Source organism: Paraburkholderia sp. IW21 (genome assembly GCF_041321145.1).
GTDB lineage: Bacteria > Pseudomonadota > Gammaproteobacteria > Burkholderiales > Burkholderiaceae > Paraburkholderia.
The window spans coordinates 57672-114311 of sequence record NZ_JBGGWA010000010.1; the positions used below are offsets into that span (position 1 = coordinate 57672).

The 56640-nt window shown below is 61.4% G+C and carries 53 protein-coding genes (2 of these 53 running past the window's edge); 35 read left to right on the plus strand and 18 right to left on the minus strand.

Translation table 11 applies throughout. The annotated features are described in order from the left end of the window. From ACAX43_RS22815 to gspG, 8 genes are all read right to left on the minus strand, one after another. On the minus strand, positions 1–146 hold the start of the coding sequence (locus tag ACAX43_RS22815; RefSeq protein WP_370710682.1) for a type II secretion system protein N. Its footprint begins 634 nt before the window's first position; 146 of the gene's 780 nt are visible here — the first part of the coding sequence; its start codon is at positions 144–146; the stop codon falls past the left edge of the window. Positions 147–168: 22 nt separating this feature from the next. After that, entirely contained in the window at positions 169–672 is a 504-nt protein-coding gene (locus ACAX43_RS22820; protein WP_370710683.1) for a type II secretion system protein M, read from the minus strand. After that, a complete protein-coding gene (gene gspL, locus ACAX43_RS22825) occupies positions 669–2090 on the minus strand; it encodes a type II secretion system protein GspL (RefSeq protein ID WP_370710684.1) in 1422 nt (473 codons plus the stop codon). Before gspL ends, ACAX43_RS22820 begins: the two co-directional genes overlap by 4 nt. A gap of 28 nt (positions 2091–2118) precedes the next feature. Then, complete coding sequence (gene gspK, locus ACAX43_RS22830; RefSeq protein WP_370710892.1) at positions 2119–3423, minus strand: type II secretion system minor pseudopilin GspK; 1305 nt, start codon at positions 3421–3423, stop codon at positions 2119–2121. 424 nt (positions 3424–3847) lie between these two features. Further along, complete coding sequence (locus ACAX43_RS22835; RefSeq protein WP_370710685.1) at positions 3848–4525, minus strand: type II secretion system protein J; 678 nt, start codon at positions 4523–4525, stop codon at positions 3848–3850. Further along, positions 4503–4907, minus strand: coding sequence for a type II secretion system minor pseudopilin GspI (gene gspI, locus ACAX43_RS22840; protein WP_370710686.1), 405 nt, complete (start codon positions 4905–4907; stop codon positions 4503–4505). The genes ACAX43_RS22835 and gspI overlap by 23 nt, the downstream gene beginning before the upstream one ends. A 1-nt stretch (position 4908) precedes the next feature. Further along, positions 4909–5397 carry a GspH/FimT family pseudopilin gene (locus ACAX43_RS22845; protein WP_370710687.1) on the minus strand — a complete coding sequence of 163 codons (489 nt, stop codon included), beginning with the start codon at positions 5395–5397 and terminating at the stop codon, positions 4909–4911. Positions 5398–5565: 168 nt separating this feature from the next. Then, positions 5566–6030, minus strand: a complete 465-nt coding sequence (gene gspG / locus ACAX43_RS22850; RefSeq protein WP_370710688.1) for a type II secretion system major pseudopilin GspG — start codon at positions 6028–6030, stop codon at positions 5566–5568. A 259-nt stretch (positions 6031–6289) separates the two neighbouring features. Between gspG and ACAX43_RS22855 the strand changes: the two genes are divergently transcribed. Beyond that, on the plus strand, positions 6290–6703 hold the full coding sequence (locus ACAX43_RS22855; protein WP_370710689.1) for a type II secretion system protein N: 414 nt from the start codon (positions 6290–6292) through the stop codon (positions 6701–6703). A 91-nt stretch (positions 6704–6794) separates the two neighbouring features. Here ACAX43_RS22855 and gspF read toward each other — a convergent pair whose 3' ends face one another. From gspF to gspD, 3 genes are read right to left on the minus strand one after another with little or no spacing between them, the layout of a single operon-like run. Beyond that, positions 6795–8012 (minus strand): type II secretion system inner membrane protein GspF, encoded by a 1218-nt coding sequence (gene gspF / locus ACAX43_RS22860; RefSeq protein ID WP_370710690.1) that lies wholly within the window; start codon positions 8010–8012, stop codon positions 6795–6797. Between the two features lie 4 nt (positions 8013–8016). Continuing rightward, complete coding sequence (gene gspE / locus ACAX43_RS22865) at positions 8017–9567, minus strand: type II secretion system ATPase GspE (protein ID WP_370710691.1); 1551 nt, start codon at positions 9565–9567, stop codon at positions 8017–8019. Beyond that, a complete protein-coding gene (gene gspD, locus ACAX43_RS22870) occupies positions 9564–11879 on the minus strand; it encodes a type II secretion system secretin GspD (protein ID WP_370710692.1) in 2316 nt (771 codons plus the stop codon). Before gspD ends, gspE begins: the two co-directional genes overlap by 4 nt. A 516-nt stretch (positions 11880–12395) precedes the next feature. On the opposite strand from gspD, the gene ACAX43_RS22875 reads away from it, so the two are divergent. Beyond that, the gene (locus ACAX43_RS22875) at positions 12396–12842 is read left to right on the plus strand and encodes a lytic transglycosylase domain-containing protein (protein ID WP_370710693.1); all 447 of its coding nucleotides are present in this window, start codon (positions 12396–12398) and stop codon (positions 12840–12842) included. Positions 12843–13071: 229 nt separating this feature from the next. Then, positions 13072–14379 (plus strand): GTP-binding protein, encoded by a 1308-nt coding sequence (locus tag ACAX43_RS22880; protein ID WP_370710694.1) that lies wholly within the window; start codon positions 13072–13074, stop codon positions 14377–14379. A gap of 117 nt (positions 14380–14496) precedes the next feature. On the opposite strand, the gene ACAX43_RS22885 is transcribed toward ACAX43_RS22880, so the two are convergent. After that, entirely contained in the window at positions 14497–14775 is a 279-nt protein-coding gene (locus ACAX43_RS22885; RefSeq protein ID WP_179707629.1) for an HU family DNA-binding protein, read from the minus strand. A 414-nt stretch (positions 14776–15189) separates the two neighbouring features. On the opposite strand from ACAX43_RS22885, the gene mnmC reads away from it, so the two are divergent. The 7 genes from mnmC (at position 15190) to ACAX43_RS22920 (ending at position 24382) form a co-directional block, all read left to right on the plus strand. After that, positions 15190–17157 carry a bifunctional tRNA (5-methylaminomethyl-2-thiouridine)(34)-methyltransferase MnmD/FAD-dependent 5-carboxymethylaminomethyl-2-thiouridine(34) oxidoreductase MnmC gene (gene mnmC / locus ACAX43_RS22890; protein WP_370710695.1) on the plus strand — a complete coding sequence of 656 codons (1968 nt, stop codon included), beginning with the start codon at positions 15190–15192 and terminating at the stop codon, positions 17155–17157. An 841-nt stretch (positions 17158–17998) separates the two neighbouring features. After that, positions 17999–19204, plus strand: a complete 1206-nt coding sequence (locus tag ACAX43_RS22895; RefSeq protein WP_370710696.1) for a cation:proton antiporter — start codon at positions 17999–18001, stop codon at positions 19202–19204. A 105-nt stretch (positions 19205–19309) separates the two neighbouring features. Beyond that, positions 19310–20425, plus strand: coding sequence for a YbdK family carboxylate-amine ligase (locus tag ACAX43_RS22900; protein WP_370710697.1), 1116 nt, complete (start codon positions 19310–19312; stop codon positions 20423–20425). A gap of 536 nt (positions 20426–20961) precedes the next feature. Further along, positions 20962–21600: a MarR family winged helix-turn-helix transcriptional regulator gene (locus ACAX43_RS22905; protein WP_370710698.1), complete on the plus strand. Its 639-nt coding sequence runs from the start codon at positions 20962–20964 to the stop codon at positions 21598–21600. A gap of 128 nt (positions 21601–21728) precedes the next feature. Further along, the gene (locus ACAX43_RS22910; protein ID WP_370710699.1) at positions 21729–22442 is read left to right on the plus strand and encodes a glutamine amidotransferase; all 714 of its coding nucleotides are present in this window, start codon (positions 21729–21731) and stop codon (positions 22440–22442) included. Between the two features lie 73 nt (positions 22443–22515). Next, positions 22516–23628 (plus strand): NADH:flavin oxidoreductase/NADH oxidase, encoded by a 1113-nt coding sequence (locus ACAX43_RS22915; RefSeq protein WP_370710700.1) that lies wholly within the window; start codon positions 22516–22518, stop codon positions 23626–23628. A gap of 220 nt (positions 23629–23848) precedes the next feature. Next, entirely contained in the window at positions 23849–24382 is a 534-nt protein-coding gene (locus ACAX43_RS22920; protein WP_370710701.1) for an SET domain-containing protein, read from the plus strand. A 61-nt stretch (positions 24383–24443) separates the two neighbouring features. Here ACAX43_RS22920 and ACAX43_RS22925 read toward each other — a convergent pair whose 3' ends face one another. Together ACAX43_RS22925 and ACAX43_RS22930 are read right to left on the minus strand one after the other, a co-directional pair. Beyond that, entirely contained in the window at positions 24444–25946 is a 1503-nt protein-coding gene (locus ACAX43_RS22925; protein WP_370710702.1) for a sensor histidine kinase N-terminal domain-containing protein, read from the minus strand. A 133-nt stretch (positions 25947–26079) separates the two neighbouring features. Then, entirely contained in the window at positions 26080–26766 is a 687-nt protein-coding gene (locus tag ACAX43_RS22930) for a response regulator transcription factor (protein ID WP_006050820.1), read from the minus strand. A 173-nt stretch (positions 26767–26939) separates the two neighbouring features. On the opposite strand from ACAX43_RS22930, the gene ACAX43_RS22935 reads away from it, so the two are divergent. Further along, complete coding sequence (locus ACAX43_RS22935) at positions 26940–27164, plus strand: DUF3717 domain-containing protein (RefSeq protein ID WP_370710893.1); 225 nt, start codon at positions 26940–26942, stop codon at positions 27162–27164. 93 nt (positions 27165–27257) lie between these two features. Here ACAX43_RS22935 and ACAX43_RS22940 read toward each other — a convergent pair whose 3' ends face one another. Then, positions 27258–27602: a 4a-hydroxytetrahydrobiopterin dehydratase gene (locus ACAX43_RS22940; RefSeq protein WP_370710894.1), complete on the minus strand. Its 345-nt coding sequence runs from the start codon at positions 27600–27602 to the stop codon at positions 27258–27260. A 49-nt stretch (positions 27603–27651) separates the two neighbouring features. Next, entirely contained in the window at positions 27652–28542 is an 891-nt protein-coding gene (gene phhA, locus ACAX43_RS22945) for a phenylalanine 4-monooxygenase (RefSeq protein WP_370710703.1), read from the minus strand. A 146-nt stretch (positions 28543–28688) separates the two neighbouring features. Between phhA and ACAX43_RS22950 the strand changes: the two genes are divergently transcribed. Further along, a complete protein-coding gene (locus tag ACAX43_RS22950; protein ID WP_370710704.1) occupies positions 28689–29180 on the plus strand; it encodes an Lrp/AsnC family transcriptional regulator in 492 nt (163 codons plus the stop codon). Between the two features lie 75 nt (positions 29181–29255). On the opposite strand, the gene ACAX43_RS22955 is transcribed toward ACAX43_RS22950, so the two are convergent. Together ACAX43_RS22955 and ACAX43_RS22960 are read right to left on the minus strand one after the other, a co-directional pair. After that, positions 29256–29792: a class IV adenylate cyclase gene (locus tag ACAX43_RS22955; RefSeq protein WP_370710705.1), complete on the minus strand. Its 537-nt coding sequence runs from the start codon at positions 29790–29792 to the stop codon at positions 29256–29258. A 191-nt stretch (positions 29793–29983) separates the two neighbouring features. Further along, complete coding sequence (locus ACAX43_RS22960; RefSeq protein ID WP_370710706.1) at positions 29984–30883, minus strand: LysR family transcriptional regulator; 900 nt, start codon at positions 30881–30883, stop codon at positions 29984–29986. A 133-nt stretch (positions 30884–31016) separates the two neighbouring features. Here ACAX43_RS22960 and ACAX43_RS22965 point away from each other — a divergent pair, with 133 nt between their 5' ends. The 23 genes from ACAX43_RS22965 to atpG all read left to right on the plus strand — a co-directional run. Further along, positions 31017–32555 (plus strand): CoA-acylating methylmalonate-semialdehyde dehydrogenase, encoded by a 1539-nt coding sequence (locus ACAX43_RS22965; protein WP_370710707.1) that lies wholly within the window; start codon positions 31017–31019, stop codon positions 32553–32555. 795 nt (positions 32556–33350) lie between these two features. Then, a complete protein-coding gene (locus ACAX43_RS22970) occupies positions 33351–35042 on the plus strand; it encodes a GMC family oxidoreductase (RefSeq protein ID WP_370710708.1) in 1692 nt (563 codons plus the stop codon). A gap of 298 nt (positions 35043–35340) precedes the next feature. Then, positions 35341–36120: an ABC transporter ATP-binding protein gene (locus ACAX43_RS22975; RefSeq protein ID WP_370710709.1), complete on the plus strand. Its 780-nt coding sequence runs from the start codon at positions 35341–35343 to the stop codon at positions 36118–36120. After that, positions 36117–36872 carry an ABC transporter ATP-binding protein gene (locus ACAX43_RS22980; RefSeq protein ID WP_370710710.1) on the plus strand — a complete coding sequence of 252 codons (756 nt, stop codon included), beginning with the start codon at positions 36117–36119 and terminating at the stop codon, positions 36870–36872. The genes ACAX43_RS22975 and ACAX43_RS22980 overlap by 4 nt, the downstream gene beginning before the upstream one ends. Before the next feature lie 89 nt (positions 36873–36961). Then, positions 36962–38176 (plus strand): ABC transporter substrate-binding protein, encoded by a 1215-nt coding sequence (locus tag ACAX43_RS22985; RefSeq protein WP_370710711.1) that lies wholly within the window; start codon positions 36962–36964, stop codon positions 38174–38176. Between the two features lie 185 nt (positions 38177–38361). Further along, a complete protein-coding gene (locus ACAX43_RS22990; RefSeq protein ID WP_370710712.1) occupies positions 38362–39246 on the plus strand; it encodes a branched-chain amino acid ABC transporter permease in 885 nt (294 codons plus the stop codon). Beyond that, positions 39246–40217, plus strand: coding sequence for a branched-chain amino acid ABC transporter permease (locus ACAX43_RS22995; protein ID WP_370710895.1), 972 nt, complete (start codon positions 39246–39248; stop codon positions 40215–40217). Before ACAX43_RS22990 ends, ACAX43_RS22995 begins: the two co-directional genes overlap by 1 nt. Positions 40218–40736: 519 nt before the next feature. Beyond that, complete coding sequence (locus ACAX43_RS23000) at positions 40737–40928, plus strand: hypothetical protein (RefSeq protein WP_370710713.1); 192 nt, start codon at positions 40737–40739, stop codon at positions 40926–40928. Positions 40929–41336: 408 nt separating this feature from the next. Then, positions 41337–42497 (plus strand): ABC transporter substrate-binding protein, encoded by a 1161-nt coding sequence (locus ACAX43_RS23005; protein ID WP_370710714.1) that lies wholly within the window; start codon positions 41337–41339, stop codon positions 42495–42497. A 206-nt stretch (positions 42498–42703) separates the two neighbouring features. Further along, positions 42704–43759, plus strand: a complete 1056-nt coding sequence (locus ACAX43_RS23010; RefSeq protein WP_370710715.1) for a branched-chain amino acid ABC transporter permease — start codon at positions 42704–42706, stop codon at positions 43757–43759. A gap of 4 nt (positions 43760–43763) precedes the next feature. Further along, positions 43764–45548, plus strand: coding sequence for an ATP-binding cassette domain-containing protein (locus tag ACAX43_RS23015; RefSeq protein ID WP_370710716.1), 1785 nt, complete (start codon positions 43764–43766; stop codon positions 45546–45548). Positions 45549–45559: 11 nt separating this feature from the next. Further along, the gene (locus tag ACAX43_RS23020; RefSeq protein WP_370710896.1) at positions 45560–46312 is read left to right on the plus strand and encodes an ABC transporter ATP-binding protein; all 753 of its coding nucleotides are present in this window, start codon (positions 45560–45562) and stop codon (positions 46310–46312) included. Between the two features lie 173 nt (positions 46313–46485). Continuing rightward, complete coding sequence (gene mnmG, locus ACAX43_RS23025; protein WP_370710717.1) at positions 46486–48444, plus strand: tRNA uridine-5-carboxymethylaminomethyl(34) synthesis enzyme MnmG; 1959 nt, start codon at positions 46486–46488, stop codon at positions 48442–48444. Beyond that, positions 48441–49124 carry a 16S rRNA (guanine(527)-N(7))-methyltransferase RsmG gene (gene rsmG, locus ACAX43_RS23030; RefSeq protein WP_370710718.1) on the plus strand — a complete coding sequence of 228 codons (684 nt, stop codon included), beginning with the start codon at positions 48441–48443 and terminating at the stop codon, positions 49122–49124. Before mnmG ends, rsmG begins: the two co-directional genes overlap by 4 nt. Positions 49125–49203: 79 nt before the next feature. Continuing rightward, entirely contained in the window at positions 49204–49995 is a 792-nt protein-coding gene (locus ACAX43_RS23035) for a ParA family protein (RefSeq protein ID WP_370710719.1), read from the plus strand. 18 nt (positions 49996–50013) lie between these two features. Next, positions 50014–50901 (plus strand): ParB/RepB/Spo0J family partition protein, encoded by an 888-nt coding sequence (locus ACAX43_RS23040; RefSeq protein ID WP_370710720.1) that lies wholly within the window; start codon positions 50014–50016, stop codon positions 50899–50901. A gap of 775 nt (positions 50902–51676) precedes the next feature. Beyond that, the gene (locus ACAX43_RS23045) at positions 51677–52222 is read left to right on the plus strand and encodes an ATP synthase subunit I (protein WP_370710721.1); all 546 of its coding nucleotides are present in this window, start codon (positions 51677–51679) and stop codon (positions 52220–52222) included. A 161-nt stretch (positions 52223–52383) separates the two neighbouring features. Next, positions 52384–53235, plus strand: a complete 852-nt coding sequence (gene atpB, locus ACAX43_RS23050; protein WP_370710722.1) for a F0F1 ATP synthase subunit A — start codon at positions 52384–52386, stop codon at positions 53233–53235. Positions 53236–53317: 82 nt separating this feature from the next. Then, entirely contained in the window at positions 53318–53587 is a 270-nt protein-coding gene (atpE, locus tag ACAX43_RS23055; protein ID WP_007180033.1) for a F0F1 ATP synthase subunit C, read from the plus strand. A gap of 138 nt (positions 53588–53725) precedes the next feature. Beyond that, the gene (locus ACAX43_RS23060; protein ID WP_370710723.1) at positions 53726–54196 is read left to right on the plus strand and encodes a F0F1 ATP synthase subunit B; all 471 of its coding nucleotides are present in this window, start codon (positions 53726–53728) and stop codon (positions 54194–54196) included. 2 nt (positions 54197–54198) lie between these two features. Further along, a complete protein-coding gene (locus ACAX43_RS23065; protein WP_370710724.1) occupies positions 54199–54738 on the plus strand; it encodes a F0F1 ATP synthase subunit delta in 540 nt (179 codons plus the stop codon). A 59-nt stretch (positions 54739–54797) separates the two neighbouring features. Continuing rightward, complete coding sequence (gene atpA / locus ACAX43_RS23070; RefSeq protein WP_370710725.1) at positions 54798–56339, plus strand: F0F1 ATP synthase subunit alpha; 1542 nt, start codon at positions 54798–54800, stop codon at positions 56337–56339. Between the two features lie 139 nt (positions 56340–56478). Further along, positions 56479–56640: the 5' end (the start) of a F0F1 ATP synthase subunit gamma gene (atpG, locus tag ACAX43_RS23075; protein ID WP_115781412.1), read on the plus strand. It continues 723 nt past the right edge of the window; only the first 162 of its 885 coding nucleotides appear in the window; it begins with the start codon at positions 56479–56481; the stop codon falls past the right edge of the window.

A 56640-nucleotide genomic window follows, 5' to 3' on the forward strand; every position in this document is an offset into this window, starting at 1 on the left:
AGATTGACGTGTCCACCGGTCTGTTTGGCGAATTGCGGCGTGATCCAGGCGGCCGGCAACAGGGTGAGCATTACGGCCGCGCTCGCCAGCACCGCGACCGCCAGCCAGGGTAGCGCGACGCGCAGGCGCCGCATCCAGTAATTCATGCGAGATCCTGTGACGGCATGGTCATTTCGCGGTAGACGGCTGCAACGACGCCGTCAGATCCACTTGGCCGTCTTCCTTGAGCGCGGTCGCGTGCGCCTCGGCGACCTGCACCTTGAATTGCTTGCGCGCATCGTCGACCCAGCTGGTCCATGCGGGGAACGATGCGTTCTTCATCTGGATCTGCACCGCGTTGCCGACCACCTGCACCTGAGTCGCGGCAAGGCCGTGATCGGCGAGCGAGGCGGTGAGCGCGTCCTTGAGCGCGGCGCCGGTCGGCGCGACACCCTGAGCCGCCGCCGATAACTGCCGCGCTTCGTTCGACTCCGCGGTCATCTGCGCCAGTTGCCGCTGCAAAGTGGGCAGCGATTCACGCAGATGGGCGCGGCCCTCCTGCGCCGGCGCCCACAGCACCGACCACGCGATCACCACGGCCAGCGCCCCGCCGCCCCACGCCAGCAGCGTTTTTTCGCGCTCGGTGCGCTGGTCCCAGAATCCAGCCCAGCTTTGGGCGAGTTCAGCTTTCATTGTCCGTTCCTGATGGTCCACTTGCCGGTGTTGCTGTCGATCGCGCCGGTTAGCCCATTGCGCGCGAGGCGCTTGGCGAAATCGGCATCGAGCTTTACCTCGGGCTTGAAGGTCACGTCGAGCCGCCGGTCGTGATAATCGAGCGCGGCGATACCGTTGACGGGCACCGGCGCCAACGAGCGCGCCAAGCCGTCCGCCAACGACAGAAAATCGTCCGGCGACAGCTCACCCGCCGCCACGCGCAACTGCTGCAGCTGGCGCGACATCTGGTCGGGCGCATCGAGCACGACCGTCGTCTTGGGGAAAGTGTTGAGGAACAGCTCGGTCATCTGCGTGTTGATCGCGTCGCGTTGGCGCGCGAGCATCAGCCACTGCACATTCGCGCCGACAATCGCGATCACCAGCGCGCCGATCGCCAGCATGACCGGCAAGCGCAAGCGGCGCAGCGTCGCGCGGTCGAGCCGCCACGGCTGCGACGCGAACTCGAACTGACACAGGTCGAAGCGGCACTCCAGCGCGCGCCGCGCGAGTTGCTCGAACGGCAACGGGCTGGCCCCGTGCACGTGGGCAGCGAGCTTCGCCGGGCCGGTGGCAGCGAGACTCGGCTCATTGCCGGGCACCTCGGTCAGCATGTACAGCGAGACCCGCGCAGCGCCGGCGAGGGCGCTGAGGGTAGCGTTCACCGCATTGGCGGGCACCGCCAGCCCTTCGCCTTGCACGCCGCGCGCGATGGCCAGTTCGACCCGCGGCGCACCGCTTGCCATCGCGCTTTCGATCACGCCTTCGAGCAGCAACGCGGGCGCCGTCTGGACGACCGCGCCGAGCACGGCGGCCACCATCGGCACCACCGATGCGACGCCAGGCGCCACCACCGGCGCCACGCCCGGCAGCGACGTCGCCACGCTAGCCGAGCCCGCCGCGACCGGCTCGCCCGCATTGACCATTTCCGCGACTTCGGCGGGCGTATCGAGCGCGACCGCTTGAGGCAGGCAGCGCGTGACCGGCACGGCGCGCACGCTGCGGTGGCCGGCTGCGGCAAAGCCCTCGCAGATGAAGCGGAACCAGCCGCGGTCGATGATGGCGAGCAACTGCCGCCCGCCCGCGACCGGTTGCGGGTCGACGGCGATGTGACAGGTTTGCGGGTCCTGGATCAGTTGATCCTCGACGATATTCGGCAACGCCTGACGCAGCCTCGGACCGCGCAATGGCGGCAGCTTGGCGGGCATCATCAGCAGGTCGCGCGCGGCGACCATCAGCACCGTCGACGAAGCGCGCGGCAGCAGCGCGAGCGCCGAGCGGCCCGTGCGTTGGGTGCGGCCCGATTTGTCGAGCAGCACGAACGGCAAATCCGGCAGTTGCCATTCCTGCGATGGCACCGCCGGATCACGCGGCGGAAGTAGGACGATCAGCGTGCTCAAAGGCCACTCTCTCTGGGAAAGGCGTTATTCATAGTTGGTCTTGTACCCGCACGATACGCGTAGTGTGCGTCATTGCATCGCGATAGACGAGGGTCGTGCGGTCCACTTCCGCGCGTTCGTGCTGCACGCGGCCGTGGATCAGAAAGTAGTTCGTGTTGACGTCGAGTTCATTGGGATCGATCGAGATCGACTGCACGCCGGCGCCGCGCAAAGCGAGTTGCACATCGCTGACGTTATGAAAAAACACTGTCTGCCTGCGCGCGACGAAGGCTTGCGCGGAGGACAGATTCATTCCTGGTACGATCGCCGCGATCACTTCGGCGGAGGCCGTATTCATGTTGACCGCCGAGACCGTCGGCAGAACGATGACGAACGGCCGCAAGCGCGCGACCATTTCCGGCGTGTAGCCGGGGATATCGAGCAACGAATCGACGCTGGTCATTTGCAGCGGTGCGAGGTCCGAGCTGTCGCCGCTGTCGTCGAGACCGGGTTTGTCGGTGAAGCTGCCGCCGGTGGCGCCGCCCTGAACGGCCGGTGTCGCCGTTGCGCCGGCAGTGGACGTGACGGTCTGGAAGCGGGTCGCCGATTGAGCGAGGCTGGCGCGTATCTGCACGGCGGTGTTTTTCGCCAGTTGGCTGTTCACGCCGAGGGACACGAGCAAACGCTGATAGGCGCCGATCTGTTCCATGTTCAGTTGCATGACGCCGGGCGCAGGGCTCGAAACCAGATTGCGGAGGTTGAATTTCGCCTGGGCGTCTTCGATTGAACCTGAGAGGTAGGTTTCCGCGCCTTGTTCCGCGCGCACTTCGCCGATCTGGCCGAGGAAATCCGACAGACGTGTTTTGGCGATGGGGACGCCCCATAGGCCGCCCAGGTAGGTGATGCCTGCTGAGGTGTCGCCCTCCGAGCGGAGGATCAGGCGCGTCCAGTCAAGCGCGCCTCGTGCTATCCAGTGGGCTTGCGATAGCAGGCGCTGGTTTTCTATCCTTCGGATTTGGACTTGCTGGCGCCAGAGCATGCCCGATACTAATATCGCTGATAGCGCGACTACTAGTAGGGCGCTGATGATTGCCGCGCCTTGCTGGTTTGCCTGCGGCGCTTTGTTTTTTCGTTGTTTGCCTGGGGCTTTGGCATTTCCTTGTTTTGTTTGTGGTCTATTAGCGTTCCCCCTGTGCGGGGGGGCACCTACTTTTCTTTGCCTGCTGCAAAGAAAAGTAGGCAAAAGAAAGCAGCTCAAACCGCTAATGCTAAGCGGCCCCCCTGGCTTGGAGGGGCCAGTGGCCCCGTGGAATCCGTGTTTTCGCACATTCGGCGTGAGTGACAAGGGCGTCATTCTTCCGGCGGCGCTGCGCGCGCCGAAGAGTAATTCGCCAAACCGCGGGGCGGGGGCGTTCGCCGCGAGAGCCCTCGGCTTCGCCTCGGCGATGCGCCGAAGATAAACCACCGGTTTTTTGATGTACCCCTCCGGCGAGCACGCAGTGCGAGGCGGGAGGTATGACGCCCTTGTCACTGACATTTGAACGGACGCGGGCCCGGATTCCACGGGGCCACTGGCCCCTCCAAGCCAGGGGAGCCGCTTAGCATTAGCGGTTTGAGCTGCTTTCTTTTGCCTACTTTTCTTTGCAGCCGGCAAAGAAAAGTAGGTGCCCCCCCGCACAGGGGGAACGCCAATAGACCACAAACAAAACAAGGAAAGCCACCGCCCCAGGCAAACAAAAGCCAAACCCCCCCGCGGAAACAAAAGAAAAACCTTCATTTCATTCCCCGACGAGAAAAACCCGCGTAATGGGCCGCGCCAACACCTTAGCCCCAACACTCACTTCCAGCCCAGTCACAGACCGCGGCAGCGGAGCATTCCCCAACTGGGGCACTTTCAAATTATTATCAGCCTCCGTAATAGCCCCCTGCACATCTTTCATCTGCGTGGTCCAGCCGACCTTAGGCACATAAAGACGAGCATTGATAGCCCCAACCCCGCCCATCAAAGGCACCGCCGTCCATCCATCCCCCTCACCACCGCGCAGCGCGCGCCGCAAATCCCCAACATTTCCCAGCGGCAGCGACGCATACCGCACCACACGCCCCTCGGACACCCGATACCTCACCACCTGCAAACGCGGCGCCGTCCCTGGCAACACTATCTGCCGCACGATCTGCAACACGCTGCCGCTCACCGACACAGCCGCCTGTCCCGCTTCATCATCCGACACGGCCTGCCGCGCATCGATCCGCATCTGATCGAACAACTGCGCAAACACGCGCTCGTCTTCCATCGCGTTCGTAATCGTCTGCCGGCCACGAATGATCTGGTCGAGCCCGCGCCACGACAACACGGCAATCACCGCCATGATCGCAATCGCAACCAGCAACTCGATCAGCGTGAAACCACGCGCGCCCGACCGGCGGCGGCGCTTAGAGCGAACGGTTGTTTTCATTCGCGACCACCGTGACCATCTGAGCAAGATTGCCGGAATGCCCGGGCATCGTCACCATCACTTCCACTCGACGAAACACCGGATTCGGCGTCGCCGTCACATGCTCGGTACACATCAACTGCAAATTGCCCTGTGAGCAGTCAAAGCTCGTCGAGCCGACGTTCGGCCAGCCATGTGTCAGATGCAATTGCGCCAGCGCGTTGTCCGCGCTCCAACCGGCCAGCAAGCGCCGATGCAAATCGGCTTCGCCGCTCGCGAGACTCCCCACCGCGCGCAACGACGCCGCCAACGCGATTGCGATGATCGCGAGCGCCACCAGCACTTCGATCATCGTAAAACCGCGCTGCGGCGCGTACGCTCCCATGTCCCTGCAACGACGCATCTCAGTGCACCTCATAGCGGCCATTGCCGGTGCCGACAATCGTCGCGCGCCCCGCCCCCGAATACAGCGTGATCTGTACCGGCACGTCGATCGCTTCGGTGCCGAACACGATACGGCTCGGGTGCGAATCCGACCCGGGGTAATTGATCGTCACCCCGGTCACACCGCCTTCCCAACGGCGCGGGCCGAGCAGATCGTCATGCAGGGGGCGCCAGCCGTCTTCGGTACGCAGATCGAAACGATAGCCGCCGTCAAGCGGTTGCCACGCAATCGGCCGCGCGCGCACCTGAGCTTCGTCGCCGGCCGATTCGAACAGCAACGCGAGACGCTGTGCTTCTTCGTTCAGATCGGTGCGTGGGTTGCGGGTCATCGTGAGCGCTGTCAGCGATACCAGAATGCCCGCGATCACCAGCACCACCATCATTTCCAGCAGCGTGAAGCCAGCCGCACGCTTCGGTCCGCCTCTGCGCATGCCATGCACATCGTGCATGCGCGCGCCGGCACACGCCGAGTGCGGCATCAGGACCATACTCGGCGTGTCCACACGGGACTTGCAAGCGGACATACGCATAGTGCCGGCCACCAACAGTGAGTCATTAAGACGCGCGGCGGATCGCTACAGAAGGGGGGCGATCCGGCACGTTTGAAAATCAGGAAATTACTGCCACGAACCTATGTCGGCGTCATTGCCTTCGCCACCGGTTTTGCCATCAGCGCCATAGCTGAACACGTCCACTTCGCCATGCACGCCCGGGTTCAGATACTTATAGCCATTGCCCCAGGGGTCGTTCGGCAGACGCTCGAGATAGCCGCCATCCTTCCAGTTGTTCGGCACCGGATCCGTACTCGGCTTTTCGATCAGCGCGCGCAGGCCTTGTTCCTGAGTCGGGTAACGGCCGTTGTCGAGGCGGTAGAGTTTCAGCGCCTGCATCATCGTGCCGATGTCCTGCTTGGCGGCCACGCGCCGTGCTTCGTCTGGACGACTCATGATTTTCGGCACGATCAATGCGGCCAGAATGCCCAGAATCGCGATCACGACCATGATTTCAATCAGCGTGAAGCCGCGTTGACGACGGCTGCGCGGACCCGCGATTTCAGTACGGCGAATGGTCGACAGTTGCATAGCTTGCTACCTCTTTTCAGGTGAAATTTTCGATCGGGCGGGATGCATGTATCAACAATCGGAGTGCCATTGAACACGCCCAGCCGGTCATTTTAATGTCATGCAGTTGAAGGGTTGCGAGAAAACGCCAGGCCGCCCCAAGTTTCCGCTCCGCAGGACGTCTCCTGAGAGATCGCCTCCCCTCGGGGGCCTGGCGCGAAGCGTCGGTTAGGGCACTTTCCCCCCACGCAATTTTCACAATAGTCCGTACAATATGCGCATGAACGCCATCCAAATCCGCCTTCTGTCGCTCGCGCTGTTTGCCGTGTTCTGCGCGACGCTGACCTACTGGGTCATCACGCTCTCCACGCTGTCGGGCGCGCCGTTGCCCGCTGCCGCCGCGCATGCGCAGGTCTCGACCGACCAGGCCGCTACGCTGTTCGGCGGCCAGCTCACCCGCGGCGCCAACCAGGACGTGCATCTGTTCGGCATCCTCGCTTTGCGTGAAGGCGCCGCGGCCATCGTCAGCGTCGGCGGCGAACCGCCGCGTGCGGTGTCGCTCGGCAGCGCGCTCATGCAAGGCGCCAAACTCTCCGAAGTCCGCGCCCGCTCGATCATCATCGACCGCAATGGCGCGCATTCCGAAGTGTTCCTGCCGGCTAATCCGGCAGGTCCTACGATCTACGTCCGCTGACCCGGGCGTACTGCCTGGTTTCAGCTGATTGCGCGGCGGTCGCTTTACTGCGGTAGACGCAGTCGCCGTGCAATCGAAAAGCCGCTCCGCTTTACTGCACCAGGTTGTTCAACTCGATGATAGGCAGCATCACCGCCAGCACGATCACCAGCACCACACCCCCCATCGCCAGAATCAGCAACGGTTCGAGCAGGCTCGTCAGGAACATCGTGCGACGCTCCAACTCGCGCGCTTCGCCATCGGCCGCGCGGTCGAGCATGGTCGTCACGTCGCCGGTTGCTTCGCCCGAGCGAATCAGGTGAACCAGGACCGGCGGAAACGTCTTCGTATTGCCGAGCGCGCGCGACAAGGACGTGCCTTCGCGTACGCGCACGATCGCATCGTCGATGTTCTCACGCATCGCGTTGTTGCTGAGCGTTTCAGCGGCGGCTTGCAGCGCGCGCAGAATCGGCACGCCCGCCGCAGTCAGAATGCCGAGCGTGCTGGCAAAGCGCACCGTGTTGTAGCCGCGCACGAGTTTGCCGAGCAGCGGGGCGGTCAACAGCCACCGGTCGAAGGCGAGGCGGGGACCGGGTTGCCTCAGGATCGAGCGCACCAGATACACCAGCACGACCACGCCGATCAGCATGGCCCACCACCAGTGCCGCACGAAGCCGGACAGCGCCATCATGGTGATGGTGAGAATCGGCAGTTGCTGTTTGGTGCTGGCGAACACGTTCACCACTTGCGGCACCACGTAGCTCAACAGAAACGTGACGATGCCGAAGGCGATCAGGGTCACGATCGCGGGGTACGTGAACGCGAGCACGATCTTCTGCTTCAGCGCGTTGCGTTGCTCGATGTAGTCGGCAAGACGCGACAGGACGAGGCCGAGCTTGCCGGTATGTTCACCGGCGGCCACCAGCGCGCGATAGATCTCGGGGAAGTCGCGCGGATGCTGCGTCAACGCATTCGCGAGCGAATGGCCGCCGAGCACTTCGGCGCGAATCGACGCCATCAGCTCGCGGATGTAGTCGCGCTCCGATTGCTCGGTCAGCACCGCGAGCGCTTCGTCGAGCGGCAGCCCGGCGATCAGCAGGCTGGCCAGTTGACGCGTGAGAATCGCCTGTTCGCGCTGCGACAAACGCCGCCCCAGCGACAAGCGTTGATTGCGCTCGCCACGCGTGCGCGTCGCGGCCGGTTCGACGACGAGCGGCGTCAGCCCCTGCGACCGCAGGTTGGTTCGCGCGCCGCGCGCGCTGTCCGCGTCGAGCACGCCTTTTTGCGCCTTGCCCGCTGCGTCGATCGCTTCGAAACGAAATGCCGGCATGCGCTTATGCTCCGCCCGTCACGCGGATCACTTCTTCAAGCGACGTCAGCCCGGAGGCAAGCCAGCGGTCCGAGTCCTCGCGCAGCGTGCGCATACCTTGCGCGCGGCCGGCGATGTGGATCTCCGCATCCGCTGCGTTACGGTGAACCAGCGTGCGGATTTCGTCGTCGATAAGCAGCAGTTCGTACACGCCGCGCCGTCCTGCGTAACCGGATTGGCCGCACTTGTCGCAACCCACCGGATGCCAACGCACGCTGCCGTCTTCTTCAACGCGTTCTTCACGGCACACCGGGCACAGGCGCCGCACCAGCCGCTGCGCGAGCACGCCAAGCAGCGACGAAGCCAGCAGATACGGCTCCACGCCCATGTCGGTCAAACGCGTCACCGCGGACGCGGCGTCGTTCGTGTGCAGCGTCGCCAGAACCAGGTGGCCCGTCAGCGACGCCTGCACCGCGATCTGCGCGGTTTCCAGATCGCGAATTTCACCGATCATGATGATGTCCGGATCCTGCCGCAGGATCGAGCGCAGCGCCCGCGCGAAAGTCATGCCGATCCGCTCGTTGACCTGCGTCTGGCCGATGCCGGACAGGTCGTATTCGATCGGGTCTTCGACCGTCATGATGTTGGTGGTCGCGGTTTCGAGGCGCGACATCGACGCATAAAGCGTGGTCGTCTTGCCCGAGCCGGTCGGACCGGTCACCAGCACGATGCCGTGCGGCTTGCCGATCAGCTTGTCGAACTTGACGAGCGTATCCGGCGCCATGCCCAAGGCTTCGAGGTTCAGGCGCGACGCGTCTTTTTCGAGGAGACGCAGCACCGCGCGTTCGCCGTGGCCAGTTGGCAGCGTGGAGACGCGCACGTCGACTGGGCGTCCGCCGACACGCAGCGTGATACGGCCGTCTTGCGGCAAACGCTTTTCGGCGATATCGAGCTGCGCCATGATCTTGATCCGCGAGATCAGTGCACCGTGCAACGCTTTCTTGGGACGCACCACGTCGCGCAGCGTGCCGTCGACCCGGAAGCGCACCACCGACGAGGTTTCGAACGGCTCGATATGAATATCCGAAGCCTGTTCGCGCGCGGCTTGCGTGAGCAATGCGTTGATCATGCGGATGATCGGCGCATCGTCTTCCGACTCGAGCAGATCCTCGACCTCGGGAATGTCCTGCATCAGGCGCGACAGATCGACTTCGCCTTCCACTTCGCCGACCACTTGCGCGGCGCTGCCGTCCTGGCGCGCGTAGGCCTGGTTGATCGCCTGAGCGAGTTCGTCGGCCGCCACACGCACGACCGACAACGCGCCGAAATTGCGTGCAACTTCGGCGAGCGCCGCATCGCTCGTGCGTTCGCTGATCCAGACTTCGAGGCTGTCGGCGTGCTGATGCGCGACCAGGATCTGGCCGCTGCGGGCAAAGCCGTAGGGCACGAGGCGCGCTGCGACCGCCGACGGCGCGATACGTTCGGCATGCTCCGCCACGACCGCAGGCGGAATCGCCGAGGCTTGTGCCGCTGCCGACGATGCCGAAACTGAAGGCGGCGTGGACGGCGTGCTCACGGCCGCGCTCCAGGCGACACGGTTGAAGGCGCCATGGGCACCGGGTTGGCCTGGACGGCGCCGTTGTTCATCGCCGGGGCCGGAACAGGCCGCGGCGGCGCCATCTGCTGACGACGCATATTGTCGAGATCGAACAGGTTCATCGCGGGCGCCCCGCCCTGGCTGGGGCCGATGGGCATCGGCGGAACCACCGGATCGTCGTTGTCCTTGATCAGGTTGTTATCCGACTTGTACGCGCCCTGCACGCCCTGAATGTAGTCGTAGCGGTTCGACGTCACGGCCTGCGCGGTAGAGCGATCGTTGATGATCACCGGGCGCAGGAACACCATCAGGTTGGTCTTCTGGCGGGTCTTCTGTTCCGAGCGGAACAACTGGCCGATCCACGGGATATCGCCCAGCAGCGGCACCTTGCTGTTGCTGACCTGGTAGTTGTCCTGCATCAGGCCGCCCAGCACGATGATCTCGCCGTTATCGGCGAGCACGGTGGACTGGATCGAGCGCTTGGTGAACTGCGGGCCGGCCGGATTGGTCGCCGCGTTGGTCGTACCGTTCACGATCGCCGAGTCTTCCGTGTAAAGCTGCAGCTTCAGGATGCCGCCATCGGTGATCTGCGGCTTGATGTGGAGCGTCAGACCGACATCGACGCGGTCGAACGTGTTGAACGCGTTGCCTGTGGTGCCGCTCGTGAGGTTTGAATACGAACCCGTCTGGATCGGCACGTTCGTGCCGACGATGATCTTGGCTTCCTCGTTGTCGAGTGTGATGAGATTAGGCGTTGACAGCACGTTCGCGTCGGCGGTCTGCGACAGCGCCTGCAGCAGCGCACCGAGTCCCTGGACGCCGAAAATGTTGTGAATCCAGCCGATGTTGAGGCCCTGCTGGAGATTCTGGGTTGCGAGCGCCCCGGCGAGACCGCCGGTGGCCCCAACCGCTCCGGCCGCAGCGGCCCCGGCCGTCAGATTGATGATGCTGTTGCCCGAGCCGGTCGCTACGTTGGTGCCGGCAAAGAGCGAATTGTTCGCGACCTGCCACTGAATGCCGAGATTGGCGTTCGTGTTCGAATTCAGCTCGACGATCAGCGCCTCGATATACACCTGCGCGCGCCGGGCGTCGAGCTGGTCGATCACTGCCCGCAGGTTGCGGTACACCGGCTCGGCCGCCGTGATGATCAGCGAGTTGGTCGCAGCGTCCGCCTGGATCATGCCGCCCGGCTGGTTGTCCTCGCCCTTGTCCTTTTCGCCGCCGAGCTGGCCGGAAGACTCGGAACCGCTGTTCGAGCCGTATCTTCCCCCGCTGCTGCCGCCCATCGGCGAGGCCGTCGAACTGCTTCCGAATCCGCCAGACGGCAGCGGCGGCGTGCCCGACGCGCCTGTCGAACCGCCCGACGAGCCGCCGCCATTCTGGTTGAACGAATTCGCTTCGTTCGAGCCGCCCGACGAGCCGGTGTCGCCAGCTTTGCCGAGCATCCCGCGCAAGGTCTTCGCGAGCTTCGTCGCGTCCGCGTTGCGCAGCGCCACGACGTGCATGTTGCCCGGCATGGTGGTGGGTGAATCGAGTTCCTTCGCCAGTTGCTTCGCTGCCGCGAGCCGGCCGCCGTTCGATGCACGGATCAGGAGCGAGTTGGTGCGCGGGTCCGCCGTGATCGACACTTTCAGCGTCGCGTCAGTGCTGCCGATCGCGCCGGGGTCGAGCATCTTGGTCAGTTGCGTGGCGATATCGATTGCGTTCGCGTTCTTTAGCTGCACGACCGATACCGACTGGCCCGCCGCCGTATCGACACCCGCGATGATCTGCGCGATACGTCGCACGTTGTCGGCGTAATCGGTCACGACAATCGTGTTGTTGGCCGGGTAGGCCGCCACGGTATTGTTCGGCGAGATCAGCGGACGCAACACCGGCAACAGGTTATTGGCCGATTCGTTCTTCAGCACGAACACCTGCGTGACCACCTGATCGCCGCGTGCAACGGGCGTATTGCCGACGTAGGTCGGCACGCCTTGTAGCTTGGCGTCGGCTTCGGGCACGACCTTCAGTACGCCGTGATCCTGCACGAGTGCGAAACCCTGCATCCGCAACGCGGACTGCAAGGTCTTCAGCGCCTGCTCTTCAGGCACCGCATTCTCCGACACGAGGTTCAGCTGACCCTTCACGCGCGGGTCGACGATGATCGTTTTGCCCGTTGCCGCACCGATCGCCTTGGCGACCTGGTCGATATCGGCGTTCACGAAGTTGAGTGTCACCTGGGCGTGTGCTGTCTGCGCGGTGATCAATCCAGCCACCAGCAGCGCCGTTGCGACGCGACGCAATGCCATACGATTTCTTCTCATGGAATGTGGTATCGATGCCGACAGCCGCAGCCGCCGACGGTCATGCAGTGCAAACATTTGAGCAGGCCGCCGCCCTGTCGGTCTGCCAGCCGGCGTCACGGGCGATCGGCGCCCCGGGTGCCGGACATCCAATGTCCGAAAAAAATGAACAGTAACAGTTTTTCATGTCGGATTTGTCACAAAACAACCGCCCCCGTGCGATTACTCTAGAGATCGCCTCAAACTGTCAAGCGATTGAAAGCAAACAGGCTTCTGTGCGCCGCACCGCAGACGCGCTTCGTTTTCCACCTGACTATGGCGTTTAGCCAACTTGACGCGTGTTTGCCTGCCGGTATGATACGAGCCGTTCGCGCTACTGGTTGCGACTTGCCGACGCGGGTTTTCCCCCATGACCGGCAAAAGCCCGTCCAGTGTGCCTCTCCGGCTTCCAGCGGCTGGAGTATGGCGGATGCGTCTCCTTACGAACCCTTACCCTTGCGATTTGTTTAGTCGTCTTGACCGATGAAACGAGCCTTCGTCACTGTCGCCGCAGGATTTGCCGTGCTAATCGCAGCAGGGTCCGCGCGCGCCGATTGCTTTGACGCGGCGGCGGGGTATCAGAAGGTCAACCCTTTGATTCTGCGTGCAATTGCATGGCAGGAGTCACACAATCGGCCCGACGCGCTGCATAAAAACACCAACGGTTCGACCGACTACGGCGTGATGCAGATCAATTCGATCCATCTGCCCACGCTCGCCCAGTACGGGATCTCGCAAGGCACGCTCATGGAGCCTTGCAAGAACGTCTATATAGCGGCGTGGCATCTGCGCCGCCAGATGAACAAGTACGGCAATACCTGGCAGGCGATCGGCGCATACCACTCCGAGACACCGGCGCTGCGCGACAAGTATGCGCAGCAGATTGCCGCGATCCTGCGCAAATGGAATCTGATGCCGGCTACGCACTGACCGGTACGCCGGCGGGGACAAGTGCTCACTTCTGCCGGCGCGGACGGCCCGCTGGCGTTTGTGAGCATGGCTTCATACGCTGTCTGATCGGGCCCCTCGCGCGGCCACTCCCCGTTTGATGCACAATGCGGCTTCGTGCTGCCGTCGGCGTTCGGCCATCTTCCGGCCCCGGAGTCATGCGACCCCAAGCCCGGCACGCCTTCCAATCCTCTAGCTTTTCCGTACTGCGATGAACCAGCCGCTATTGCCCGTCACCGTGCTCTCCGGTTTTCTGGGCGCCGGCAAGACCACGCTCCTGAACCACATCCTCGCGAATCGCGCGGGTTTGCGCGTGGCCGTGATCGTCAACGATCTGGCCGCCGTCAATATCGATGCAACGCTCGTGCGCGATGCCGCCGCGCTGTCGCATGTCGAAGAACAACTCGTCGAACTGTCCAACGGCTGCATTTGCTGCACGTTGCGCGATGATTTGCTGGTCGAGATCCGGCGCCTTGCCGACGAAAAGCGCTTCGACGCGATCCTGATTGAGTCGACCGGCGTGGCCGAGCCAATGCCGATTGCCGAAACCTTCACCTTCGTCGACGATGACGGCGCGTCGCTGTCCGATGTCGCACAGCTCGATACGATGGTGACGGTCGTCGATGCGTTCAACTTCCTGCGCGACTATGGTTCGGCCGACGCGCTCGCCGAGCGGGGTATCGCCGCAACCGCCGAGGACGATCGCACACTGGTCGAATTGCTGATCGAGCAAATCGAATTCTGCGATGTGCTGGTGGTGAACAAGGCCGATCTGGTGAGCGCCGATGAACTCACACGCTTGCAGCGCATCCTCGCCCGCATCAATCCGCGCGCCGTGCAGGTGGTGAGCCGTTTCGGCGAGGTGCCGCTTGACGAAGTGCTGAATACCAAGCGCTTCGATTTCGACGAGGCGTCGAGCGCGCCTGGCTGGCTGGCGTCGCTGAATCACGAAGATGAGCACGAACATGAGCACGGCCATGCCCATCACGGCGAAGCGGACGAATTCGGCATCGGCAATTTCATTTACCGCGCACGCCGGCCATTTCACCCGGAGCGTCTGTGGGCGCTGCTGCATCAGGAGTGGAAGGGCGTTTTGCGCAGCAAGGGCTTCTTCTGGCTCGCAACCCGTAACGACATTGCCGGTTCGCTGTCGCAGGCGGGTGGCGCTTGCCGGCATGGCCCGGCGGGAATGTGGTGGGCCGCGCAGGACCGCAGCGAATGGCCGGACGGCGACGACGAGCTGGCCGCCGAGATTGCCGCCGACTGGCACGGCGATCCGGAGGATCTGAGCATCGGCGACCGTCGCCAGGAACTGGTGATGATCGGCGTCGGCATCGACCCGGCGATCTGGCAGGCGAAGTTTGACGCGTGCCTGCTGACCGAAAAAGAATACGCGGCAGGGCCGCAGGCGTGGCAACAATTCACCGATCCATTCCCGGCGTGGGACTTCGACGAAGACGACCATGGCCACGATCACGACGGCCAGGGCCACGGCGAAATCGTGCATCGTCACGACTGAGCGGTTTCTGTCAGCCGGAAGGTTTAGCCGCGTTCCCCCGCCGTCGCGGCTAGACAAAAATCGCAGACGAAAAAAAACCCGCCGTTGGCGGGTATCAACTGCCGGGCAGTAATCTGCTTAGCGCTTGTTGACTGCGTCTTTGAACGCCTTACCAGCCGTGAACTTGACAGTCTTGGCAGCCGGGATCTTGATAGATTCGCCGGTCTTGGGGTTACGACCCGTACGTGCTGCGCGCTTGCCCGAACCAAAGCTGCCGAAGCCGATCAACTGGACCGCGTCACCCTTCGACACAGACTTCTTGATCACTTCAAGCAACGTGTCCAGCGTCTCACCGGTTTGAGCCTTGCTGGCGCCCGTCTGTCCTGCGACGGCGTCGATCAGTTCCTGTTTGTTCATTAAGGTTCCTTTCTGAGTTTAGGTTGACACGAACAGCGCGAACGCGCCGATTATACGTGCGCGGGCCGCGCCGTCGAGCAGCGGCGGCTCCGGATCCCCTCCGGACAAATAGCGCCGGACAGTTGACTGCCCGTCGGCCGTGCTGCCGCTCCCTTCGCGGCGCTTGCTATGATAGCGCAGCGCAAACCCAATCAGGATAAGGGTTTCGAAGAATTAAGCGGTTCCGGGGTCGATACAGAGGGGAAACCCTTCTTTTTTGGCTTCGCGGACCTCAACCAAGGGCTGAAACCTAGCATGGACGGGGCTTAGCGTTGGTTTTTGCCAACGTTCGGCGCGTCTTTTCGCCGCCCGGCGAGTTGCGCGCGCTGGCGGTAACGTCTGACCCGCTCTTTCGAGCGTCATTTTCCGCCGCGCATGACCGATCCGCTGATCCCTGCCGTCCTCGCGTTTCGCGACAACGGCACGCCTTTTTCCCCGCTCTACGACGACATCTATCACAGCGCCGTCGGCAGTCTCGAGCAAGCTCAATACGTCTTCCTGCGCGGCAATGGGCTGCCGGACCGCTGGCAGGGCCGTCGCATGTTCACCGTGCTCGAAACCGGCTTCGGCATGGGCATCAACTTCCTGATGACCTGGGCCGCCTGGCGTGCCGATCCGGCGCGCTGCGAGCGGCTGCACTTCGTCTCGACCGAGAAACATCCTTTTACTCAAGTCGATTTGCAAAGCGCCTATGCCGCGACGATTACCGATCCGACGATTGCCGCGCTTGCCCAAACGCTGGCCAACGCATGGCCGATGCTCGTACCCGGCACACATCGGCTGGAGTTCGACGATGGACGGATCGTCCTGACGCTGGTGTTCGGCGACGCGGCGGAAACCTTGCCGAACTTGAGGTTGCGCGCCGATGCGTTCTATCTGGACGGTTTCGCGCCGGCCAAAAACCCCGCGATCTGGACCCCGGCGATCTTCAAGGCGCTCGCGCGGACGGCGGGCGAGGGCGCCACATTCTCGACATACAGCAGCGCCGGCGACATCAAACGCGCTTTGACTCAATCGGGCTTCGAGTATCGCAAGGTCGACGGCTTCGGTTGGAAACGGGCGATGCTGGTCGGCCACTTCGCGCCGCGCTGGCGCGTGCGCCGCTATGAACCGCCGGCGCCACTCGCGGTCGACGAACAGCATGCCATCGTGATCGGAGCGGGTCTTGCCGGTTGTGCGGTGATCGAGCGGCTAGCCGCTCGGGGCTGGCGCATCACGTCGCTGGAGCGGCATGCGTCTGTGGCTCAGGACGCGTCGGGCAATCCGGCGGGCGTGTTCCATCCGATGATCTCGCGCGACGACAGCGTCGCTTCGCGCGTGACGCGTGCGGGCTTTCTCTACACGCTAAGACGTTGGGCCGAGCTCGAACGCCTCGGGCACCGGCCGTTGCGCGGTGGCCCGGGCCTATTACAGATCGCCGCAAACGAAGAAGAAGCACGCTCGATGAGCGAAGCGATTGCGGCGTTCGGCTATCCGTCCGAATACGTGAGCCCGGTGTCGTTGAGCGAAGCGCAAAGGCTTGCCGGCATGCCGCTCGCACAAAGCGGTTGGCTCTTTCCACAGGGTGGCTGGATCGATCCGGCGTCGCTTTGCGCAGCGCAGTGCGCAGCGGCGGGCGACTTGCTCGAACGCCGCTTCGGTATGGAAGCGGCGCGCATCGAGCGGTCTGACAAACAATGGACCGTGTTCGATGCAGCAGGGCAGGCCATCGCGCGGGCGCCGGTGGTGATCGTCGCAAGTGCACACGATGCCGCACGCATTGCCGGCTTACAGCACGCGCCGACCCGCAGCATCCGTGGCCAGCTCACCTTGCTGCCGCCAGGCACCGTGCCGCCGCTCAAGATGCCGGTGATCGGCGAAGGGTATGCGGTCTCACTGGCCGACGGCGCCACGCTGACGGGCGCCACCTACGAACTCGACGACCCCGATACGTCACTGCGGCCGGACGGCCATCTGGAAAACCTCGAGCGCGTCGCGCAGATGCTGCCGGCGTTTGACGGCGCCGTCGATCCGGCACAAGCGGCGGCGCTCGCCGGACGCGTCGCGTTTCGCTGCGTCACGAGCGACCGGATGCCGATGATCGGCAACCTCGCCGACGAAGCCACGGCGACGCGCGACGCTCAACGTCTGCGTGGTGCATGGCCGCTCGATTTGCCGCGCCTCGACGGCTTGTACGGCGCGTTCGCTTACGGCTCCCGCGGACTGGTGTGGGCGGCGCTCGGTGCGGAGTTGATCGCCTCACAGATCGAAGGAGAGCCTTGGCCGCTCGAACGGGATCTGGCTGAAGACATCGATCCTGCTCGCTTCCTCTTACGCACTTTGCGGCAAGGCACGGCGAGCTAGCCCTACGCGCTGAACATCTGTGACGAGCAAGTTATCCACTGATGCGTGTGGATAACCGCGCGGTTTACCGGCGCAACTCATGTGGAACCGTTGTGGACGTAAACGGGGTAACTTTGCCGCCGTCGAAAATCGCGAAAAGTTACCCTTGTATACCCGCTGCTGCCGCACACGCTGTGCATCCTGTTATGCGAGTGGCAACTCATTGATTGAATTAGGTAAACCAAGGTTATCCACAGAAATCGGGGCGCCTTGTTAACTGTTACTACGTATACATACAGTAAACGTGTAAACAGAAAGGCCATCCCCAGATCGAAGGCGATCGAAAATTCGAAGCCGGCAAAAATCTCTGGAAAACGCCTGCCCATGTGTCCCGACCAACACATCTGCAACGTCCAATCTGTATCCTCTGAGAGCCGGAGCAGATCGTAAAACGGTCGCTTTTTCCTCATCTTGCGAAGATAACGTACGGTTTTACCGTTTTGCCTGCATGTTCGTCTCTTTTCGGTCAAGGCCGAAAAAGCTATGGCACAATCGCCGTTCTTTTCCGCGTCGTGCCTCGCCTCTCGCGGCATCCGCTGCAACGGAACGGTGCCGTTCAATCAGAATCTGATTCAAAGTCGACGGCGTTCTTTCACCGTACCGGGCGGTTGCTATGGCCGCACCTTGGAATGCGCCGCGCTCCCTGCGGCTGCGGCGCGTTCAGATCATCCGATCATTGAAAACTCGCAACGCCGGTCACGCGAAGCGATAGCGACAGTGAGCGCCTTGAGCGCTCACCCATTCGCCGGTGTTTGCGCCGCTTCGTGTCGTCTGCCGTTGCTGCAAAGGAGAACCCCTCACGATGAATTCGGCGTTTTCATTTTTTCCAGCCTGGCCACTCGCACCCGACGCCATTTTTTGGGCTGGTCTTGCATTGCTCACCGCAGGTCTGTGCGGCGAGCTTTGCTATCGCGCGTGGCGTCTGCCGCGTATTTCCGGGTATGCGGTCATTGGCCTGGTAGCCGGTGCGGCCGGCTTCGGCGTGATCGACGCGGCTTCAGCGAGCGCCGCGCGGCCGCTGCTCGATGTCGCGCTCGGTTTGTTGTTATTCGAACTTGGCAGCCGGCTCGATCTGCGCTGGATTCGCCGCAATCCCTGGCTGATTCTGTCGAGCGTCGCCGAGGCCACGCTGACTTTCGCGCTGGTTTTGCCGATTCTGCTGTTCCTGAACGTGCCACTGATGGTGGCGACGGTGCTCGCCGCGATTGCCATGGCCACTTCGCCGGCCATGGTGATTCAGCTCAAAACGGAACTGCGCGCGGAAGGGCAGGTGACGCAACGGCTGTTGACCTTGACCGCGCTGAACAGCATGTATGCGGTCGTGATCGAAAAGCTCGTGTCGAGCTGGTTGCATCAGGAGGTCTACGGCAACGTCTTTGCGACCATTCTGCAGCCGCTTTATCTGCTGGTCGGCTCGCTCGTACTCGCGTATCTGCTGGCGCGCACCTGCACGTTTTTTTATCGGCGTCTGAACATGCAGGACGAGCATTCTTTCGTCGCGCTGTTCGGTCTCGTGCTGCTGGCGATTGCGGTGGCGCATCTGTTCAAGCTGTCGACGATCCTCGCGCTGCTGGCCGCCGGCATCATCGTGAAGAATCATGAAGCGCGTCCGCAGTTGTGGCCACAGCATTTCGGCACGGCCGGCTGGTTGTTGACCGTGATTCTGTTCGTGCTGACGCTGACTTCGTTCGAATGGAAAGACATCGCACTCGGTGGTGTGGCGGCGCTGGGCCTGATTGCCGCGCGCCTCGTCGCAAAGCTGGTGGGCGTCATGGCGTTCGCCAAACCGAGCGGCTTGAACTGGAAGCAGGGGATCGCGCTCGGCTTGTCGTTATCGCCCATGTCGGCGCTGGCTTACCTGCTTGTCGACGACACGTACAACCTCTATCCGAATTTCGACCCGCAACTGCGGGCCATCGTGATGTGCTCGATTTTCGTGCTGCAGATTCTCGGACCGTGGCTCGTGTATCGCAGCCTGGCGCTAGTGGGTGAGCGGCGCGAAGAATAAGCGCACGCCGCTTCCCGACGCTGTATGTGCTTTATCCAATTTATTCGCTTCAAAAAACGGCCGGGCATGTGACAAGTCCCCGGCCGACCTGACTCAGGGGACGCCATGTCACTCGAACCCTTCATCGATTCGAAACCGTTTACTTTCGGTGTCGAACTCGAGATGCAAATCGTCAATACGCACGACTATGATCTGACCAAAGCCGGCTCGGATCTGCTGCGCCTCATCAAGGACGAAAAAATCCCCGGCAACATCACGCCGGAAATCACCGAAAGCATGATCGAGTTGTCGACTGGCATCTGCACGACGCACGAACAGGCTCTCGCCGATTTGCGCAAGATTCGGGACACGCTGGTTTCCGCCGCCGACCACCTGAACGTCGGCTTGTGCGGCGGTGGCACGCACGCGTTCCAGCAATGGAGCGAACGGCAAATTGTCGATACGCCGCGCTTTCAGTATCTTTCAGAGTTGTACGGCTACCTTGCCAAGCAATTCACGGTGTTCGGCCAGCACGTACACATCGGCTGTCCGGATCCGAACAGCGCGCTGTATCTGCTGCATTCGATGTCGCGCTTCATTCCGCATTTCATCGCGTTGTCCGCTTCGTCGCCGTTCGTGCAGGGCGTTGACACGGGTTTTCATTCGGCACGCCTGAATTCCGTGTTCGCGTTCCCGCTTTCGGGCCGCGCCCCGTTCGTGCTGACGTGGGACAGCTTCGAGGAATATTTCTCGAAGATGGTGCACACCGGCGTGGTCAACAGCATGAAGGATTTTTACTGGGACATCCGCCCGAAGCCGGGTTTCGGCACGATCGAAGTACGCGTGATGGATACACCCCTGTCGGTGGATCGCGCGGCGGCGATTGCCTGCTACATCCAGACGCTTGCGCGGCATCTGCTGCTCGACAAACCGATCACGCCGAAGGAAGACGATTACCTCGTCTACACCTTCAACCGTTTTGAAGCATGCCGCTTCGGTCTGGCCGGCAACTGCATCAATCCGCAAACGAGCGAACGCAAGACGATTTCCGAAGACATCCTCGAAACGCTCGACCTGATCGCGCCGCACGCGGAAGCATTGGGTTCGGGCAACGCGCTCGCCGAAATCGGCGCGATCGCGCGCGGTCAGGTCAATGATGCGACCTGGTTGCGCAGCGTCTTCGAACAGGAAAAATCCTTGCACGAAGCCGTCAGGCAGCAGTGTTTGCAGTGGCGAGCCTAGCCAGACACAGGATTGCTTACGTCAATCCGTAAGGGAAACCCGCCTCGTGCGGGTTTTTTTTCGTAATTTAATTTCCAGCTCGGGGAGCTTTAGGTTTTTCTAAAGTTGACGTATACAAACGTAGTAGTAGTTAACAAGCATTGCATCTGGCTGTGGACAACTGAATAATTCCCTGCAAAGTCAAAGCGCTACGTAAACTATAACTGGGCTGATCGGAGGTGTATCGGCGCCGGTAAACGAGGACAACTTCGGTAGGGGCGAGGCGGCAACGGGCTTATCAAGAATCCACGCACACGCCATCCCCTGTGTTTTCCCATGGTTATCCACAGATCGTGTTGAATAACTTAGCTGTACGATTCGCCGCTCTCGCATAGAATGTCGGTTTCGCCGCTTTGGCTTGCAGGGCGGTAAATTTTTGAGATAGTAGTTTCCGTCTCGTCTACTTTGGACGAGGCTACCCCACACAGGCTACGGGCTTGGTCGGCAAGCGGTTCGCCGGCATCGCACGCAGGCTGTAAATAAACCAATCGAAGATTATGAGCGAAGGCGTATACGGAGAAAAGGCGACCGGGCGAGTGACCCACAGCCTATTGCGATTGAGCACGGCGATGCGAAGCCAGGCTTGGGAGTGGGCGGAGGGAGCGGGTCTCACGCCGACTCAGGGCGAAATTCTCGTCTTGTTGATGCAGCGCAAAGGCCCGATGCGTCTTGGCGAAATTGCCCGCGAAACGGCTCTGACCGCCGCGACCACCAGCGATGCCGTGAGCACGCTCGAAACCAAAGGCCTGGTCGAAAAGCGCCGCGCCCTCGACGACGGTCGCGCGCTTGCCGTCCGTCTGACGGCACGTGGCCGCACCGCCGCCAAGCGCGCTGCGCAATGGCCGGACTTCCTGGGTAAAGCGGTCGGGACGCTGCGTGAAGAAGAGCAGGCGCTGTTCTATCGCACGCTGCTCAAGACCATCCATCAGCTGGAAGCGCAAGGCACCATTCCGCCGCACCGCATGTGCCTCAGTTGCACGCACTTCGAGCCAAGCAAGAATCCGAAGAAGACGCCGCATCACTGCGCGCTGCTCGATATGAATATGTCGGACACGGATCTGCGTCTCGATTGCTCGGTGCATGAGACGGCGGACGTCTCCACCCAAAAGAAGACCTGGAAGATCTTCGCCCAGTAAGGCGGCGTCTCCCCGGACAATCCGCTACACTGCCAAGCTGTTTTCCGGAAGGCGGCCGTTGCCGCCTTCCGGACGGTTCGCGCCGCGTAGCGGCAAGTCTTTAGTCAACCTGAAGGTGGAACAGGCTGATGAATCGCGAAGTTCTGGCCATTCGCCACGTGCACTTCGAGGATCTGGGCAGTCTTGAACGGGTGCTTGGCGAGCGTGGTCGCCCGGTGCGCTATCTCGATGTCGGCTTCGCCCGTATCGAGGCGCCGGACCCGGTTGCCGCATCGCTGATGGTCGTGCTTGGCGGCCCGATCAGCGCAACCGACGACGCGCTTTACCCGACGCTCGTGCCGTTGCTGTCCATGATCGAAAAGCGCATTGCAGCCGGTTTGCCGACGCTCGGCATCTGCCTCGGCGCTCAGCTGATCGCGCGTGCGCTCGGTGCGCGCGTCTATCCCGCGGGCCATACTGAGCTCGGCTGGACACCCCTCACGCTTACCGACGCCGGCCGTGCTTCGCCGGTGCGTCATCTGGATGGTGCGCACACCTCCATGCTGCATTGGCACGGCGACACCTTCGACCTGCCCGATAGCGCCACCCGTCTCGCCTCGACACCCGCCTGCGAAAACCAGGCGTTCGCCTGGGGCGGTCACGTGTTGGGCCTGCAATGCCACCCGGAGATTCGCGCCGACCGTTTCGAACCCTGGCTGATCGGCAATGCCGGTGAGCTTGCCGGCCACGGCATCGATGCACGCCGGTTGCGGGCCGAGACCGCGCAGTTCGGTCCGGCGATGGAAACCGCAGCACGCCGCATGTTCAACGAGTGGCTTGATCAATTCGAGCCGAAGCCCTGAGCCGCCCGCGCCTGCAGTAAATCACCCGCGGTGCTATGCTCGACCGCTCTCGGGTTTCTACTGGGCGTAATCCATGAGCGCGCTTTTTTCTCCGCTCACGCTGCGTAGCGTGACGCTTCCCAATCGTATCGTTGTATCCCCGATGTGCCAGTATTCCGCCGAACGTGGCGAGGCTACGCCGTGGCACATGATCCATCTCGGCAGTCTCGCATTATCCGGCGCCGGCATGTTGTGCATCGAGGCGACTTCCGTCGAACCGGATGGCCGTATCACACCGGGCGATCTCGGACTGTGGGACGACGCCACTGAAGCCGCACTGGAGCCGGTGCTGGCTGCAATTCGCAAGCATTCTCACATTCGTGTCGCGATGCAGTTGGCGCACGCCGGACGCAAGGCGTCGAGCCACGCGCCTTGGGAGGGCGGCCAGCTGATTCCGGTGTCGCAAGGCGGCTGGCTGCCGCATGCGCCTTCGGCGTTGCCGCACAAAGCGGGCGAAGAGCCGCCTTTGGCGCTCGATACGCCGGCACTGAACCGGATTCGCGAAGCCTTCGCGGCCTCCGCGCGCCGTGCCGCACGCCTCGGCATCGACGCACTCGAAGTGCACGCGGCGCACGGCTACCTGCTGCATCAGTTCCTGTCGCCGATCGCCAATCAACGCAGCGACGATTACGGCGGTTCGCTCGAAAACCGCATGCGCTTCCCGCTCGAAATCTTCGACATCGTGCGCGCTGCGTTTCCCGCCGACAAACCGGTTGGCGTGCGTGTCTCGGCGACCGACTGGGTCGAAGGCGGCTGGATGCTGGAAGACACGATCGCGTTCGCGCAGGAGTTGAAAAAGCGCGGCTGCGACTGGATCGACGTGTCATCCGGCGGTGTCTCGCCGTTGCAGAAGATTCCGCTTGAACCCGGCTATCAGATTCCGTTCGCCAAGGCGGTGAAACACGCAACGGGCCTCGTCACCATTGGCGTGGGGCTGATTACCGATCCGTTGCACGCCGAGCAACTCATCGAAGCAGGGGACGCCGATCTGATCGCGCTGGCCCGTGCGTTGCTCTATAACCCGCGTTGGCCGTGGCACGCCGCGGCGCAACTGGGCGCAACGGTCGAAGCGCCGCCGCAGTACTGGCGTTCGCAACCACGCGAGCAAAAAGCGCTGTTCGGCGATATTTCGTTCGGACAACGTTGAACCCGCCAGTGCGCCGTGCGCGCGCACGTCTTTTTGACGGTTGAAGGAAGCCGTCTTGAGCGTGTAGGATGCCGGTTGTGGCGCACGAGCGTCGCAGGTCGACGCGGCGCTCGCAAGGCGCCGCGTTTGCTATCCGCGTCAGAAAAAGTAGCGCGTTAGACGCGGGCATTTCTGACGGCTGCCGGAACTTCACCCCCAGTTCTTCACAAGGATTCATTCAATGAGTTCACGCAGGATCGCCGTGCGCCGTTCGGGTGTGCACGGCAAAGGCGTGTTTGCCATCGAGCCGATCGCGGCCGGCGAGCGGCTGATCGAATACAAGGGTGAGCGGATCTCCTGGAAAGAAGCGCTGCGCCGTCATCCGCATAATCCAGACGAGCCGAATCACACGTTCTATTTCGCGCTCGACAGCGGCAAGGTGATCGACGGCAAAGTGGACGGCAACAGTGCGCGCTGGATCAACCATTCATGCGCGCCGAACTGTGAAGCCGAGGAGATCGACGGTCACGTCTACGTGCACGCGCTGCGCGACATTGCCGAGGGCGAGGAGGTCTTTTACGACTACGGCCTCGTCATCGACGCGCGCCAGACCAAGAAGCTCAAGAAGGAATACGAATGCCGTTGCGGCGCGCGCAAGTGCCGCGGCACGATGCTGGCGCCCCCGGAGAAAGAGAAAGGCGCGGCCAAGTCCGAGAAGTCGGCCAAGGCGGTGAAGAAGGCGAAGACGTCGGCGAAAAAAGAGAAGAAGAAATGAATGCGGGCTGCCTGAGTTGCACGTAAGCGAACGCAAGGCAGCCCGTTGATCATCAATATCGTCACATATCGATCGGCGCCGAGTGCGCCGATTTTTTTGCCGGGCGCCGTGTTTCGGGATCGATGTCGTGCAGAACACTGGCCGGCACAAGCGGAATGCGCACGATAAAGCGCGCTCCGCCTTCCGGCGCGTCTTCGTAATGCACGCTGCCGTGATGCAGCACCATGATGTCGTGAACGATCGCGAGACCGAGCCCGGCACCGCTATCCACGCCGGCGTCGCTCTGACCATCGCCGCGAAAGAATCGTTTGAAGAGGTCGGCTTGCTGTGTGAACGGCACGCCCGGCCCGTTGTCTTCGACCACGATCTCGGCCATCCGCAGGTCGCCGATCACCGTCTGCGAAACCGTCACCGTGATGCGGCCCCCGTCGAAGCGCGAGGGCGGCACGTACTTGAGCGCGTTATCCAGCAGATTGGCGATCACTTCGTGCAGTAGCACCGGATTGCCGCGCGCCATCAGCGGGTGATCGTTGGCTGGATCATCGAGGCGCTGGAAGCCGAGGTCGACGTGGAACGTCAAAGCCCGGGGTACCCATTCCGCGCCCGTATCGAAAGCGAGTGCGGCCATATCGACACTGACGAAGCGTGCGGCCTGTTCGCCCGGCTCGGCGCGCGCAAGCGAAAGCAACTGATTCGACAGCCGCACGGCGCGATCGGCCGCGGCGCGCAGTTCACGGACCGCGGCAAGCGTTTTCTGCGGATCGCGCGCAACGGCTGCCTGTTCCGCATGCAGCTTGACGGCGGTGAGCGGCGTGCGCAGCTGGTGGGCGGCGTCCGCGATAAATTTGCGCTGGCCGTCGAGCGCGGTTTTCAGGCGATCGAGCAGCGCGTTCAACGCGCCGGTGAGCGGCCGGATTTCAACCGGCACATAGGTTTCATCCACAGGCTCGAGCGACGTGTGGGTCTGCCGGTTCAGCGAGTCCGCGAGATCGGTCAGCGGATTGAGTTGTTGATTGACGACGCGCCATACGATCACCCAGCCGGCCAATAGGAGCAACAGCAGCGGCATCATGATCGCGACCAGAAACTCGGCGGCGATGCGGAAACGGTGATGCACCGGCTGACCCACTTCGACGACGATCGGATTGCCGCTCGGCTGATCGACGCGCACCTGCGCCACGCGCACCGTCACCCCTTCGTGTTGCGTTTCGAATACGTACGCATAATGCATACGCCGCACGCTGGTGCCCTGCAGCGGCAGATTGTGGTCGCCGGCGATTTCGGTTTCGCCGTTGCTGATCCGATAGACGAGTTGTTCCACCGGATCCGAGAACATGGCCTGCGCGAGCGGGGGCACCGTGACGCGCGCATCCGGGCCGGCAATCTGGATCTGTTTGGAGATCGCGGTGGCGAGGTCGGCGAGCGAGCGGTCGACCACATGCTGCGTGTACTCCCACGCCAGCCAGTAAGCGATCAGGCCGCTCATCAGTGCGAGCAGCGAAAGGGGAGCAGCGAGGCGCCGCAGCAGCGTGCGGCGCAGACTATTGGCGGCCGGCTGGGGCATGATCGAACGCGCGGGAAAGAGGCAACGGCTAAAAGCGCCGAAAATTCGCCGGATGCCGGCGAACTGCGCACCGAGTGCGCGGCGCCGGCCCGGCGCCGTCAGGCCGCAATACGGATTGCGGCCTTCACGACGATTATGCGGCCTGGCGGATTTCCTGCAACAGGTAACCGAAGCCACGCACCGTGACGATTTCGACGCGGCAGCTTTCGAGCTTTTTGCGCACCCGGTGCACGTAGACTTCGATCGCGGTGTCGCCGAGATCGCCGCCGAAATGCGTCAGATGGTCTTGCAGCTGGGCCTTGCTGACCACCCGGCCATGGCGCAGCAGCAGCATTTCGAGCACTGCGAATTCACGCGGCGACAGTTCGAGCGGCTTGTCGTCGTTGAAAATGCGGCGATCGACGCCCGACAGGCGCACACCGCCCAGCGACACTTCCGGACGCGGCATATCGCCGTGGGGGCCGCTGCGGCGCATCACAGCGCGGATGCGCGCTTCGAGTTCGGTGGGTTCGAACGGCTTCAGCATGTAGTCGTCCGCGCCGGAATTCAGGCCTTGCACGCGGTCGTTCAACTCGTCGCGCGCGGTGAGGATGATCACCGGCGTGTGACGATTGCTCTGACGGAAGCGCGCAAGGAGCGTCATGCCGTCGATGCCGGGCAGCCCCAGATCGAGGATCACCAGTTCATGGCGGTTTTGGGTGAGGGCCTGTTCGGCGAAAATGCCGTCGTGGACCATGTCGACGGTGAAGCCGGCTTGTTCGAGACTGCTTTGGATGCCGCGTGCGATGGGGCGGTCATCTTCGATCAGAAGGAGTCGCATGGATTTCGCTCAAGTACAATGGGTTTAGGCGTCTGGGCAAGCGGTTCGCCGGGGCGCCTGCTGCACAGGCAGCGTGCGGCGTGGCCATGCCGAACTGGCATGAAGCGGTCACGAAGCAGCCATCGAGCAGCCATGAAGTAGCCGTAAAGCGGCCACCGAGCGATCACGAAGTCATGTCCGATATAACGATTCACGAACTGGAAGCCGCGATCAACTTCTGGCGCGCCCGCTCACCTTCGAGCGGCGACGAACTCGTTCTGTGCAAGGAGGCAAGCGCGCTCTCCAAGCCGTATGCGCTGATGATTGTACAGCGTCAGCACACCCTGGCACCGGATCGATTAGACGGGATTGCCCGGCAAGCGTGGGATTCTTACGTTCGCCTTAATAATAGCCTGTAGAACTGAAGGTTTGAACGCCGGGTTGCCTGCAATGCCCTTTCATTGCCGGTGAATTATCGATGAGCGGCGGCCAAACGCACCTGCTCGCTTGTATTAAGCAGTAATACTATTAATAAATCGAGCCAGTTTGATGTCGCGTTCGGTCAAGCCGTTTGCTTCGTGCGTCGACAGCGTGATCTCCACCTTGTTGTACACGTTGAACCATTCCGGGTGGTGATCCATCTCCTGTGCCTTGATCGCCACGCGCGTCATGAAGCCGAACGCTTCGTTGAAGTCGGTGAATTTGAAGTGGCGCTGGATCGCGTCGCGGCCCGCCACGGCTTGCCAGTCGCGCAGTTCCGCAACCTGCGTGGCGCGTTCTTCGGAAGTCAGTTTGTTAATCATGATGCTACCTCGTTGATCTGAACAGGCGCGCCGGTGGGCGTGCGCATCCGCTATTTTTTCACGGATGTCCTAAGCCTGCTGTCGGCCTGTTCAGGCTATGTTGTCAGATATCGCCGTCGGCGTGCCAGCCTTCGCGCGAGCCGCGCGTGATGACCCGATCGCGCTCGAGTACGTCGCCTGCCGCGAACGCCGGCTCGGCGGCCAGCTTTGTCAGCAGCGGCGCGAAGTCGGTTTGCGCGACGCCGAACAATTGCGCGAAGTCGTCGATTACGAAGTAGGTTTTCTGGAACGTGTCGATGCGGTAGCGCGTGCGCATCACGCGTTCGAGGTCGAAGCCGAGCCGGTTCGGCGCCGCGCTTTGCTGGCTGTAGAGCGTTTCGCCTTTGCTCGACACGATGCCCGCGCCGTAGATCTTGACGCCGTTGGGGCTCGTGGCGTCGCGGATCAGGCCGAACTCGACGGTGTACCAATAGAGCCGCGCGAGTAGCGGCAGGGCGCCGACATTATCGGCGGCGAGCGCGGCGCGGCCGTACGCGTGCATGTAGTCCGCGAACACCGGATTGATCAGGAGCGGCACGTGGCCGAACAGATCGTGAAAACAATCCGGCTCCTGCAGATAATCGAGCTGGTCCGGGCGACGCATCCACCATGTCACGGGAAAGCGGCGGTTCGCCAGGTGCTCGAAGAACACCTGATCGGGCACGAGTCCGGGTACGGCGACGATTTGCCAGCCGGTTGCAGGCGTGAGCTTCGCGTTGATTTCGTCGAATGAGGGCACGCGGCCGGCCGGCATGCCGATGCATTCGACACCCGCCAGAAACTCGTCGCATACGCGGCCTTTGAGCAGCGCGCTCTGGCGTGCGTAAAGCTGTTGCCATACCGCGTGGTCGACCGCGCCGTATCGTTCGGTCGGCTGGTCGATGGTGAAATCGGCGCGGGTTTCGAGACCGGCGTCGAATTGCTCTTTGAGTTTGGCGGTATTGGCGATGGACATCAGGTTGCGCTCGACGGTGACTGCGGGTTGAAACGGTAATGCAAGTGTAGAGCGGCAAGCATGCGGAAAGGGCGCAATGACGGCACCATGAGGTGTTGATATGCAATAATCGTGCATCTAACACGGATTTAATGCGGATATCAATCATGCTGGAACTCGATCACTTCGATCTCGCGCTGCTGGACGTGCTACAGCGCTTTGGCCGGGCAACGCATCAGCAATTGGCTGAGCAGGTGCCGCTGTCACCGTCGCAGATCGGGCGGCGCTTGCAGCGGCTGGAGCAGGTGGGGGTGGTGGACGGTTATCGCGTCGTGCTGCGGCCGGAAAAGCTCGGGCTTGGCGTGACGGCCTTCACAAGTTTGAAGTTGAAGCACCACGGCGACTCGATCATCGAGCAATTTCAGCAACAGATCGAGGTGCTGCCCGAAGTACTCGAATGTCACGCGGTGGTCGGCGACGCCGACTATCTGTTGCGCATCGTGGCGCCCGATTTGAACTATCTTTCGACGTTCGTGATGAAGAAGTTGATGCGCGTGCCGGGCGTGGATAGCGTGCGCTCGAATATCGTGTTGACCACGTTCAAGCGCAACGGTCCGTTGCCGCTGGGCCATCTGTCGCCGGGCGCCCCCGCCGCTTGAAGCGGCGGCGGCTTTTGAGTCTTTAGGGTCGGTTGCGACCCCGTCGACGTCCTCGCGACCCGCGGTACTGGTGTGTTACGCCGCTTGCTTCGGTTCGCTGTCCGGGCTCAGCAAATCGACGTAGGCCACCGCGACCAGATCCGATTCCGGCACGCCGAGGGACTGGAACATCGCGTGTGCTTCGGCGTGGCCGCCTTCTTCGTCGTCATCCTGAGCCAGCACGACTTCGAGTTCGACGAAGTCGCCGAGTCCGTCCACCCGATCCAGATGGATCCGCGTACGCCCTGTCAGGTACACGTGACGTTCCTTCGTCACGATGCCGCGCGTGGTCAGCGCGGTGGCAAGCAGCGCATGCATCGCTTCGGGGTTGGTCACCGGGCTGCGTGTGTAATACGACGCCTTCGGGCCGTCGCGGTCGTCGCGTTGATAGAAGATCAGTTCGGCCGGCGTGCCGTCGTCGAACTGGCGCAGCTTCAGGCGGCCGCGCGGCACGTCGTAGAAAAAGTCCTGCTGGCGGAAGATCAGCGGCGCGTCCGGCGCGAGTTGCGCAGCGCGTTCGCGCAGTTGCTCGAAATGCTGGGCGCGAGCTTTGATTTCAATGTTGCGTGCCATGTCAGGCTCCTGTCGAAGGATGGAGTGGTCGGCGGCTTCCGGTGTTGCCGGGGCGAAGCTGCCGGGAAGGGCAAAGTCAAACGGAACAGAACATGCTGCGGGGCCGGCGCGTCAGCGCGAACCCCCAATCTAACAAAAAGCGCGTGACGGTGTGGTTTCACAGCGGAAGAAGGAGCCGTCATCAGCGTGGCTCATATCGCCCACTGCTGCTCGATCAGCTTCAACGCGGCGGCAATCGCCGGTTCGTCCTTCCGCTCCGCCAGCGTGATAAAGCTGAGCTGGGTCGGCACCGTGACGCCTTCGACGATGGTCAACGCGTGCGCATGGGCTTCGGCGATCGCGGTGGCGTCGCGCGCGAGCGTGAGACCGACGCCTGATTTGACCAGATCGAGCATCGACGGCTCCTGATCCACTTCCGCCACCTTAACCGGGTTTACGCCAGCTTCGGCGAAGCAGCGCGACAACAATCTATTGTGCGCGGACTCGGGCGGCGTCCAGATCCACGGCAATGCGGCGAGCGAGCGCCAGTCGCGCGCGCCTTTGACCCGATCTTTCCAGCCCGCCGGTGCCAGCACGCGGTACTGGAAGTGCGTGAGCGTGACGGCGTGAAAGGCGGCGCCGTCGCGCGGATCGTCTTCGGACGGCTGGCCGATGTAGTAACCGACGTCCAGTTCACCCGCGCGAACCTGCTCCAGCACCCAGCCCGACATGCCGTGGCGCAAGGCCGTTTCGATGTGCGGCCAGGTTTCCACCAGTTGCTTGAGAAAGCCGCCGAGGCGCAAAAAAGCCGGGTCGAGAATCGTGCCGATCCGTAATCGTCCGCGTACTTCGTGACGCAGTGCCGCCGCCGCGCGCTGCACGTCGCTGGCTGCCCCGAGCGCGCGTTCGGCGTGGGGCAGCAGGGCCTGACCGTCGCGCGTGAGCGAAAGCCCGTGCGAGGCCCGCGTGAACAGCGTGACCCCGAGCGTCTCCTGCAAATGCTTGATTTGCAAGCTAACGGCGGGTTGGGTCAAATGAAGTTGCACCGCAGCACGCGTGAGATTGCCCTCGCGTGCGACGGTGACGAATGCCCGTAGCAGAGTCAGATCCATATCCTGATATTAGCGCGGCTTATAGCGCAGTTGAGCATTACTCATTGGATTTGTCGTCCGGAAGCGCCGTACGCTTGCGTTCATCACGCCAATTGCAGTGGGCGGAAGACTTTCACAGGATGAGGACCAAAAGATGAGCGAGACCTATCAGGACGAGACCGTCCGGAGCGAGACGAGCGCCCGCGCGCTGACCCATTTCATCAACGGCAAGTCTGTGGACGGCACGAGCGGCCGCTTCGGCGAGGTCTTCAATCCCGCGCTTGGCAGCGTGAGCGCGCGCGCGCCGCTGGCGAGCGGCGCGGAGGTGGATACGGCGGTCGCTGCCGCGAAGGCTGCGTTTCCCGCATGGAGCGAAACCGCGCCGATCAAGCGGGCGCGCGTGCTGTTCAAGTTCAAGGAATTGCTTGACCGTCACCACGCCGAGTTGGCGGAGTTGATCACGCGGGAGCACGGCAAGGTGTTTTCGGATGCGAAGGGCGAGGTGATGCGCGGCATCGAGGTCGTCGAGTTCGCGTGCGGCATTCCTAATCTGCTGAAGACAGACTTCACCGATCAGATCGGCGGTGGCATCGACAACTGGAATTTGCGTCAGCCGTTGGGTGTGGTCGCCGGCATTACGCCGTTCAATTTCCCGATGATGGTGCCGTGCTGGATGTTTCCTGTGGCGATCGCATGCGGCAACACGTTCGTGCTGAAGCCGTCAGAACGTGATCCGTCGGTCTCGAACCGACTTGCCGAATTGTTGACGGAAGCCGGGTTGCCGGACGGCGTGTTCAATGTCGTGCATGGCGACAAGGTGGCGGTCGATGCATTGCTTGCGCATCCGGACGTAAGCGCATTGTCGTTTGTCGGTTCGACACCGATTGCCGAATACATTTATACGGAAGGCACGAAGCGCGGCAAGCGCGTGCAGGCTTTGGGCGGAGCGAAGAATCACCTTGTGGTGATGCCGGATGCCGACCTCGACCAGGCTGTCGATGCGCTGATCGGTGCGGCGTACGGTTCGGCTGGCGAGCGGTGCATGGCGATTTCGGTGGCTGTCGCGGTGGGGCATATCGCCGATGAATTGATCGAGCGACTGACGCCGCGCGTGAAGAGTCTGAAGATTCTCAACGGCATGGAGTCGGAAGCGGAGATGGGGCCGTTGGTGACGGCGGCGCATCGGGAGAAAGTTGCTGGGTATATTGATGCCGGCGTTGCGGCTGGTGCGAAGCTGGTTGTCGATGGACGTGGCCATCAGGTGGCCGGGCATGAGAAGGGGTTCTTTCTTGGCGGCACCTTGTTCGATGATGTCTCGACCGATATGAAGATCTATCGCGAAGAGATCTTTGGTCCGGTTCTGTGTGTTGTGCGGGTGCCTGATTTTGCTTCTGCTGTTGAACTGATTAACGCTAACGAGTTTGCTAATGGCGTGGCGTTGTTTACCTCCGATGGCGGTGTGGCTCGGGCTTTTTCCCGGCAGATCGAGATTGGGATGGTTGGGATCAATGTGCCTATTCCTGTGCCTATGGCATGGCATTCTTTTGGTGGGTGGAAGAAGTCGCTGTTTGGTGATCATCATGCCTACGGCGAAGAGGGTGTTCGGTTTTATACGAGGTATAAGAGCATCATGCAGAGGTGGCCAGGTAGTATTGCCAAGGGGGCTGAGTTCACTATGCCGGTGGCTAAGTAGGGGGTGCTTTTTGTTTTTTGCCTTTTGCGGCGGCATTAGGTGGTGCCTTTTCTTGTTTTGTTTGTGGTCTATTAGCGTTCCCCCTGTGCGGGGGGGCACCTACTTTTCTTTGCCGCTGCAAAGAAAAGTAGGCAAAAGAAAGCAGCTCAAACCGCTAATGCTAAGCGGCTCCCCTGGCTTGGAGGTGGTAGTGGCCCCGTGGAGTCCGGGCCCTCGCACCTTCAGCCTAAGTGACAAAGGAGTCATCAGCTCCCACTCCGCACTGCGTGCGTCGCGGACGGGTCTGCCAGGGAAAACGGGGGCTTCGTTTGAGCAAGTGGGGGCCATCGGCTTCGCCTCGGCGAGGCGCTTGATTACTTCGTGGCGAGTTACTACTTCGTAGCAGTTGCACAAGCGGTTGTAGTCGAAGGGCAGCACAAGCGGATGAGAGTGGGACCGAGTGACCAATGGTTTTATGAAGTACTGTTCGGCGCGCGCAGCGCCGCCGGAAGTATGACGCCCTTGTCACTGAGGGTTGGGGGTACGAGGGCACGGATTCCACGGGGCCACTACCGCCTCCGAGCCAGGGGGGCCGCTTAGCATTAGCGGTTTGAGCCGCTTTCTTTTGCCTACTTTTCTTTGCGGCGGCAAAGAAAAGTAGGTGCCCCCCCGCACAGGGGGAACGCTAATAGACCACAAACAAAACAAGAAAAGGCCAACACCGCAAGAGCAAAAAAAATCACCACAAAGGCAAAAAAAAGCAAAAAGCAAAAAAGCTTAGGAGAGGAAACAATGAGCAACGCGGAAAAATCACCTATGCCAGCCCGACGCCTGGAAGGCGAATTCGACTACATCGTAGTAGGCGCCGGCACGGCAGGTTGCGTGCTAGCCAACCGCCTGACAGAAGATCCGGAAATAAAAGTCCTGCTGCTAGAAGCCGGCGGCAAAGACGACTACCACTGGATCCACGTGCCGGTAGGCTACCTCTATTGCATAGGCAACCCGCGCACGGACTGGCTCTACAAAACCCAATCAGAACCCGGCCTGAACGGCCGCGCTCTCTCATACCCGCGGGGCAGAGTACTAGGCGGCAGCTCATCGATCAACGGCATGATCTACATGCGCGGCCAGCGCGAAGACTACGATGAATGGGCCCGCGTCACCAACGACGCCTCGTGGTCCTGGAACTCAGTCCTCCCCGTCTTCAAACGCAGCGAAGACCATCACGCCGGCGCGTCTGAATCGCACGGAGCGGGCGGCCCCTGGCGCGTCGAAAAACAACGCCTCAAATGGAAAATCCTCGAAGAGTTCTCAAAGGCCGCGCAACAGAACGGCATCCCCGCCACCGACGACTTCAACCGCGGTGACAACACCGGCGTCGGCTACTTCGACGTCAATCAGAAACGCGGCATTCGTTGGAATGCGTCAAAAGCATTCTTGCGCTCGGCTCTCAAGCGTCCGAATCTCACGCTCGTCACCGGCGCACACACTCAGCGCGTCGTGTTCGACGGACGCCGTTGCACCGGCGTCGAATATCGCGGCGACAATACCGACTATCTCGCCAAGGCCCGCTGCGAGGTGATCCTCAGTTCAGGCGCGGTCAACTCGCCGCAATTGCTCGAGCTGTCCGGCATCGGCAACGGCGCGCGTTTGCAGAATCTCGGCATCGAGGTCGTCAACGATCTGCGCGGTGTCGGCGAAAATCTGCAGGATCATTTGCAATTGCGCATGGCCTATAAAGTCGATGGCGTCCGCACGCTCAATACCGCTTCCGCGCATTGGTGGGGCAAGCTGTTGATCGGCATGCAGTACGCACTCTTTCAAAGCGGTCCCATGGCGATGTCGCCGTCGCAACTTGGCGCGTTCGCCAAATCGGATCCGGATGATCGGTCGCTCACGCGCCCCGACCTCCAGTATCACGTGCAGCCGCTCTCGCTCGATCGCTTCGGCGAGCCGCTGCATCGCTTCAACGCATTCACGGCGTCGGTGTGCCAGTTGCGACCGACATCGCGCGGCAGCATTCACATCGAATCGGCTGATCCTTCGGCGCCGCCCTTGATCGCACCGAATTATCTGTCCACCGATTACGACCGGCACGTCGCGGCCAACGCGCTGCGTCTCACGCGCCGTATCGCTGCGGCGCCCGCGCTCGCGCGCTATCGGCCTCAAGAGATTTTGCCAGGCATCCAGTATCAGACCGAAGAAGAACTTCAGAAGGCCGCCGGCGCGGTGGGTACCACCATCTTTCATCCGGTCGGCACCTGCCGCATGGGTACGAGCGACGATCCGGGCGCCGTGGTCGACAACCGGCTACGGGTTATCGGTGTTGACGGCCTGCGTGTCGTCGACGCGTCCGTCATGCCGTCCATCACGTCGGGCAACACCAATTCGCCGACGCTGATGATCGCCGAACGCGCCAGCGACATGATTCGCGAAGATCGCCGTGCGCGTGTGGCCGGCAGCCTCGCGACGCAAACCAGCGCGGCACCCTCCATGTCCGCTCTATGACAGTCGACATGCAAACCGCGTTCGATATCCGTCGCGCGTATCGGACGGGCAGCAATGGGCACCGTATTGGCGACCAACGAATTTGGGGTGGGCGTCGTCCACTAAGTGCAAATCCCGATGATTGCGCTGCATCATTGGCGCGACAATGGCAGCCATGCTGCGTGCCGCCCCATGGATTACCGTCCGGATTGGTGCAGCACGCCAACGAGCGGCACGGGGGTGCCGCCGTCATCAAACGTCGCGCAGTAGTTCGCGCGGAAGATCGCAGTGCTTCGCCTTACTCCGTATGGAAGGGAACATGATTCTCGGCGACACGATTCTCGAAACGCGCGGCCTCACCCGCGAGTTCAAAGGCTTCATTGCCGTGAACGGGGTGAACCTGCGCGTGCGCCGTGGCTCGATCCATGCGCTGATCGGCCCTAATGGGGCGGGCAAGACCACCTGCTTTAATCTGCTCACCAAGTTCCTCGAGCCGTCAGCGGGTCAGATTGTCTTTAACGGCGTCGACATCACCAAGGAACGGCCGGCGCAGATCGCGCGGCGCGGCATCATCCGGTCATTTCAGATCTCTGCGGTATTTCCACATCTGACAGCATTGCAGAACGTGCGCATCGGTTTGCAACGTGCGCTCGGCACCGCATTTCATTTCTGGAGAAGCGAACGCACGCTGCGCCAACTCGATGATCGCGCAATGGATTTGCTCGCGCAGGTCGGACTGACCGATTTTGCCGATGTGCCTACGGTAGAACTGTCCTATGGCCGCAAACGCGCATTGGAAATCGCCACCACGCTCGCGATGGAGCCGGAACTCATGCTGCTCGACGAACCAACCCAAGGCATGGGCCATGAAGACGTCGATCGCGTGACGGCCTTGATCAAGAAAGTATCGAGCGGTCGCACGATCCTGATGGTCGAGCACAACATGAACGTCATCGCAGGCATTTCCGACACGATCACCGTGCTGCAACGAGGCGAAGTGCTCGCCGAAGGCAGCTACGCCGAAGTGTCGAAGAACCCGCTGGTGATGGAAGCCTATATGGGCAGCGCCGATGCGGCGCTCGCCGGAGCCCACGCATGAATACGATTGCCGAGCGCGAAAGCCTCGAAGTGAGCGACACAGGCAGCGCACCCGCGCTGGAGATTGCAGGTTTGCAGGCATGGTACGGTGAATCCCATATTCTGCATGGCGTCGATCTGACGGTGAACCGCGGTGAAGTCGTCACGCTGCTCGGCCGCAACGGCGCGGGCCGCACCACCACCCTGCGCGCCATCATGGGCCTGACCGGCCGCCGTACGGGTTCGATCCGCATCGGCGGACGCGAAACCATCAATTTGCCCACGCATCGCATCGCGCACTGCGGAATCGGCTATTGCCCGGAAGAGCGCGGGATTTTTTCGAGCCTCTCGTGCGAGGAAAACCTGCTGTTGCCGCCGCCCGTCGGCGACAAGGCGCACATGATGTCGCTCGAAGAAATTTATTCGATGTTTCCGAATCTTCAGGAACGCCGCATGAGCCAGGGTACGCGGCTCTCGGGCGGCGAGCAGCAGATGCTGGCGGTCGCGCGCATCCTGCGCACCGGCGCGAGTTTGCTGCTGCTCGACGAAATCTCGGAAGGCCTCGCACCGGTGATCGTGCAGGCGCTCGCGCGCATGATCGTCACGCTCAAGGCGCGCGGCTATACGGTCGTGATGGTCGAACAGAATTTCCGCTTTGCCGCACCACTCGCCGATCGCTTCTACGTGATGGAGCACGGCGGTATCGTCGAACACTTCGAGGCCAGTGAACTCGAAAGTAAGATGCCGGTATTGCATGATTTATTGGGCGTATAAGCGGGATGTAGACGGGGTGTAAGACGGGGTTTAATCATAAGCGCCCAATTGCCTCTCATAACCACAAGTGAAGAAACCAGGAGACACGAATGAAAAAGAACCCACTCGCGCGGCTTGCCAAACTTTGTTTCGCGGTTGCCGCCGGCACCGCCTTGACCTTCAGCGGCGCGCACGCCGCTGACGATGCGGTGAAGATCGGCTTTATCACCGATCTGTCGGGTCTGTACGCGGATATCGACGGCCCAGGCGGCCTCGAAGCGATCCGCATGGCGATCGCCGACTTTGGCGGCAAGGTCAACGGCAAGCCGATTACCCTCGTCTACGCCGATCACCAGAACAAGGCGGATATCGCGGCATCGCGCGCGCGTGAATGGTTCGACCGTGACGGCGTCGATTTGCTGATCGGCGGCACGAACTCGGCGACCGGGTTATCGATGAACACGGTGGCTGGCGAAAAGCACAAGGTCTACATCAATGTCGGCGCCGGTGCCGATACGTTGACCAACGAGCAATGCACACCGTACACGATCCACTATGCGTACGACACCACGGCGCTCGCCAACGGCACGGGTTCGGCGGTGACGAAGCAGGGTGGCAAGACGTGGTACTTCCTGACGGCCGACTACGCCTTCGGCAAATCGCTGGAAAAAGCCACGTCGGATGTCGTGAAGGCGAATGGCGGCCAGGTGCTGGGCGCCGTGCGCGCACCGCTGTCCGCGTCGGATTTCTCGTCGTTCCTGTTGCAGGCGCAGGCGTCGAAGGCCCAGATTCTCGGCCTGGCGAATGCGGGTGGCGACACGGTCAACTCGATCAAGGCCGCGAAAGAGTTCGGCGTGACCAAGACGATGAAGCTGGCCGCGCTGCTGATGTTCATCGACGATGTGCATAGCCTGGGTCTGGAAACCACCCAGGGTCTGGTGCTGACCGACAGCTGGTACTGGAACAAGGACGCTGCCACGCGCAAGTGGTCACAGCGCTACTTCGAAAAGATGAAGAAGATGCCGTCGAGCCTGCAAGCAGCCGATTATTCGGCGGCCATGACCTATCTCAACGCGGTCAAAGCAGTCGGCTCGACCGATGCGGACAAGGTGATGGCGCAACTGAAGAAGACGAAGATCGACGACTTCTACGCGAAGGGTTACATTCGCCAGGACGGCAGCATGATCCACGACATGTACCTGATGCAGGTGAAGACGCCGGCCGAATCCAAAGAGCCGTGGGACTACTACAAGATCATCGCGACGATCCCGGGCGAGCAGGCGTTCACGACCAAGCAGCAAACGCGCTGCGCGTTGTGGAAATAAGCGCGGGCTGAAAGGTCTGAAGGCCGTCCGTCTGCGACTCACCGCGCACGTTGCATGACGTGGTGAGGCAAGCAGGCAGTCGGCAAACCGTTTCACATGCCGCGCGCGATGGGTGATTGCTGCCCGTCGCGCGCCGGCCGGATCGTGCGTAACCGATCTCACTTTGGCGATGGGTTAAGGCTTCAATGGAAATCTTTGGCATTCCGCTACCGGCGATGCTGAGCCAGCTGCTGCTGGGGCTCGTGAACGGCTCGTTCTACGCGATTCTGAGTCTCGGCCTCGCGGTGATCTTCGGCTTGCTCAACGTGATCAACTTCGCGCATGGCGCGTTGTTCATGCTCGGCGCGATGCTCGCGTGGATGGGCTTTTCGTATTTCGGCCTGCCGTATTGGGTGATGCTGGTGCTCGCACCGCTGATCGTCGGCGTGTTCGGCATCGTGATCGAGCGCACCATGCTGCGCTGGCTGTACAAGCTCGATCATCTCTATGGGCTGCTGCTTACCTTCGGACTGACGCTCGTAGTTGAAGGGGTGTTCCGGTCGATCTACGGTTCTTCCGGCCAGCCATACGACGTGCCGTCGGTGCTCTCGGGCGCGACCAATCTTGGCTTCATGTATCTGCCGAACTATCGGGCGTGGGTCGTGGTGGCGTCGCTCGTGGTCTGCTTTGCGACGTGGTTCGTGATTGAGAGGACCCGCCTCGGTGCCTATCTGCGCGCGGGTACCGAGAACCCGAAGCTGGTCGAAGCGTTCGGCATCAACGTACCGCTGATGATCACGCTGACCTACGGCTTCGGCGTGGCGCTCGCGGCGTTCGCCGGGGTGCTCGCGGCGCCTGTCATCCAGGTGTCGCCGCTGATGGGCCAGCCGATGATTATCACCGTGTTCGCGGTGGTGGTGATCGGCGGCATGGGTTCGATCATGGGTTCGATTCTTACCGGCCTGATGTTAGGCGTGATCGAAGGGCTGACGCGTGTGTTTTACCCGGAAGCGTCGGCGACCGTCGTCTTCGTGATCATGGCGCTGGTGTTGCTGGTGCGCCCGACGGGTCTCTTCGGCAAGGAAAAATGATGCAGAGAAAAGTGCTCTACGGTCTGCTGCTGATCGTGCTTCTCGCGGTGCCCGTGCTCGGCATCTATCCGCTGTTCGTGATGAAGGTGCTCTGCTTCGCGTTGTTCGCTGCGGCCTTCAATTTACTGATCGGCTACACCGGCTTGCTCTCGTTCGGCCACGCGATGTTTCTCGCGTCGGCCGGCTACGTCACGGGTTATGCGATGCAGACGTTCGGCTTTTCGCCGGAGCTCGGCGTGCTGGCCGGCACTGCCGCAGCGACCTTGCTGGGGCTGGTGGTCGGGCTGTTCGCGATCCGCCGCCAGGGCATTTACTTCGCGATGGTGACGCTGGCGCTCGCGCAGATGGTCTACTTCGTGTTCCTGCAGGCGCCATTCACGCATGGCGAGGACGGCATGCAAGGCGTGCTCCGCGGCAAGCTGTTTGGCGTGCTTGATCTGTCGTCGGACGTGACGTTGTACTTTGTCGTGCTCGCGGTGATGGTGCTGGCGTTCCTGCTGATCGTGCGGATCGTGCATTCGCCATTCGGGCAAGTGCTGGTGGCGATCAAGGAGAACGAGCCGCGCGCGGTGTCGCTCGGCTACGATACGGATCGCTTCAAACTGCTGGCCTTCGTTCTGTCGGCGGGGATAGCGGGGCTTGCGGGCTCGCTCAAGGTGTTGGTGCAGGGCTTCGAGACGTTGAGCGATGCATACTGGACCATGTCCGGTCTGGTGATCCTGATGACGCTGGTCGGCGGCATGGGCACACTCTTCGGGCCGCTGCTCGGCGCGGCCTTGATCGTTGCGCTCGAAGACCGCCTGGGCGATATCGGCACGGCGCTGGCCACGTCCACAGGCGTCGACTGGTTTCGGTCGCTGGGTGAATCGGTGACCATTGTGACGGGGGTGATTTTCATCGCCTGCGTGCTGGCTTTCCGGCGCGGCATTGTCGGCGAAATTGTCGCGCGAGTGCGGCCGTTGCGAGCGTGAGGCAGGACGGATTTCGAATTGCTTTGGCGTCCGATATAATTCGTCGGCCGTGAAATTGGCGAATGTGGTTGCGGAACTGCGCGCGGGGTCGGCGGCCTCGATCAAGCTCGCATGGCATGTGCCCCAATTCTGTGCCGCAGTGCACCACTAGGGTAATTGCTAGTTGTAGCCGGCTAGGTGCTCGTTTAATCTTCATGCAGTTCTGATGCACCACGAAATTTGCAGGTGGAGAACGAGGAGACAATGAGGCATTCAGTGCCCAGACGAAAGCGCTGTTGGATTGATATCCAACAGCGCTTTTTATTTGTACTTTCATAAAGCATCATTCAAATCGTTTGCTCATTCGGTGGCCTTTTTTTATTCACCGAACCACGCCCGCTTGCCCTTACCGAAACCCCGCAAAACGCTTGCAGCGCGTGGCTTTCGTCCGCTAAACTCGCTATTCACCGACCGCTGGGTTGGTGATTTAAATCCGCGGATTTAAATTCGAATGAATAACGGGGCAGACAGGGGAGCGGAATGAAGTCGGCATTGCGTTGGACGAGCGCGGCATGGATCGCCACCGGAGTATCCGCGGCATTAAGTTCGAAGAACATGCCCGCTTCCCACGACAGCTTCACCATGAGCGCGAACGACCACGCCGGCCTCGGCCAGCGGACACGCGTGATCGCGAAGATCGTCGGCGGCAAGCGGAAGCTGTCCGGCGACTGAGCGAAGGCGAAGTGATACGGAACCCAACCAGAAAGACGCGTGCAGTTGACGCGTCTTTTTTATTGCCCGCGTTTGATGAATGGCGCTGCGTGAAGTGCGCCGGATAGACGAAAGACGAGTGGTCAAGGCACGGCGAAAGCGGCCGGCTTCAGGACAAACCCGCATTCGGGCGACAGTCTATTGACCGTGAATGATGCAGAACGCAATACTACTAACATGTTAGTGTTTTGTGCATGAGAAACCGCACTAGTTAATAGTTCGCAGCAGGGGAGTGGCACCAAGCGGCGAAGGCACTCAGCTGAGCAGGGAAAACCATGCTTGGCATGCCTGAACCCGATAACTAGATTCAGACACCCGGCCCGTGAGCCGGATTACAGATATGCGCTTCAAAGCGTTTGGAGACTTGCAATGAAAAAGACAAAGCAATGGGTACGCACCGGTATCGCGATGGCACTGATGTGCGGCGCGAGCACTGCCTTCGCGCAGGTGAAAATCGGTGTCACGTTATCCACCACGGGGCCGGCTGCATCGCTCGGGATTCCTGAAAAGAACACCATCGCGCTGCTGCCGAAAGAGATCGGCGGCAAGACCGTGCAGTACATTGTCCTCGACGACGCCTCGGATACCGGCAAGGCGGTGCAGAACACTCGCAAGCTGATCGACGAAGACCACGTCGACGCCATCATCGGCTCGACCGTTACGCCGAATTCGCTGGCGATGCTCGATCCCGTCTCCGAAGGCAAGACGCCCATGATCTCGCTGGCGGCCTCCGCGGCGATCATCGCGCCGATGGATGCGAAGCGTAGCTGGGCCTTCAAGACGCCGCAGAACGACGATCTGATGGCCGACGCGATTGCCGACTACATGGAAAAGCACGGTGTCAAGACGGTCGGCTTCATCGGCTTTGCCGACGCCTATGGCGACAACTGGAATAAGGTATTCGGCGCGGCTGCCGCCGCGCATCACCTGAATGTCGTGTCGAGCGAGCGCTACAACCGCACCGATGCGTCGGTGACGGGCCAGGTGCTGAAGACGATCAGTGCGAATCCGGATGCGGTGCTGATCGCCGGTTCGGGCACGCCGGCGGCGCTGCCGGCCAAGACGCTCAAGGAGCGCGGCTACAAGGGCAAGGTCTACCAGACGCACGGCGTCGCCAACAACGACTTCCTGCGCGTGTGCGGCAAGGATTGCGAAGGCGAGCTGCTGCCGTCCGGTCCGATCTTGGTGGCCGACCAGTTGCCTGACTCGAATCCGGTGAAGAAGTCGTCGGAAGCGTACAAGAACGCCTATGAGAAGACCTACGGTGCGGGCTCGGTGTCGACCTTCGGCGGCCATGCATGGGATGCGGGCCACTTGCTGCAACGGGCGATTCCCGAAGCGCTGAAGACCGCTCAACCGGGCACGGAAGCGTTCCGCGTCGCACTGCGCGCGGCACTTGAGAACGTCAAGGAACTGCCGCTCGCACACGGCATCATGAATACCACCCCGACCGACCACAACGGCCTCGACAAGCGCGCACGCGTGATCGTGCAAATCGTCGACGGCAAGTGGAAGCTGCAGAACGACTAAAAAATAAAGACGGTACGCGCCTCTCGCGCAACATGCGGCACGTCTCGCCGCATTGCCATTCTGTTCGATGACAATGGCAACGACCGCCGCGCCATGTTCCGGCGCGGCGGTCGCCTTTTCAGGCATCGCAGGTCGATGGCCGGCCGCGGGTTCCGCCGCCACGACTGTTTCCCGGTTTCGATTTCGACGCTTCAGGACGAGGAAGTATGGATCTATCAATTGCGGCGATCCTTGCGCAGGACGGCATCACCACCGGCGCGATTTACGCACTGCTCGCGCTCGCGCTGGTGCTCGTGTTCTCCGTGACGCGGGTGATCTTTATCCCGCAGGGGGAATTTGTTTCGTACGGTGCGTTGACGCTCGCCGCACTGCAGACACAAAAATTTCCGGCCACCTGCTGGCTGCTGATGGCGATGGGTGCTGCATGTTTCGTCGTGGAGACAGCGGGGCTGGTTCGACATCCCGAACGGCGCCGACATGCGGCTCGGACGCTGGTAATGATGGTCGGCAAATATCTGCTGTTTCCGATCGCGGTTTACGCGCTTACGCGAGGCGTTTTCCTACAGCCGCTGCCGATGATCGTGCAGATCGCGCTGACACTGCTGATCGTGATTCCGATGGGACCGTTCGTCTACCGGCTCGCGTATGAGCCGATCGCGGAGGCGACCACGCTGCTGCTGCTGATCGTGGCGGTGGCGGTGCACTTCGCGATGGTCGGCCTTGGGCTGGTGATGTTCGGCGCGGAAGGTTCGCGCACCACGGCGTTCTCCGATGCCACCTTCAACCTCGGCAGTTTGTCGATCTCCGGGCAAAGCCTGTGGGTGCTCGGCACGGCGGTCGTGCTGATCGGCGCGCTGTATCTGTACTTCGACCGCTCGATCTCCGGCAAGGCGTTGCGTGCGACCTCGGTGAACCGGCTTGGCGCGCGGCTCGTCGGCATCGGCACGACGCAAGCGGGGCGCCTCGCGTTCACGCTCGCGGCAGGGCTCGGTGCGCTGTGCGGCATCCTCGTTGCACCCCTGACCACCATCTACTACGACTCGGGCTTCCTGATCGGCCTGAAGGGCTTCGTGGGGGCAATTATCGGCGGCCTGGTCAGCTATCCGCTGGCGGCGGCGGGTTCGATCCTGGTCGGCCTGCTGGAGTCGTATTCGTCGTTCTGGGCGAGCTCTTACAAGGAAGTGATCGTGTTCACGCTGATCATCCCGGTGCTGCTGTGGCGCAGCCTCGCCAGCCCGCATGCCGAAGAGGACGAGGAGTGACACGATGAAACGGATCATGCAAAACAAGTTCTTCTGGCTGTTCCTCGTCGTGCTGTTCGCGCTGCCGGTTTTGCCGCAGCCGATCCACGTGCCCGAGTACTGGGTGACGCTGCTCAACTACATCGGCCTGTATTCGATCGTTGCGATCGGCCTCGTGCTCCTGACCGGTATTGGCGGGATGACGAGCTTCGGGCAGGCGGCGTTCGTCGGTATCGGTGCGTATGCGACGGCGTATCTGACGACGACGTACGGTGTGTCGCCCTGGCTCGCCCTGATCGCGGGTGTCGTGGTGACGGCCTTGATCGCGCTGATGCTGGGGCTCGTGACAATGCGCCTGTCGGGCCACTTCCTGCCGCTCGGCACGATCGCGTGGGGGCTCGCGCTGTTCTATCTGTTCGGCAACCTCGATATGCTCGGCAAGTACGACGGCATCAACGGGATTCCGGTGCTGAATGTTTTCGGCATCAACCTGGAGTCGGGTCGCCATATCTATTACCTGATCTGGGTGGTCGTGCTCGGCGCCGTGATTTCTGTTCAAAATCTGCTTAATAGCCGACCGGGGCGGGCGATTCGCGCGTTGCGCGGCGGCGGCATGATGGCTGAAGCGATGGGCGTCAACACGGCGTGGATGCGCGTGGTGATCTTCGTCTACGCCGCGGTGCTGGCGTCGATCTCCGGCTTCCTGTATGCCCATTTGCAACGCGCGGTGAATCCGACGCCGTTCGGTCTGAACCACGGCATTGAGTTTCTTTTCATGGCTGTGGTCGGCGGAGTGTCGCATGTGTGGGGCGCAGTGTTGGGCGCGGCAATCCTGACGGTATTGCAGGACTACCTGCAAACGCTGCTGCCCAAACTGCTTGGCGAGAACGGCAACTTCGAAGTGATTGTGTTCGGCATTCTGATGGTGCTGTTGCTGCAATACGCTCGCCAGGGTGTATGGCCGTTCGTCGCGCGGTTTTTCCCGAAGGGACCGCGTGCGCATCTGTCGGATCATGCGGAGCCGTTGCCGCAGCGCAGCAAACCGACTGCTGGCGAAACCCTGCTTACGGTGAATCAGGCGCGCAAGCAGTTCGGCGGCCTGGTCGCGGTGAACGACGTCAGCTTCGAGGTGAAGGCAGGGCAGATCATTGGCTTGATCGGCCCGAACGGCGCCGGCAAGTCGACGACCTTTAATCTGGTTACGGGCGTGTTGCAAGCGACCAGCGGGGAGATCACGTTCCGCGGCGAGCGGATCGATTCCCTGAGTTCACGTGAAATCGTCAAACGTGGGATCGGCCGTACTTTTCAGCACGTCAAGTTGCTGCCCGGGATGACGGTGCTCGAGAACGTGGCGATCGGTGCGCATTTGCGCGGTCAGGCCGGTGTGTGGCGCAGCGTCGCGCGGTTGAATGGCGCAGAAGAGGCCCGCTTGATGGCGGAAGCGGCTCGCCAGATCCGTCGCGTCGGGCTGGAACAGCATATGTACGACGAAGCCGGGAGCCTCGCGCTGGGGCAGCAGCGGATCCTCGAAATTGCTCGCGCGCTGTGCTGTGACCCGACCCTGCTGCTGCTGGATGAACCAGCAGCCGGTTTGCGGTACCAGGAAAAGCTGCAGTTGGCGGACCTGCTGCGCAGGCTCAAGGCTGAAGGGATGAGCGTGCTGCTGGTCGAACACGATATGGATTTCGTGATGAATTTGACCGATCGGCTCGTAGTCATGGAGTTCGGGACGCGGATCGCGGAAGGGTTGCCGCAAGACGTACAGCAAGACCCGGCTGTGCTCGAAGCCTATCTCGGTGGGGTGGAGTAATGGAGAACATGATGAATGCTGCTGCACCGATTCTCGACGTGGCGGGTTTGTCGGTCCGCTATGGCAAGGTCGAGGCGCTGCACGGCGCGGCGATCAAAGTGCGGCCCGGGCAGATTGTCTCGGTGATTGGCCCGAACGGCGCCGGCAAATCCACGCTGTTGAACGCGATCATGGGTGCATTGCCGACCACCGGACACGCGAAAGGCGCCGTCTTGTATCAAGGCGAAGACGTGAGCGCGGTGCCGGTTGAAAAACGGGTGGCGCGCGGCATGTGCCTCGTGCCGGAAAAGCGCGAACTGTTCGCGTCGATGACTGTTGAAGACAATCTCGTCCTCGGCGCGTATCGGCGTAAGCGCGCAGGGGATCGCAACTTTCTCGATCAGCTCGAACCGGTCTTCACGCTTTTCCCTCGGCTGAAGGAGCGTCGTAAGCAGGCGGCCGGGACCTTATCGGGCGGTGAGCGGCAAATGCTGGCGGTGGGGCGTGCGTTGATGGGCAAGCCTGATCTGCTGATGCTCGATGAGCCGAGTCTGGGTCTCGCGCCGTTGATCGTGAAGGAAATTTTTCATATCATTAGCGCGCTTCGTCAGACGGGTGTTGCAACGTTGTTGATCGAACAGAACGCGCGCGCCGCGCTCCAGATCTCTGACTACGGCTATGTGCTTGAGACCGGTGAACTGGCGTTGGAAGGTCCCGCAGTAGATCTTGCACAGAATCCACGGGTGATCGAGACGTATCTTGGGTTAGCCAAGAAAGTGGCCTAGTTCCATTTTCTGCCTCGCTTGCGATGGATCAAAGCGGTGTGTTTCACGTGAAACACATCGCTTTTTTGTTGCCTGGCCATTCGGCTGAAATTCGGGCCTAAACCGAACCCGTTATAATTCGCCCATACATTTCCTTTGAAAGGCTCACGCAACGATCTGGCGTGAGATCCACGATGCTTTTTCCCACAGAATTTGACGTAATCGTCGTCGGCGGTGGTCATGCCGGCACCGAGGCCGCCTTGGCTTCGGCGCGCATGGGCAATACGACGCTCCTGCTGACGCACAACATCGAGACGCTCGGTCAGATGAGCTGCAATCCGTCCATCGGCGGGATTGGCAAAGGCCATCTGGTTAAGGAAGTCGATGCGCTCGGCGGGGCCATGGCCGCTGCGACGGATGAGGGCGGGATCCAGTTTCGCATCCTCAATTCGTCGAAGGGGCCGGCCGTTCGGGCGACGCGCGCGCAGGCTGACCGGCTGCTGTACAAGCAGGCGATCCGGCATCGGCTGGAAAATCAGCCGAACCTGTGGCTGTTCCAGCAAGCGGTCGATGATCTGATGGTGGAGGGCGATCGTGTCGTCGGCGCGGTGACGCAGGTGGGAATTCGTTTCCGCTCCCGTGCGGTCGTGCTGACAGCGGGAACGTTCCTGGACGGCAAGATTCACGTGGGATTGAACAATTACACCGGTGGCCGTGCCGGCGATCCGGCTGCGGTGTCGCTGTCCGCGCGCCTCAAGGAATTGAAGCTGCCGCAAGGTCGCCTCAAGACCGGGACGCCGCCGCGGATCGACGGTCGCACGATCGACTTCTCGAAGCTTGAAGAGCAGGCGGGCGATCTGGATCCGGTGCCAGTTTTCTCGTTTCTCGGACGCGTCGAGCAGCATCCGCGGCAAGTGCCGTGCTGGGTCACGCATACGAATCTGCGGACGCACGACATTATTCGCGGCGGGCTCGACCGGTCGCCGATGTATACCGGCGTGATCGAAGGGGTGGGGCCGCGCTATTGCCCGTCGATTGAAGATAAGATTCATCGCTTCGCGTCGAAGGAATCTCACCAGATCTTCCTCGAACCGGAAGGGCTGACGACCAATGAGTTTTATCCCAACGGGATTTCCACGAGCCTGCCGTTCGACGTGCAACTGGAGCTCGTGCGCTCGATGCGTGGCTTGGAGCACGCCCATATCCTGCGGCCGGGCTATGCGATCGAATATGACTACTTTGATCCGCGTGGGCTGAAGGCGTCGCTTGAAACCAAGGTGATCAACGGGCTGTTCTTTGCCGGCCAGATCAACGGCACGACCGGCTATGAAGAAGCGGCTGCGCAAGGTTTGCTGGCGGGCATCAACGCCGGTTTGCACGTACAGGGCAAGGACGCGTGGTGCCCGCGTCGCGATCAGGCGTACCTTGGAGTCCTGGTCGACGACCTGGTGACGCGTGGTGTGTCTGAGCCGTATCGCATGTTCACCAGCCGCGCCGAGTACCGGCTTAGCCTGCGCGAAGACAACGCCGATATGCGTCTGACGGAGGCCGGCCGCGAACTCGGTGTGGTCGACGATGTCCGCTGGGACGCATTCAGTCGCAAGCGCGACGCTGTTTCACGTGAAACAGAGCGCCTTCGTACGACGTGGGTCAATCCTAAGACGTTACCTGCTGAAGAAGCGACGGCATTGCTGGGCAAGGCAATCGATCACGAATACAGCCTGGCGGATCTGCTGCGCCGGCCGGGTGTGACATACGACGGCGTCTGCAGTCTGCGTGAGGGTGCGTGTGCCGCCCCTGAAACCTTGGCCGAAGATGAAGTACTGCTCGCCCAGATCAAGGAGCAGATCGAGATCGGCATCAAGTACCAAGGTTACATCGACCGCCAAGCCGATGAGATCGAGCGCAACGAGTCACACGAAAGCACGCGTCTGCCTGAAGGATTGGACTACGCCGAAGTGAGAGGGCTGTCGTTCGAAGCGCGCCAGAAGCTGACGCAATTCCGACCCGAAACCATTGGGCAGGCGTCGCGCATCTCCGGCATTACGCCGGCGGCGATCTCCTTGCTGATGGTCCACCTGAAGCGTGGTTTAGGGCGTCGTTCGACGAAACCGGCCGAACCCGGCACCGATAGCACGCCGGTGACGCAATGACGGTAACTCAGAAGGGGAGTGGCACAGAAGCATTGGCGCCTCTGCTAGCCGACGGCGTCCGCGAACTCGACCTCGATTTGAGCGACGCACAACATGGACAGCTGCTCGATTACGTCGCGCTCCTGTCCAAGTGGAACGCCGTCTACAACCTGACGGCGATCCGCGATCCGAAACAAATGCTCATTCAGCACATTCTCGATTCGCTTTCGATCGTGCCGCATCTCGCTACGCGCGGTGCATCCTCGATGCTGGACGTGGGTTCCGGCGGCGGTTTGCCAGGTATCGTGCTGGCCATTGTCCTGCCCGACTGGACCGTCACCGTGAATGACATCGTTCATAAAAAGACGGCTTTTCAGGCCCAGGCCAAGGCCGAGCTCGGGCTGGCGAATTTGTCGGTCGTGACCGGCCGCGTCGAAACTCTGAAACCGGGCGCCGAAGTACCGGCAAAGTTCGACGTAATCGTCTCGCGCGCATTCGCAGAACTCGCGGATTTCGTTACACTGGCCCGTCATCTGGTTGCGGAGCAGGGAGCGATCTGGGCGATGAAGGGTGTACGCCCAGACGGCGAGATCGAACGCCTGCCGGCGGGCTCCCACGTGGAACAGATCATTCGGCTAAAGGTGCCGTCGCTCGACGCAGAGCGGCATCTCGTCAAGGTGCGGGTAGACACCGGCACTTGACGGCGCCGATAGCCTTAATTCGCACCGAACACCAAAGCGCTTTTCACTTTATCCAGGCAGCAAAAGGGACACACCAACGATGGCAAAAATCTTCTGCGTTGCGAACCAGAAGGGCGGCGTCGGCAAGACGACGACGACAGTCAATCTGGCCGCGAGCTTGGCAGCGCAGGGACAGCGAGTCCTTCTCATCGATCTGGACCCGCAGGGCAACGCCACGATGGGCAGCGGCATCGACAAAGCCGCCTGCGCGAACACCGTCTACGAAGTGCTCGTGGATGGCGTGTTGGTGGCGGATGCGCGGGTACGGCCGGAAGCCGTTGGCTACGACGTGCTGCCCGCGAATCGCGAACTGGCCGGCGCCGAGGTTGAATTGGTCAGCGTGCAACACCGTGAGCGGCAATTGAAGATCGCGCTGGCGACAGTAGAGAGCGAGTACGACTTCGTGCTGATCGACTGCCCGCCGGCTTTGTCGCTGCTGACGCTCAACGGCCTGTGCGCCGCGCATGGCGTGGTGATACCGATGCAGTGCGAATACTTCGCGCTTGAGGGGCTGTCCGACCTCGTCAACACGATCAAGCAGGTGCACGCGAACCTGAATCGCGATCTGAAGGTGATCGGCCTGCTCCGCGTGATGTTCGATCCGCGCATCACATTGCAACAGCAAGTCTCGGATCAGCTGAAAGAGCACTTCGGCGACAAGGTGTTCGATACGGTTATCCCGCGCAACGTGCGTCTTGCCGAGGCACCTAGCTATGGGTTGCCGGGTGTGGTGTTCGATAGGGCGTCGCGCGGCGCGCAGGCGTACGTGCAGTTCGGTGCAGAAATGATTGAGCGGGTGAGCACATTGAATGACGCACCCCAGGCGTCCTAAGCGGATCGAGGAACCACGATGAATGCAGTAGCAAGAAAGAAGGGATTGGGCCGCGGACTGGAAGCATTGTTAGGTGGCAGTGCGGATATCACCGAGGCGGTGGTGATCGAAGGTGCGCCGAATGTGCTGCCGCTCAGCAAACTGCAGGCCGGCAAGTACCAACCGCGCACGCGCATGGACGAAGGCGCGTTGCAGGAATTGGCAGCCAGCATCCGCACCCAAGGCGTGATGCAGCCGATCCTCGTGCGGCCTGTCTCGGCGGACAAGTACGAAATTATCGCCGGCGAGCGGCGCTTCCGCGCGGCACGCCTGGCGGGCCTCGATGAAGTGCCGGTGTTGGTGAGAGACGTGCCTGATCAGGCCGCTGCGGCGATGGCGCTGATTGAGAATATCCAGCGCGAGGATCTGAATCCGTTGGAAGAAGCGCAGGGCATTCAGCGCTTGCTCGACGAATTCAATTTCACGCACGAACAGGCGGCCGAATCGGTTGGCCGCTCGCGCAGTGCTGTCTCGAACCTGTTGCGTTTGCTCAATCTGGCGTCGCCGGTGCAGACGATGTTGCTGGCCGGCGATCTCGACATGGGGCATGCACGCGCGCTGCTGGCCGTCGACGCCGCGACGCAGATCACGCTGGCCAACCAGGTCGTGAACAAGCGCATGTCGGTGCGTGAAACCGAAAAGCTGGTGACAACCACCACGAAAGCTGTGCCCACGGTGAAGGCGCGGGCGAACCAGGACGGCGGCCGCGACACGCGACGGCTGGAAGAGGAGTTGTCCGATCTGCTCGCCGCAACGGTAAAGATCAAGCTCGGCCGACGCGGCCGCGGCCAGGTATTGGTGGATTTCGGTGATCTGGACGCGCTGGAAGGCATTCTGATCCGGTTGCGTGGTAATGCCATTGTGTGATCATGACGAGTTGAGCGTGAAGTGCGCTGGACGTGCTTGCGGCTTGTCTTAATGTCACGAGCAGGCTGTTCGGCGCACTTTGCGCGTTTCCGGTAGCGGTGTTGGCGTGCCGTGTTCGTATGCATTGCGCTCAACGCGTGCCTGACGATCTTCAGGATTGGTCTGCTAGCCACATTGGTGTCAGATGTATTCCTAAATAAACTTTGCATCTAATGATCAGGATTGCTGAAGTATTGGTGTGTCCGATTATCTTGCAGTAGCGTGGAGGGACTTGATTTGGCCGTGCGCGGACTGCCATGCCGCGGCAGCGGCGCCGCACACTTCGCCGCTTTGGGTTTCGAATCCGGTCGCACGATGAGGCGGCATTCGCCGTGCGTGGATGGGCCAGACGGAGCAGGGCAGACGTCGGCATGCGAGCGCCGTTTCGCCTTTACCCGCCACCATCCCGCGTGTCTACAGAAGTGGGCAAAAATCGGCGTCTGTTGCATTTTTGATACGCCCGCCACAGCGTTGAAACGACGTGTGGACGAGCGCAAATGCACCCTATTCACTGCGCATGGTTTGCCACACCCCGACCGCCTTACATTTGCCGTGCTTAGGCCGGCGAGGATCCCGTTCCCGCATCGTGAAGACCGTTTTCATACTGGTTATTGAACGGCCTAAAGTCTTGAATTGCCTGCAACTATCGCTTACAATCGCCCGGATTTAATTGCACGGCAACCCCGTAAGCGCAGCGTAAGCTCGCGGGCTGGAACAAGACTTTCGGAACACTGCGATGGCGGTTAAAACGTCGAATCAAGCGCCAAAGAATGGGCACGACGAACACCGCGTTGAACGCACCGCTTCCGTTGCGTCCACCGGTCAGCACGTTACAACTGACGATGCGTGGGATGTCGAGCAACAAGATAACAATATCGTTCCGCTCACGCGGGCCGAGGCTGAAAAGCTGTTTGGTCCGAATGTGAGTCGTCCATCGCGTGTTACGCCTTTCAAGGTCGTGGCGGCGCAAATGGTTTTGTCCCTGGGTGCTACGCTGGTGTGGTGGCTGTTCTACAAGCCGCCGGGCGCTGCTGCGCTGTCCGCGTTCCTGGGGGGCGCGATCTGCTGGGTGCCGGGTGCGTTGTTCGCGGCACGCCTTAGAACGCTGAGCGGCGCCGAAACAGTAATGAGCTGGATGATCGGCGAAGCGCTCAAGATGGGGACGACGATCGCGATGTTTGTAGCCATCGCCTTCTGGTATCACGACGTACGCTGGGTGCCGCTGCTCGTGACCTACCTCATTGCGCTCAAGACGTACTGGATCGCCCTAGCGTGGCGCTAAAGTAGTAGAAGAGAATAGCAGCACAAAATTCAGGCCGGCGCGCAGCGCCGGCAACAGGAGTGCGGATATGACACGATCCGCACCCGGCGTGTTCCCGCAATACAGAATTGCCGCGGGAGCGGCCCGAGACGATTTTCGACAATTTGGGTGGCATTAACGATATGGCAGCTAGCGAAGGCACGCGCGCTCTGGATCCGTCCGAGTACATCGCGCACCACTTGCAGAACTTTTCCACCGCGCACCAGACGTCGATTTTCGACATCCACGTGTGGAATCTGGACACCCTTTTCTGGTCGATCGTTTGCGGTCTGGCCACCATCTTGATTCTGCATCTCGCCGCCCGCAAGGCAACGTCCGGCGTGCCGGGCCGTTTCCAGTGCGCGATCGAAATGCTGGTCGAAATGGTCGAGGATCAATCGAAGTCGATGATTCACGGCTCGCGCACCTTCATCGCACCGTTGGCATTGACCGTGTTCGTCTGGGTCGCGCTGATGAACTCGCTCGACTTTATTCCCGTCGACCTGCCGGGCCGCGTGATTGGCTGGCTGGGCCTGTCGGAAGTCATCCCCCATCACCGCATCGTGCCGACCGCCGACCTGAACGGCACGCTCGGTATCGCGCTCGGCGTGTTCGCGCTGATGATTTACTACAACTTCAAGATCAAGGGCGCCGGCGGCTTCGTGCATGAACTGCTGTCCGCGCCGTTCGGTGCGCATCCGCTGCTGTGGATTCCCAACCTGGCACTGAACATCATCGAGTTCGTCGCGAAAACGGTTTCGCTCGGCATGCGGCTGTTCGGCAACATGTACGCCGGCGAACTGCTGTTCCTGCTGATTGCCCTGCTCGGCAGCATGTGGGGTTTCGGCGCGGACGCCTCGGTACTCGGCTTCATCGGCCACGTGATCGCAGGTACGGTGTGGGCGATCTTCCACATTCTGATCGTTCTGCTGCAAGCGTTCATTTTCATGATGCTGACGCTGGTGTACATCGGCCAGGCTCACGACACCCACTAACGTGGTGCGTCGATTAAAAGAATTGCTTTAGTTTTGTTTTTTTAAATCCCAGTTCCAAAAGACTTTTCACAAAGGAGTGATCATGCAAGCTTTCATCGCCAACATCCAGGGTCTGACCGCCATCGGTATCGGCATCATCATCGGCCTGGGTGCAATCGGCGCCTGTATCGGTATCGGCCTGATGGGCGGCAAGTACATCGAAGCATGTGCTCGCCAGCCGGAACTGATGAACCCGCTGCAAACCAAGATGTTCCTGCTGGCTGGTCTGATCGATGCGGCGTTCCTGATTGGCGTTGGTGTGGCAATGCTGTTTGCGTTCGCGAACCCGCTGCTGTCGAAGCTGGCAGGCTGAGGTTCCTCGGAAGTTTGCGCCTGAGCTATAACTGGTAAAGGCGCAGGGCGGAACGGGCACTTGGGCGCTGATCGAATACAGAATCGATGAGCGCCTTGCCGTTTCACTTTCCGAACTAGCAACGTTTAAGGAAACACCGTGAATCTCAACGCAACCCTGTTTGCGCAAATGGTCGTGTTCCTGATCCTCGCGTGGTTCACGATGAAGTTCGTGTGGCCGCCGTTGATCAACGCCCTCGACGAGCGCTCGAAGAAGATCGCTGACGGTTTGTCGGCCGCTGAAAAGGGCAAGGCGGAACTCGAAGCTGCCCACAAGCGCGTCGACCAGGAACTGGCTCAGGCACGCAACGACGGTCAGCAACGTATTGCTGATGCAGAAAAGCGCGCTGTGACAGTCGCTGACGAAATCAAGGCTCAAGCACAAGCTGAAGCCGCTCGCATCATCGCGCAAGCGAAGGCCGACGCGGACCAGCAAGTCGTGAAGGCGCGCGAAACGCTGCGCGGCGAAGTCGCTGCACTCGCAGTGAAGGGCGCTGAACAGATCCTGAAGCGCGAAGTCGACCAGGTAGCTCACGCTGACCTGCTGAATCAACTGAAAGCCGAGCTCTGATCATGGCCGAACTTGCAACCATCGCCCGTCCGTACGCAGAAGCGCTGTTTGGCGTGGCCGAAGCTGGTGACACCGCCGCCTGGTCCACGCTCGTGCAGGAGCTGGCACAGGTTGCGCGTCTGCCCGAAGTGCTGTCGATCGCCTCGAGCCCGAAAGTAAGCCGCGCCCAGGTCAGCGAACTGCTGCTGGCCGCGGTCAAGTCGCCGCTCAAGGACAACGCGCAAGCGAAGAATCTGGTGCAAATGCTGGTCGATAACCATCGCCTGCAACTGTTGCCGGAAATCGCTGTGCAGTTCGAAGAGTTGAAGAACGCCCGCGAAGGAGCGGCCGATGTGCTGATCGTCAGCGCATTCCCGCTCGACGGCGCGCAGTTGAATGACCTCGTCGCAAGTCTCGAACGCAAATTCAAGCGCAAGCTGAAGCCGACGGTCGAAGTCGACTCGTCGCTGATCGGCGGCGTGCGCGTGACGGTCGGTGACGAAGTGCTCGATACCTCGGTCCGCGCGCGGCTTGCCAGCATGCAGACGGCTCTGACGGCCTGAAGCGCCCACAAGCGCTGAAGCGGCTGGCACGCAACAGAATTGACTATCAGGAGCGAATAATGCAACTCAATCCCTCTGAGATCAGCGAGCTGATCAAGAGCAGGATCCAGGGCCTTGAAGCGAGCGCAGACGTTCGCAACCAGGGCACCGTGATCTCCGTGACCGACGGCATCGTGCGTATCCACGGCCTGTCGGAAGTGATGCAGGGCGAAATGCTCGAATTCCCGGGCAACACCTTCGGGCTCGCGCTGAACCTCGAGCGCGACTCGGTCGGCGCCGTGATTCTGGGTGAGTACGAACACATTTCGGAAGGCGACGTCGTCAAGACGACAGGCCGCATTCTTGAAGTGCCGGTGGGTCCGGAACTGCTCGGCCGCGTGGTCGACGCACTCGGCAACCCGATCGACGGCAAGGGCCCGATCAACGCGAAGAAAACCGACGCAATCGAAAAGATTGCTCCGGGCGTGATCTGGCGTAAGTCGGTTTCGGAACCGGTCCAAACCGGTCTGAAGTCGATCGACGCGATGGTGCCGGTTGGCCGTGGCCAGCGTGAGCTGATCATCGGCGACCGCCAGTGCGGCAAGACCGCAGTCGCAGTCGACGCGATCATCAACCAGAAGGGCAAGAACCTCTTCTGTATCTACGTCGCGATCGGCCAGAAGGCTTCGTCGATCATGAACGTGGTGCGCAAGCTGGAAGAAACCGGCGCGCTGGAATACACGATCGTCGTGGCCGCTTCGGCTTCGGAATCGGCTGCGATGCAATACCTCGCACCGTACGCCGGTTGCACGATGGGCGAGTACTTCCGCGACCGCGGTCAAGATGCGCTGATCGTTTATGACGATCTGACCAAGCAAGCTTGGGCATACCGTCAGATCTCGCTGCTGCTGCGCCGCCCGCCGGGCCGTGAAGCTTACCCGGGCGACGTGTTCTATCTGCACTCGCGTTTGCTGGAACGTGCTGCTCGCGTCTCGGAAGAGTACGTCGAGAAGTTCACAAACGGCGAAGTGAAGGGCAAGAGCGGTTCGCTGACGGCACTCCCGGTCATTGAAACGCAAGCAGGCGACGTGACCGCATTCGTTCCGACGAACGTGATCTCGATTACCGACGGCCAGATCTTCCTGGAAACCGACCTTTTCAACGCAGGTATCCGCCCGGCAATTAACGCCGGCGTGTCGGTGTCGCGCGTTGGCGGTGCGGCTCAAACCAAGGTCGTGAAGAAGCTGTCGGGCGGTATCCGTACCGACCTCGCGCAGTACCGTGAGTTGGCTGCGTTCGCGCAGTTCGCATCGGACCTCGACGAAGCCACCCGCAAGCAGCTGGAGCGCGGCCGCCGCGTGACGGAACTGCTGAAGCAGCCGCAGTATCAACCGCTGCAAGTGTGGGAACTGGCAATCGCGCTGTTCGCCGCGAACAACGGTTACCTCGACGATCTGGAAGTCTCGCAAGTGCTGCCGTTCGAAAAGGGCCTGCGCGAGTACCTGAAGTCGAGCCACGCTGATCTGGTCAAGCGCATCGAAGATACCAAGGAACTCTCGAAGGACGACGAAGGCTTGCTGCATACGGCTCTCAAAGACTTCAAGAAGTCCGGCGCTTATTGATCTGCGAATGATCCGCAAGGCATAAAAGTACCTTGAAGCGGCGCGGGCCGCAGGCAACTGAACCCGCGCTGCCTCGATCGCTTTGCATGGGACCCAAGTGAGCGCTCAAGCGTTAACTCGGGCCGACAAGGAGCAAGCAATGGCTGGAATGAAGGAAATTCGCGGCAAGATCAAGAGCGTGCAAAACACGCGCAAGATCACGAAAGCGATGGAGATGGTGGCCGCATCGAAGATGCGCCGCGCTCAGGAGCGCATGCGCGCCGCTCGCCCGTATGCCGACAAGGTCCGCGATATCGCTGCG

What these genes read in the sequence shown, in the direction of transcription:
- ACAX43_RS22820 (WP_370710683.1), bottom strand. Translation starts at nt 672, where the DNA reads ATGAAAGCTGAACTCGCCCAAAGCTGGGCTGGATTCTGGGACCAGCGC.
- gspK (WP_370710892.1), bottom strand. Translation starts at nt 3,423, where the DNA reads ATGACGCCCTTGTCACTCACGCCGAATGTGCGAAAACACGGATTCCAC.
- ACAX43_RS22835 (WP_370710685.1), bottom strand. Translation starts at nt 4,525, where the DNA reads ATGAAAACAACCGTTCGCTCTAAGCGCCGCCGCCGGTCGGGCGCGCGT.
- gspI (WP_370710686.1), bottom strand. Translation starts at nt 4,907, where the DNA reads ATGCGTCGTTGCAGGGACATGGGAGCGTACGCGCCGCAGCGCGGTTTT.
- ACAX43_RS22845 (WP_370710687.1), bottom strand. Translation starts at nt 5,397, where the DNA reads ATGCACGATGTGCATGGCATGCGCAGAGGCGGACCGAAGCGTGCGGCT.
- gspG (WP_370710688.1), bottom strand. Translation starts at nt 6,030, where the DNA reads ATGCAACTGTCGACCATTCGCCGTACTGAAATCGCGGGTCCGCGCAGC.
- ACAX43_RS22855 (WP_370710689.1), top strand. Translation starts at nt 6,290, where the DNA reads ATGAACGCCATCCAAATCCGCCTTCTGTCGCTCGCGCTGTTTGCCGTG.
- gspF (WP_370710690.1), bottom strand. Translation starts at nt 8,012, where the DNA reads ATGCCGGCATTTCGTTTCGAAGCGATCGACGCAGCGGGCAAGGCGCAA.
- gspD (WP_370710692.1), bottom strand. Translation starts at nt 11,879, where the DNA reads ATGGCATTGCGTCGCGTCGCAACGGCGCTGCTGGTGGCTGGATTGATC.
- ACAX43_RS22875 (WP_370710693.1), top strand. Translation starts at nt 12,396, where the DNA reads ATGAAACGAGCCTTCGTCACTGTCGCCGCAGGATTTGCCGTGCTAATC.
- ACAX43_RS22880 (WP_370710694.1), top strand. Translation starts at nt 13,072, where the DNA reads ATGAACCAGCCGCTATTGCCCGTCACCGTGCTCTCCGGTTTTCTGGGC.
- ACAX43_RS22885 (WP_179707629.1), bottom strand. Translation starts at nt 14,775, where the DNA reads ATGAACAAACAGGAACTGATCGACGCCGTCGCAGGACAGACGGGCGCC.
- mnmC (WP_370710695.1), top strand. Translation starts at nt 15,190, where the DNA reads ATGACCGATCCGCTGATCCCTGCCGTCCTCGCGTTTCGCGACAACGGC.
- ACAX43_RS22895 (WP_370710696.1), top strand. Translation starts at nt 17,999, where the DNA reads ATGAATTCGGCGTTTTCATTTTTTCCAGCCTGGCCACTCGCACCCGAC.
- ACAX43_RS22900 (WP_370710697.1), top strand. Translation starts at nt 19,310, where the DNA reads ATGTCACTCGAACCCTTCATCGATTCGAAACCGTTTACTTTCGGTGTC.
- ACAX43_RS22905 (WP_370710698.1), top strand. Translation starts at nt 20,962, where the DNA reads ATGAGCGAAGGCGTATACGGAGAAAAGGCGACCGGGCGAGTGACCCAC.
- ACAX43_RS22910 (WP_370710699.1), top strand. Translation starts at nt 21,729, where the DNA reads ATGAATCGCGAAGTTCTGGCCATTCGCCACGTGCACTTCGAGGATCTG.
- ACAX43_RS22915 (WP_370710700.1), top strand. Translation starts at nt 22,516, where the DNA reads ATGAGCGCGCTTTTTTCTCCGCTCACGCTGCGTAGCGTGACGCTTCCC.
- ACAX43_RS22920 (WP_370710701.1), top strand. Translation starts at nt 23,849, where the DNA reads ATGAGTTCACGCAGGATCGCCGTGCGCCGTTCGGGTGTGCACGGCAAA.
- ACAX43_RS22925 (WP_370710702.1), bottom strand. Translation starts at nt 25,946, where the DNA reads ATGCCCCAGCCGGCCGCCAATAGTCTGCGCCGCACGCTGCTGCGGCGC.
- ACAX43_RS22930 (WP_006050820.1), bottom strand. Translation starts at nt 26,766, where the DNA reads ATGCGACTCCTTCTGATCGAAGATGACCGCCCCATCGCACGCGGCATC.
- ACAX43_RS22935 (WP_370710893.1), top strand. Translation starts at nt 26,940, where the DNA reads ATGTCCGATATAACGATTCACGAACTGGAAGCCGCGATCAACTTCTGG.
- phhA (WP_370710703.1), bottom strand. Translation starts at nt 28,542, where the DNA reads ATGTCCATCGCCAATACCGCCAAACTCAAAGAGCAATTCGACGCCGGT.
- ACAX43_RS22950 (WP_370710704.1), top strand. Translation starts at nt 28,689, where the DNA reads ATGCTGGAACTCGATCACTTCGATCTCGCGCTGCTGGACGTGCTACAG.
- ACAX43_RS22955 (WP_370710705.1), bottom strand. Translation starts at nt 29,792, where the DNA reads ATGGCACGCAACATTGAAATCAAAGCTCGCGCCCAGCATTTCGAGCAA.
- ACAX43_RS22960 (WP_370710706.1), bottom strand. Translation starts at nt 30,883, where the DNA reads ATGGATCTGACTCTGCTACGGGCATTCGTCACCGTCGCACGCGAGGGC.
- ACAX43_RS22965 (WP_370710707.1), top strand. Translation starts at nt 31,017, where the DNA reads ATGAGCGAGACCTATCAGGACGAGACCGTCCGGAGCGAGACGAGCGCC.
- ACAX43_RS22970 (WP_370710708.1), top strand. Translation starts at nt 33,351, where the DNA reads ATGCCAGCCCGACGCCTGGAAGGCGAATTCGACTACATCGTAGTAGGC.
- ACAX43_RS22975 (WP_370710709.1), top strand. Translation starts at nt 35,341, where the DNA reads ATGATTCTCGGCGACACGATTCTCGAAACGCGCGGCCTCACCCGCGAG.
- ACAX43_RS22980 (WP_370710710.1), top strand. Translation starts at nt 36,117, where the DNA reads ATGAATACGATTGCCGAGCGCGAAAGCCTCGAAGTGAGCGACACAGGC.
- ACAX43_RS22985 (WP_370710711.1), top strand. Translation starts at nt 36,962, where the DNA reads ATGAAAAAGAACCCACTCGCGCGGCTTGCCAAACTTTGTTTCGCGGTT.
- ACAX43_RS22990 (WP_370710712.1), top strand. Translation starts at nt 38,362, where the DNA reads ATGGAAATCTTTGGCATTCCGCTACCGGCGATGCTGAGCCAGCTGCTG.
- ACAX43_RS22995 (WP_370710895.1), top strand. Translation starts at nt 39,246, where the DNA reads ATGCAGAGAAAAGTGCTCTACGGTCTGCTGCTGATCGTGCTTCTCGCG.
- ACAX43_RS23000 (WP_370710713.1), top strand. Translation starts at nt 40,737, where the DNA reads ATGAAGTCGGCATTGCGTTGGACGAGCGCGGCATGGATCGCCACCGGA.
- ACAX43_RS23005 (WP_370710714.1), top strand. Translation starts at nt 41,337, where the DNA reads ATGAAAAAGACAAAGCAATGGGTACGCACCGGTATCGCGATGGCACTG.
- ACAX43_RS23010 (WP_370710715.1), top strand. Translation starts at nt 42,704, where the DNA reads ATGGATCTATCAATTGCGGCGATCCTTGCGCAGGACGGCATCACCACC.
- ACAX43_RS23015 (WP_370710716.1), top strand. Translation starts at nt 43,764, where the DNA reads ATGAAACGGATCATGCAAAACAAGTTCTTCTGGCTGTTCCTCGTCGTG.
- ACAX43_RS23020 (WP_370710896.1), top strand. Translation starts at nt 45,560, where the DNA reads ATGAATGCTGCTGCACCGATTCTCGACGTGGCGGGTTTGTCGGTCCGC.
- mnmG (WP_370710717.1), top strand. Translation starts at nt 46,486, where the DNA reads ATGCTTTTTCCCACAGAATTTGACGTAATCGTCGTCGGCGGTGGTCAT.
- rsmG (WP_370710718.1), top strand. Translation starts at nt 48,441, where the DNA reads ATGACGGTAACTCAGAAGGGGAGTGGCACAGAAGCATTGGCGCCTCTG.
- ACAX43_RS23035 (WP_370710719.1), top strand. Translation starts at nt 49,204, where the DNA reads ATGGCAAAAATCTTCTGCGTTGCGAACCAGAAGGGCGGCGTCGGCAAG.
- ACAX43_RS23040 (WP_370710720.1), top strand. Translation starts at nt 50,014, where the DNA reads ATGAATGCAGTAGCAAGAAAGAAGGGATTGGGCCGCGGACTGGAAGCA.
- ACAX43_RS23045 (WP_370710721.1), top strand. Translation starts at nt 51,677, where the DNA reads ATGGCGGTTAAAACGTCGAATCAAGCGCCAAAGAATGGGCACGACGAA.
- atpB (WP_370710722.1), top strand. Translation starts at nt 52,384, where the DNA reads ATGGCAGCTAGCGAAGGCACGCGCGCTCTGGATCCGTCCGAGTACATC.
- atpE (WP_007180033.1), top strand. Translation starts at nt 53,318, where the DNA reads ATGCAAGCTTTCATCGCCAACATCCAGGGTCTGACCGCCATCGGTATC.
- ACAX43_RS23065 (WP_370710724.1), top strand. Translation starts at nt 54,199, where the DNA reads ATGGCCGAACTTGCAACCATCGCCCGTCCGTACGCAGAAGCGCTGTTT.
- atpA (WP_370710725.1), top strand. Translation starts at nt 54,798, where the DNA reads ATGCAACTCAATCCCTCTGAGATCAGCGAGCTGATCAAGAGCAGGATC.